55 protein-coding genes and 1 tRNA gene (2 of these 56 running past the window's edge) are annotated in these 56,751 nt (G+C 55.9%); 32 read left to right on the top strand and 24 right to left on the bottom strand.

The window, feature by feature from the left end:
- Window positions 1–861 carry the 5' portion of an NfeD family protein gene (locus QGM61_RS01530; protein ID WP_281131612.1) on the bottom strand. 507 nt of this gene lie to the left of the window's left edge, so the window shows 861 of its 1,368 coding nt (coding positions 1–861); it begins with the start codon at window positions 859–861; its stop codon lies off the left edge, out of view.
- A gap of 422 nt (window positions 862–1,283) precedes the next feature.
- On the opposite strand from QGM61_RS01530, the gene QGM61_RS01525 reads away from it, so the two are divergent.
- The 6 genes from QGM61_RS01525 to QGM61_RS01500 all read left to right on the top strand — a co-directional run bounded on the left by QGM61_RS01525 (window position 1,284) and on the right by QGM61_RS01500 (window position 8,523).
- The gene (locus QGM61_RS01525) at window positions 1,284–2,243 is read left to right on the top strand and encodes a hypothetical protein (protein ID WP_281131611.1); all 960 of its coding nucleotides are present in this window, start codon (window positions 1,284–1,286) and stop codon (window positions 2,241–2,243) included.
- A gap of 311 nt (window positions 2,244–2,554) precedes the next feature.
- A complete protein-coding gene (locus tag QGM61_RS01520; RefSeq protein ID WP_281131610.1) occupies window positions 2,555–3,418 on the top strand; it encodes a redoxin domain-containing protein in 864 nt (287 codons plus the stop codon).
- A 216-nt stretch (window positions 3,419–3,634) separates the two neighbouring features.
- Window positions 3,635–4,591, top strand: a complete 957-nt coding sequence (locus tag QGM61_RS01515) for a hypothetical protein (RefSeq protein ID WP_281131609.1) — start codon at window positions 3,635–3,637, stop codon at window positions 4,589–4,591.
- Between the two features lie 167 nt (window positions 4,592–4,758).
- The gene (locus QGM61_RS01510; RefSeq protein ID WP_281131608.1) at window positions 4,759–5,721 is read left to right on the top strand and encodes a hypothetical protein; all 963 of its coding nucleotides are present in this window, start codon (window positions 4,759–4,761) and stop codon (window positions 5,719–5,721) included.
- A gap of 123 nt (window positions 5,722–5,844) precedes the next feature.
- Window positions 5,845–6,954: an NADH:flavin oxidoreductase gene (locus tag QGM61_RS01505; RefSeq protein WP_281131607.1), complete on the top strand. Its 1,110-nt coding sequence runs from the start codon at window positions 5,845–5,847 to the stop codon at window positions 6,952–6,954.
- A 21-nt stretch (window positions 6,955–6,975) separates the two neighbouring features.
- Window positions 6,976–8,523 (top strand): BCCT family transporter, encoded by a 1,548-nt coding sequence (locus QGM61_RS01500; protein WP_281131606.1) that lies wholly within the window; start codon window positions 6,976–6,978, stop codon window positions 8,521–8,523.
- Here the strand turns inward: QGM61_RS01500 and rlmKL are convergent.
- A complete protein-coding gene (gene rlmKL / locus QGM61_RS01495) occupies window positions 8,509–10,698 on the bottom strand; it encodes a bifunctional 23S rRNA (guanine(2069)-N(7))-methyltransferase RlmK/23S rRNA (guanine(2445)-N(2))-methyltransferase RlmL (protein ID WP_281131605.1) in 2,190 nt (729 codons plus the stop codon). The two genes, QGM61_RS01500 and rlmKL, sit on opposite strands and share 15 nt — an antisense overlap.
- Before the next feature lie 39 nt (window positions 10,699–10,737).
- Here rlmKL and QGM61_RS01490 point away from each other — a divergent pair, with 39 nt between their 5' ends.
- Window positions 10,738–11,613 carry a 23S rRNA (adenine(2030)-N(6))-methyltransferase RlmJ gene (locus QGM61_RS01490; protein ID WP_281131604.1) on the top strand — a complete coding sequence of 292 codons (876 nt, stop codon included), beginning with the start codon at window positions 10,738–10,740 and terminating at the stop codon, window positions 11,611–11,613.
- Between the two features lie 22 nt (window positions 11,614–11,635).
- A complete protein-coding gene (locus tag QGM61_RS01485; protein ID WP_281131603.1) occupies window positions 11,636–12,148 on the top strand; it encodes a hypothetical protein in 513 nt (170 codons plus the stop codon).
- Between the two features lie 11 nt (window positions 12,149–12,159).
- Here QGM61_RS01485 and QGM61_RS01480 read toward each other — a convergent pair whose 3' ends face one another.
- Complete coding sequence (locus tag QGM61_RS01480; protein ID WP_281131602.1) at window positions 12,160–13,719, bottom strand: bifunctional GNAT family N-acetyltransferase/carbon-nitrogen hydrolase family protein; 1,560 nt, start codon at window positions 13,717–13,719, stop codon at window positions 12,160–12,162.
- Window positions 13,720–14,023: 304 nt separating this feature from the next.
- On the opposite strand from QGM61_RS01480, the gene QGM61_RS01475 reads away from it, so the two are divergent.
- The 5 genes from QGM61_RS01475 (at window position 14,024) to aroA (ending at window position 20,582) form a co-directional block, all read left to right on the top strand.
- Window positions 14,024–16,066 (top strand): PQQ-binding-like beta-propeller repeat protein, encoded by a 2,043-nt coding sequence (locus QGM61_RS01475; RefSeq protein WP_281132064.1) that lies wholly within the window; start codon window positions 14,024–14,026, stop codon window positions 16,064–16,066.
- Window positions 16,067–16,179: 113 nt separating this feature from the next.
- A complete protein-coding gene (locus tag QGM61_RS01470; protein ID WP_281131601.1) occupies window positions 16,180–17,646 on the top strand; it encodes an amidohydrolase family protein in 1,467 nt (488 codons plus the stop codon).
- Between the two features lie 119 nt (window positions 17,647–17,765).
- Entirely contained in the window at window positions 17,766–17,972 is a 207-nt protein-coding gene (locus tag QGM61_RS01465; protein ID WP_281131600.1) for a DUF2061 domain-containing protein, read from the top strand.
- Window positions 17,973–18,139: 167 nt separating this feature from the next.
- Complete coding sequence (locus tag QGM61_RS01460) at window positions 18,140–19,174, top strand: CNNM domain-containing protein (RefSeq protein WP_281131599.1); 1,035 nt, start codon at window positions 18,140–18,142, stop codon at window positions 19,172–19,174.
- 121 nt (window positions 19,175–19,295) lie between these two features.
- Complete coding sequence (aroA, locus tag QGM61_RS01455; protein WP_281131598.1) at window positions 19,296–20,582, top strand: 3-phosphoshikimate 1-carboxyvinyltransferase; 1,287 nt, start codon at window positions 19,296–19,298, stop codon at window positions 20,580–20,582.
- 92 nt (window positions 20,583–20,674) lie between these two features.
- Here aroA and QGM61_RS01450 read toward each other — a convergent pair whose 3' ends face one another.
- The 11 genes from QGM61_RS01450 to QGM61_RS01400 all read right to left on the bottom strand — a co-directional run bounded on the left by QGM61_RS01450 (window position 20,675) and on the right by QGM61_RS01400 (window position 32,320).
- Window positions 20,675–22,354 carry a CocE/NonD family hydrolase gene (locus tag QGM61_RS01450; RefSeq protein WP_281131597.1) on the bottom strand — a complete coding sequence of 560 codons (1,680 nt, stop codon included), beginning with the start codon at window positions 22,352–22,354 and terminating at the stop codon, window positions 20,675–20,677.
- 69 nt (window positions 22,355–22,423) lie between these two features.
- Window positions 22,424–23,728, bottom strand: a complete 1,305-nt coding sequence (locus QGM61_RS01445; protein ID WP_281131596.1) for an AMP-binding protein — start codon at window positions 23,726–23,728, stop codon at window positions 22,424–22,426.
- A gap of 2 nt (window positions 23,729–23,730) precedes the next feature.
- Window positions 23,731–24,111 carry a photoactive yellow protein gene (gene pyp, locus QGM61_RS01440; protein WP_281131595.1) on the bottom strand — a complete coding sequence of 127 codons (381 nt, stop codon included), beginning with the start codon at window positions 24,109–24,111 and terminating at the stop codon, window positions 23,731–23,733.
- Between the two features lie 167 nt (window positions 24,112–24,278).
- A complete protein-coding gene (locus QGM61_RS01435) occupies window positions 24,279–25,385 on the bottom strand; it encodes a tetratricopeptide repeat protein (protein ID WP_281131594.1) in 1,107 nt (368 codons plus the stop codon).
- A 63-nt stretch (window positions 25,386–25,448) separates the two neighbouring features.
- Window positions 25,449–26,783: a phenylacetate--CoA ligase family protein gene (locus QGM61_RS01430; RefSeq protein WP_281131593.1), complete on the bottom strand. Its 1,335-nt coding sequence runs from the start codon at window positions 26,781–26,783 to the stop codon at window positions 25,449–25,451.
- Window positions 26,784–26,823: 40 nt separating this feature from the next.
- Window positions 26,824–26,900, bottom strand: a tRNA-Pro gene (locus QGM61_RS01425).
- A 120-nt stretch (window positions 26,901–27,020) separates the two neighbouring features.
- On the bottom strand, window positions 27,021–27,449 hold the full coding sequence (locus QGM61_RS01420; protein ID WP_281131592.1) for a DoxX family protein: 429 nt from the start codon (window positions 27,447–27,449) through the stop codon (window positions 27,021–27,023).
- Window positions 27,450–27,528: 79 nt separating this feature from the next.
- Window positions 27,529–29,286 carry an alpha-amylase family glycosyl hydrolase gene (locus QGM61_RS01415; protein WP_281131591.1) on the bottom strand — a complete coding sequence of 586 codons (1,758 nt, stop codon included), beginning with the start codon at window positions 29,284–29,286 and terminating at the stop codon, window positions 27,529–27,531.
- A complete protein-coding gene (locus QGM61_RS01410; RefSeq protein WP_281131590.1) occupies window positions 29,283–30,509 on the bottom strand; it encodes a glycosyl transferase in 1,227 nt (408 codons plus the stop codon). The genes QGM61_RS01415 and QGM61_RS01410 overlap by 4 nt, the downstream gene beginning before the upstream one ends.
- A gap of 4 nt (window positions 30,510–30,513) precedes the next feature.
- Window positions 30,514–31,389 (bottom strand): HAD-IIB family hydrolase, encoded by an 876-nt coding sequence (locus QGM61_RS01405; RefSeq protein WP_281131589.1) that lies wholly within the window; start codon window positions 31,387–31,389, stop codon window positions 30,514–30,516.
- Window positions 31,379–32,320, bottom strand: a complete 942-nt coding sequence (locus QGM61_RS01400; protein WP_281131588.1) for a hypothetical protein — start codon at window positions 32,318–32,320, stop codon at window positions 31,379–31,381. The genes QGM61_RS01405 and QGM61_RS01400 overlap by 11 nt, the downstream gene beginning before the upstream one ends.
- A 308-nt stretch (window positions 32,321–32,628) precedes the next feature.
- On the opposite strand from QGM61_RS01400, the gene QGM61_RS01395 reads away from it, so the two are divergent.
- Complete coding sequence (locus tag QGM61_RS01395; RefSeq protein WP_281131587.1) at window positions 32,629–33,774, top strand: DnaT-like ssDNA-binding domain-containing protein; 1,146 nt, start codon at window positions 32,629–32,631, stop codon at window positions 33,772–33,774.
- Entirely contained in the window at window positions 33,686–34,363 is a 678-nt protein-coding gene (locus tag QGM61_RS01390; RefSeq protein ID WP_281131586.1) for a replication protein P, read from the top strand. Before QGM61_RS01395 ends, QGM61_RS01390 begins: the two co-directional genes overlap by 89 nt.
- Window positions 34,364–34,368: 5 nt before the next feature.
- On the opposite strand, the gene QGM61_RS01385 is transcribed toward QGM61_RS01390, so the two are convergent.
- On the bottom strand, window positions 34,369–34,725 hold the full coding sequence (locus tag QGM61_RS01385) for a PilZ domain-containing protein (protein ID WP_281131585.1): 357 nt from the start codon (window positions 34,723–34,725) through the stop codon (window positions 34,369–34,371).
- 218 nt (window positions 34,726–34,943) lie between these two features.
- Window positions 34,944–36,611, bottom strand: a complete 1,668-nt coding sequence (ettA, locus tag QGM61_RS01380; protein ID WP_281131584.1) for an energy-dependent translational throttle protein EttA — start codon at window positions 36,609–36,611, stop codon at window positions 34,944–34,946.
- Window positions 36,612–36,893: 282 nt separating this feature from the next.
- On the opposite strand from ettA, the gene glyA reads away from it, so the two are divergent.
- From glyA to ribA, 10 genes are all read left to right on the top strand, one after another.
- A complete protein-coding gene (glyA, locus tag QGM61_RS01375) occupies window positions 36,894–38,153 on the top strand; it encodes a serine hydroxymethyltransferase (RefSeq protein WP_281131583.1) in 1,260 nt (419 codons plus the stop codon).
- Window positions 38,154–38,176: 23 nt separating this feature from the next.
- A complete protein-coding gene (gene nrdR / locus QGM61_RS01370) occupies window positions 38,177–38,629 on the top strand; it encodes a transcriptional regulator NrdR (protein WP_237133184.1) in 453 nt (150 codons plus the stop codon).
- A gap of 72 nt (window positions 38,630–38,701) precedes the next feature.
- Window positions 38,702–39,817: a bifunctional diaminohydroxyphosphoribosylaminopyrimidine deaminase/5-amino-6-(5-phosphoribosylamino)uracil reductase RibD gene (gene ribD / locus QGM61_RS01365; protein ID WP_281132063.1), complete on the top strand. Its 1,116-nt coding sequence runs from the start codon at window positions 38,702–38,704 to the stop codon at window positions 39,815–39,817.
- A gap of 13 nt (window positions 39,818–39,830) precedes the next feature.
- Window positions 39,831–40,502 carry a riboflavin synthase gene (locus QGM61_RS01360; RefSeq protein WP_281131582.1) on the top strand — a complete coding sequence of 224 codons (672 nt, stop codon included), beginning with the start codon at window positions 39,831–39,833 and terminating at the stop codon, window positions 40,500–40,502.
- A 63-nt stretch (window positions 40,503–40,565) separates the two neighbouring features.
- The gene (gene ribBA / locus QGM61_RS01355) at window positions 40,566–41,687 is read left to right on the top strand and encodes a bifunctional 3,4-dihydroxy-2-butanone-4-phosphate synthase/GTP cyclohydrolase II (RefSeq protein WP_281131581.1); all 1,122 of its coding nucleotides are present in this window, start codon (window positions 40,566–40,568) and stop codon (window positions 41,685–41,687) included.
- 22 nt (window positions 41,688–41,709) lie between these two features.
- Window positions 41,710–42,186 (top strand): 6,7-dimethyl-8-ribityllumazine synthase, encoded by a 477-nt coding sequence (gene ribE / locus QGM61_RS01350; protein ID WP_237133187.1) that lies wholly within the window; start codon window positions 41,710–41,712, stop codon window positions 42,184–42,186.
- Between the two features lie 3 nt (window positions 42,187–42,189).
- On the top strand, window positions 42,190–42,705 hold the full coding sequence (nusB, locus tag QGM61_RS01345) for a transcription antitermination factor NusB (RefSeq protein WP_411268745.1): 516 nt from the start codon (window positions 42,190–42,192) through the stop codon (window positions 42,703–42,705).
- Window positions 42,692–43,696 (top strand): thiamine-phosphate kinase, encoded by a 1,005-nt coding sequence (thiL, locus tag QGM61_RS01340; protein ID WP_281131580.1) that lies wholly within the window; start codon window positions 42,692–42,694, stop codon window positions 43,694–43,696. Before nusB ends, thiL begins: the two co-directional genes overlap by 14 nt.
- A gap of 17 nt (window positions 43,697–43,713) precedes the next feature.
- Window positions 43,714–44,190, top strand: coding sequence for a phosphatidylglycerophosphatase A (locus tag QGM61_RS01335; protein WP_281131579.1), 477 nt, complete (start codon window positions 43,714–43,716; stop codon window positions 44,188–44,190).
- 11 nt (window positions 44,191–44,201) lie between these two features.
- Window positions 44,202–44,792 carry a GTP cyclohydrolase II gene (ribA, locus tag QGM61_RS01330; RefSeq protein WP_281131578.1) on the top strand — a complete coding sequence of 197 codons (591 nt, stop codon included), beginning with the start codon at window positions 44,202–44,204 and terminating at the stop codon, window positions 44,790–44,792.
- Window positions 44,793–44,816: 24 nt separating this feature from the next.
- Here the strand turns inward: ribA and QGM61_RS01325 are convergent, their stop codons facing one another.
- Genes QGM61_RS01325 through QGM61_RS01305 form a run of 5 tightly spaced genes read right to left on the bottom strand, consistent with a single transcriptional unit; the run spans window position 44,817 to window position 49,441 of the window.
- Window positions 44,817–45,686 (bottom strand): cobalamin-binding protein, encoded by an 870-nt coding sequence (locus QGM61_RS01325; protein WP_281131577.1) that lies wholly within the window; start codon window positions 45,684–45,686, stop codon window positions 44,817–44,819.
- 10 nt (window positions 45,687–45,696) lie between these two features.
- Window positions 45,697–46,305, bottom strand: a complete 609-nt coding sequence (gene cobO / locus QGM61_RS01320; protein WP_237133192.1) for a cob(I)yrinic acid a,c-diamide adenosyltransferase — start codon at window positions 46,303–46,305, stop codon at window positions 45,697–45,699.
- Between the two features lie 32 nt (window positions 46,306–46,337).
- The gene (dxs, locus tag QGM61_RS01315; RefSeq protein ID WP_281131576.1) at window positions 46,338–48,236 is read right to left on the bottom strand and encodes a 1-deoxy-D-xylulose-5-phosphate synthase; all 1,899 of its coding nucleotides are present in this window, start codon (window positions 48,234–48,236) and stop codon (window positions 46,338–46,340) included.
- 39 nt (window positions 48,237–48,275) lie between these two features.
- A complete protein-coding gene (locus QGM61_RS01310; RefSeq protein WP_281131575.1) occupies window positions 48,276–49,178 on the bottom strand; it encodes a farnesyl diphosphate synthase in 903 nt (300 codons plus the stop codon).
- A 2-nt stretch (window positions 49,179–49,180) separates the two neighbouring features.
- Window positions 49,181–49,441, bottom strand: coding sequence for an exodeoxyribonuclease VII small subunit (locus tag QGM61_RS01305; protein ID WP_281131574.1), 261 nt, complete (start codon window positions 49,439–49,441; stop codon window positions 49,181–49,183).
- Window positions 49,442–49,586: 145 nt separating this feature from the next.
- Here QGM61_RS01305 and QGM61_RS01300 point away from each other — a divergent pair, with 145 nt between their 5' ends.
- The 6 genes from QGM61_RS01300 (at window position 49,587) to QGM61_RS01275 (ending at window position 54,606) form a co-directional block, all read left to right on the top strand.
- Window positions 49,587–50,666, top strand: a complete 1,080-nt coding sequence (locus QGM61_RS01300) for an MJ1255/VC2487 family glycosyltransferase (RefSeq protein WP_281131573.1) — start codon at window positions 49,587–49,589, stop codon at window positions 50,664–50,666.
- 64 nt (window positions 50,667–50,730) lie between these two features.
- Window positions 50,731–51,534 (top strand): hypothetical protein, encoded by an 804-nt coding sequence (locus tag QGM61_RS01295; protein WP_237133196.1) that lies wholly within the window; start codon window positions 50,731–50,733, stop codon window positions 51,532–51,534.
- A complete protein-coding gene (locus QGM61_RS01290; protein WP_281131572.1) occupies window positions 51,535–52,224 on the top strand; it encodes a 2OG-Fe(II) oxygenase in 690 nt (229 codons plus the stop codon).
- Window positions 52,225–52,456: 232 nt separating this feature from the next.
- Complete coding sequence (locus QGM61_RS01285; RefSeq protein ID WP_281131571.1) at window positions 52,457–52,837, top strand: hypothetical protein; 381 nt, start codon at window positions 52,457–52,459, stop codon at window positions 52,835–52,837.
- A gap of 188 nt (window positions 52,838–53,025) precedes the next feature.
- Window positions 53,026–53,904 (top strand): hypothetical protein, encoded by an 879-nt coding sequence (locus QGM61_RS01280; protein WP_281131570.1) that lies wholly within the window; start codon window positions 53,026–53,028, stop codon window positions 53,902–53,904.
- Between the two features lie 252 nt (window positions 53,905–54,156).
- Window positions 54,157–54,606, top strand: a complete 450-nt coding sequence (locus QGM61_RS01275; RefSeq protein ID WP_237133200.1) for a DUF6152 family protein — start codon at window positions 54,157–54,159, stop codon at window positions 54,604–54,606.
- Window positions 54,607–54,802: 196 nt separating this feature from the next.
- Here QGM61_RS01275 and QGM61_RS01270 read toward each other — a convergent pair whose 3' ends face one another.
- The 3 genes from QGM61_RS01270 to QGM61_RS01260 are packed head-to-tail and all read right to left on the bottom strand — an operon-like array spanning window position 54,803 to window position 56,552.
- Window positions 54,803–55,345 (bottom strand): hypothetical protein, encoded by a 543-nt coding sequence (locus QGM61_RS01270; RefSeq protein ID WP_281131569.1) that lies wholly within the window; start codon window positions 55,343–55,345, stop codon window positions 54,803–54,805.
- A gap of 14 nt (window positions 55,346–55,359) precedes the next feature.
- Entirely contained in the window at window positions 55,360–56,037 is a 678-nt protein-coding gene (locus tag QGM61_RS01265; protein WP_281131568.1) for a HupE/UreJ family protein, read from the bottom strand.
- Window positions 56,037–56,552 (bottom strand): hypothetical protein, encoded by a 516-nt coding sequence (locus QGM61_RS01260; RefSeq protein WP_281131567.1) that lies wholly within the window; start codon window positions 56,550–56,552, stop codon window positions 56,037–56,039. Before QGM61_RS01260 ends, QGM61_RS01265 begins: the two co-directional genes overlap by 1 nt.
- A 189-nt stretch (window positions 56,553–56,741) precedes the next feature.
- On the opposite strand from QGM61_RS01260, the gene QGM61_RS01255 reads away from it, so the two are divergent.
- Window positions 56,742–56,751, top strand: the 5' end (the start) of a protein-coding gene (locus QGM61_RS01255; protein WP_237133205.1) for a hypothetical protein. Its footprint extends 1,034 nt past the window's final position; the window shows 10 of its 1,044 coding nt (coding positions 1–10); the start codon lies at window positions 56,742–56,744; its stop codon lies off the right edge, out of view.

Here is a 56,751-nt window from a genome sequence, read left to right as displayed (position 1 = left end):
GCTGATGATGCCAATGGTGCCAGCGATGCCGCCACCAGGGTTGTAGAACTCCAGTATCAGGCCGTAGACACCGACCATCAGCAGGATATAGGCAATGTTGGGATTGGTGATAATGCTGAGGAAGTCGTATCGCCAGTTTGTATGGATTGTCTCGACTGCTGCGTCCTGCGTGTTCAGAGTGATCTGGCCGGCTTCAGTTTCGATATTTCGACCGTCCAGTTGTGCGAGCAGTTGCTGCTGGTCATCGGCAACCAGGTTGATTACGCCCAGTTGCAGCGCTTCGGTGGCGCTGATGTTTGCTGCGTCGGTCACCGTCTGGCGAGCCCAGTCCACATTGCGGCCACGTAATTCGGCGAGACCTTCCAGGTAGGCAGCTGCATCGTTGATTATTTTATCGTCCAGGTCTTCTCCCGAGCCGCCGGCAGAGACTGGCGTGGAAGAACCGACATTGGTCGCATTACTCATTGCAGCGACGTGGCTGGCCATCAGAATATAGGTGCCCGCACTGGCAGCCCGCGCGCCGGATGGCGCCACCCAGGTGGCCACCGGGACCGGTGATGCGAGAATCGCGCTGACCATGTCGCGCATGGCCGCATCCAGTCCTCCGGGAGTGTTTAGCTGTATGATCAGCAGTTGCGAGTTGCTTTCTGCCGCCTGGTCGATGGCGCGGATAATATGGTCTGCGCTGGCTGGGCCGACGGGCCCGTCCAGAGCAACCTGAATGATGCTTGCCCGGACACTGGTATCCTGAGCGTTGACAGGTTCGACTTCAGCAAAAACGGCAACAAGGGCCAGAATTGCCACTGAAGTGGCCAGCCAGTGAAATATTCGGGCAGGATTGCGTGTCATGGTTCGCAGCATCAGCTCCTCCGCCGACCTTGCCTGAAAACACAGATTAATGATTGGCCTTCAGCGGCCGATATATATTGTGTAGAGCCATCATACGCGTGGCTGAAGGGCAAGTCGACACGGGGCTGGTGACATGTCTACCATACCCGGAAACGCTTGATTGACAAGGGATGTAGCAAAATTACAGAGCGTATACTCGACACACTTTGTTGCAAAAATGCAGTGGCAATCGTTGTACTACCGGAAAAAGTTGGTTTAGCATCATCGCCAATGCTTAACACTGTAACCGATGCAGTTTGCAGAATTAAGACAGTCGTGACGACTGATCACAAGAGCAAGAAAGAACGTATTGTGTAAGACAGTATGGCGGAAGATGTTGGCGGGAATGGTCCCGACAGACGTGCAACCGCTTAAACCTGCGGGAGGAATTCCTTATGAAAAAATTCACGATGACAGCATTGGCTGCGGCAGCAGCTGCAGTCAGCTTCCAGGCTTATGCCCAGGACGGCGTTGATCCGCTGACCCAGGTTGAGCCAGTAACTGCCGAGTGGTTCCACGACGGATCAGAGCCGGACTACGTTGTTGACGTACCTAGCTTCACCGTTCCTGCCACTGGCGTGATCGACTACATCGACTCTGTAATCCCGCTGGAATTCGGCGAAGACAAGTGGGTGAAAGCTGTTCAGTTCATCCCAGGTGACAAGCGCGTTCTTCACCACCTGCTGTCCTACGTTGTTGCTGATACGCCTGACGCTGGCGACGGCATGCTGGACGAGACTGTAAACGACCCACGTCGCGAATTCCTGGAAGGCTACGCGCCTGGTAAGGAATATGCCACCGAGTTCCCTGAGAACACTGGTATCTACGTGCCTGAAGGTTCAGCTCTGCGCATGAGCATTCACTACACTTCATTCGGCCAGGAAACTACTGACAGCACCCGTGTTGGTCTGTGGTTCGCTGACGAAAACAATGAGCCAGAGTATCAGTACCACACGTACTCAGTGGCCACTCCGATGAATCAGATCCAGATTCCTGCGGGTGCCATGGAGCACGAGTCTGCTGCGACTCACGTGTTCGAAGATGAGATCACTCTGTACGGTTTCCGTGCTCACATGCACTACCGTGGCAAGTCCATGGCAGCACGTGTGATCTATCCGGACAACTCTGAAGAAGAGATCATCAACATCCCTAACTACAACTTTGCGTGGCAGCCAACTTACCGCATGGATGAGCCAATGGTTCTGCCTGCTGGTTCTCGCGTAGTGGTTGAAGGCCTGTTCGACAACTCTCAGTACAACACTGGTGTACCGGATCCAACCGTGGATGCCATGGGTGGTCTGCAGAGCTGGGAAGAAATGTTCATTGGTTACTTCTCTTACACCACCAACGACTAAGTTGGCAGTAGCAAGTAACTGATAGAGCAGCACAACAACACCAGGGGCTGCTTCCCTGAGAAGCGGCCCCTTTTGTTTGTCAGTCTTATCTGGTTTTGCGCGGGCGACGTGAATCTGAATAGCGCCTCAAGTTTGCGCCAGATTAAGATTCGGACAGGCAAACTGTAGTATCCTTGCCTATCTGCAATCCTGTAGTATTGTGACCAATAAGTTATCAAAACAATAATATGTTGCAGGGCGTTTCGTTAGTGACGTATTTGACGCAAGTGTTCCGCAGAAATATCCAGAGAGAGAATGAGGGTTAGTTCACCATGAAAACATCAAAGTTGCTGGCGCTGTTCACAGTAGCGGCTGCCATCAGTTTCAACGCTCAAGCAGCGGATCGGGTTGGCGATTTCAACCTGATCGACAATACGGGCAAGGCCCACCAGCTGAGCAAGTATGCGTTCAATAAAGCAGTCGTGATCGTTTCCCAGCAGGCAGGTTGTACCGCCAACCAGGAAAACATCGCGCGCTACAAGCAGCTGCGTACCAATTTCGACCACCGTGGCGTGAGCTTCCTGATGATCAATTCATCAGTGGAAGACGAGCGTGATGACATCCGTGCCGAGGAAGCAGTCTGGAATTATGACTTCCCTATCATGGATGACGACGGCCAGCTCGTTGCTGATGCCCTGGGCATCGATAAAGCCGGTCAGGTGGTTGTAGTGGATCCGGTTCGTATGAATGTTCTGTACCGTGGCCCGATGCCCGCTCAGTGGGCGCGTCACGAGCTGGGCACTGTGCTGGAAGCCGTTCTGGCCGACGGCGCTGACAGCCGTCAGATGGAAACCGTAAATGTGGACTTTGAGGCAGCCGAAGGCTGTGCACTTGAATTCCCGATGCGTGATCGTTACCAGGCAGAAGCGCCTGATTACGAAACTGAAGTAGCGCCGATCCTGATCGAGCGTTGCGTTGGCTGTCACGTTGAAGGCGGTATCGGTCCATTTGCCATGAACAGCCACATGATGATTCAGGGCTGGAGCCCGATGATCAAAGAGGTTCTCATGACCAAGCGTATGCCTCCGATGCAGGTCGACCCCACGGTCCGTACCTGGATCAACGCAGGCAACATGCCGGTTGAAGAACGTCAGATCCTCGTACACTGGATCAATGCTGGCTCACCGCGTAACTGATAATGCGCTGACAAGCATCAAAAAAAGCCGCCTTAGGGCGGCTTTTTTTTGTGTTAAGGGACCCAAGAGGGCCTAAAGGGACGGAGGGATTTAGCTTGCTAAATCCCTCCGTCCCCTTTAACACTATTGCTTTACTGGAATCTGTGGTTTAGAGTCGGCCTTAATGCAAGGTAGTTTGTGTGCAGAACACAAAATTCCCGCACGAGGACAAGGAAAATGAGAATAAAAAGCCTGACCGCTGCATTTGCGCTGGCTGCCGCCTGGGGAGTTCAGGCGCACGCAGGTGTAGATCCCCTGACACAGATCCAGCCACCGTCAAACGAATGGACCTATGACGGTTCCAATCCTGACCAGATTATCGAAGTGCCCAGCTTTACTGTACCTGCCACCGGTGTAATCGACTACATCAACTCGGTGATTCCTCTCGAATTCGAAGAGGAAAAGTGGGTCAAGGCCGTGCAGTTCATTCCTGGCGACAAGCGCGTCCTGCACCATCTGCTGTCTTATGTTGTGGCCCATGATGGCAACAACGAAGGCATGATTGATGAAGCATCCAACGACCCGCGCCGCGAATTCCTGGAAGGCTATGCGCCTGGTAAGGAATATGCCACTGAATTTCCTGAAAATACTGGCATCAAAGTGCCTGTGGGCTCTGCGCTGCGTATGAGCATCCACTACACATCATTCGGCCAGGAAACTGTCGACAACACTCGTGTGGGTCTGTGGTTTGCTGATGAGAATGACCAGCCCGAGCTGGAATACCACACCTACTCAGTGTCCGCCAATGGTGCCGAGCGGCTGCACATTCCGCCGGGAGCCATGGAGCACGAAATGGCGGCCAGCCATGTGTTTGAGGACGCCATTGTCCTGCATGGTTTCCGTGCGCACATGCACTATCGCGGCAAATCCATGTCAGCCCGCGTGATCTATCCTGACAATACCCAGGAGCAGATCATCAACGTGGCCAACTATAACTTTGCCTGGCAGCCTACCTACCGCATGGACGAGCCAATGGTTCTGCCGGCAGGCTCCCGCGTGGTTGTGGAAGGTCTGTTTGACAACTCCGAGTACAACCCTGGCAACCCCGACCCGACCGTACCGGCCGTCGGTGGTCCCCAGAGCTGGGAAGAAATGTTTATTGGTTACTTCTCGTACACAGACGTGCCCAATTAAATCAATTGCTTAGCAAAGGAATGGGGCGTGCTGTCAATCAGCGCGCCCCATTTTTTTGTGGTAACACTTTGTTGCAAAGCATTGATTTCAAAGCTTGAGCCGCACTGTTTTGTGGCATACGATCAAGGTCGAGTGATATTCCATTTCCAACGACAGGAGCAGTGACAATGAAAAAAACGAGTTTGACTGCTGCAATGCTGCTGGCCTCGAGCTGGGCAGTCGTAGCTGATGCGGGAGTTGACCCATTAACCCAGATACAGCCGCCACAAAGTGAGTGGCAGTATAACGGGGCCGAGCCGGACGTTGTTATCGATGTCCCCAGCTTCACCGTGCCTGCCACAGGTGTTATCGACTATATCGACTCGGTAATTCCTCTGGAGTTTGGCGAGGAGAAGTGGGTAAAAGCGGTTCAGTTTATCCCGGGCGACAAACGAGTTCTGCACCACCTGTTGTCCTATGTCGTCGCTGATGAACCCCAGGAAGAAGGCATGATCGACGAGGCGGTCAATGATCCGCGTCGCGAGTTCCTGGAAGGTTATGCGCCTGGTAAGGAATACGCCACCGAGTTTCCGGCAGGTACTGGTATTCGGGTGCCTGAAGATTCCGCGCTGCGCATGAGCATCCACTACACCTCATTCGGCCAGGAGACTGTCGACAACACCCGTGTCGGTCTGTGGTTTTATGAGGATGACGAGGAGCCAAACCTGGAGTTCCACACTTACTCAGTGTCTCCCGGTAACCGTACTGAGAACATCGTGATTCCGCCGGGTGCCATGGAGCACGAAATGGCAGCAACTCACGTGTTTGAAGAGGACATCCTGCTGTACGGCTTCCGTGCGCACATGCACTACCGTGGCAAGTCCATGGCAGCCCGCGTGATCTATCCTGACAACACGCAGGAAGACATCATCAACGTTGCCAACTACAACTTTGCCTGGCAGCCCACTTACCGCATGGACGAGCCCATGGTCATTCCGGCTGGCTCGCGCGTAGTGGTAGAGGGTCTGTTTGACAACTCCGAGTACAACCCGGGTGTGCCTGATCCTACCGTAACGGCATACGGTGGCCTGCAGAGCTGGGAGGAGATGTTCATTGGTTACTTCTCCTACACGGATCTACCATCCGAGTAAATTGTTGAAATCAGCCTGACCAGCCGCTATGGTAGGCTGATTAAACAAGCAGTACGTATACAAAGGGGCTGCTTCCTGACAGGAGCGGCCCTTTTTGTTTTCAATTCACAGGAAAAAGAAAATATGTCGTCGAATGCTTCACTGGATGTTTTGCTGAAACCCTTCGAAAGCCCCAAGCTACAGTTGAAAAACCGCGTTGTTATGGCGCCCATGACACGTCAGTTTTCGCCAGACGGTGTGCCACATCAGCTGGTGGTTGACTATTATCGACGCCGCGCCGAAGGCGATGTGGGTCTGATTATCACTGAAGGTACTACGGTCGGACACAAGGCTGCTTCCTTCGACAGCAAAATCCCCAATTTCCACACCGATGAAGCGCTGGCCGGCTGGAAGCAGGTAGTGGATGCCGTCCACAAGGCTGGCGGCAAGATCGCTCCCCAGCTCTGGCATGTCGGTTGTGCGCGCAAGCCTGGCACAGGTCCGTATCCTGATTTCCCCAGCGCGACACCATCCGGTTATGCGCTGCCCGGCAAAAAAGTGGGTGAGCCACTGACAACAGCCGAAATTGACAATATCGTCAAAGCCTTTGGCGAAGCCGGTGGTAACGCCAAAAAGCTTGGTTTTGATGCGCTGGAAATTCACGGCGCGCACGGCTACATGATTGATGACTTTCTGTGGGAAGGGCTGAATCAGCGCAGTGACCAGTACGGCGGTTCGCGCGCCAAACGCAGTCAGTTTGCGGTTGAGATCGTCCAGGCGATCCGTGCGGAGGTGGGCGAGGATTTCCCCATCATCTTCCGTTTCTCGCAGTGGAAGCAGCAGGACTACAACGCGCGACTGGCCGAAACGCCGGAGCAGCTGGCAGAAGTGCTGCAACCAATCTCCGACGCAGGCGTGGATATCTTCCATTGCAGTCAGCGTCGTTTCTGGGAGCCGGAATTCGAAGGTTCCGGCATGAATCTGGCCGGCTGGACACGTCGCCTGCTCAACAAACCAACTATCACTGTCGGCAGTGTCAGCCTTAATGAAGAATTCATTACAACCTTCCAGGGCGGTCAGGCCGATGCGGCAGACATTCAGGAGCTGCTGCAGCGTCTGGATGCCGACGAGTTTGATCTGGTGGCTGTTGGCCGTGCCCTGATTGCCAACCCGAACTGGGTGCAACTGATCACTCAGGGGCAGGCAGGCAGCCTGAAAACCTACGAAAAATCCTTGCTGGCGGAGCTGGTATAACAATCTAAAGAGGAGGGCGGAATGTTTGAGCGTCTGGGCAACAGGCTGGGACTGAATGCGATACCGCAAATATTCGTCACGGCTGCCGCGATCGCGATTGTGTTTGTGGCGTTCGCCATTCCGTTCCACGAGCCGTTTGCATATGCCTTTGGCCTGGTGGGTAGTTTCACCTTCCAGTACTTCGGCTGGTTTTATGTAGCAAGTGTGTCCGGGCTGCTGATTTTTTTGATCTGGATTGCCTTCAGCAAATATGGCGGTATTCGCCTGGGTGCAGATGAAGAGACTCCGCAGTACAGCACCGAGACCTGGTTTGCGATGCTGTTTGCCGCAGGTATCGGCACCATCCTGATGTTCTGGGGGGTGGCGGAGCCACTATCACACTTCGCCAATCCGCCCATGGCAGGTATCGAGCCACAAACGGTGGACGCTGCCAAACATGCCATGAATGTGGCGCTCTACCATTTCGGCCTGCACACCTGGACAATCTTCACACTCCCAGCGTTGGCGATTGCTTACTTCAGTTATCGCAAGAATCTGCCAATGCGCATCAGCAGTGTGTTTTATCCGGTGCTGGGTGATCGTATTTTCGGGCCTATCGGCTGGACCATCGACATCATCGCGCTACTGGGCACGCTGTTTGGAGTGGCGGTTTCTGTCGGCCTGGGTACGCTGCAATTAAATAGCGGTCTCAATGTGGTGTTTGGCGTGCCAATAGGTGTAATGTCGCAAATCGTCATCGTGGCCGTTATCACCATCATAGCCACTGTCTCTGTTGCGCTGGGGCTGGATCGCGGCATAAAGCGGCTTTCTGAAATCAATATTGTACTGGCGCTGATCGTGATGCTGTTTGTCTGGCTGGCTGGGCCGACGCTGTTTATCACCTCTGGCATTGTGCAGAATTTTGGCAATTACATGCAGAACCTGCCGTGGATGGCCTTCTGGACGGAGGCGTACCAGGGCACCAGCTGGCAGCAAAGCTGGACGGTGTTCTACTGGGCATGGACGATTTCCTGGGCACCGTATGTAGGCATTTTTATTGCGCGTATTTCACGCGGGCGCACCATCAGGCAGTTTGTACTTGGCGCACTGCTGGCGCCCATGGCATTCACGCTGGTGTGGTTCTCTGTGTTTGGTCTGGCGGCTATCGATCAGGAACTGAATCAGGGAATCGATCTGGTAACCCAGGTGGAAAATAACGTTGCTATCGCGCTATTCGATTTCCTGGCAACTTTCCCGCTGCCGACGCTGATGTCGGGCATAAGCCTGATAGTGATCGTGGTTTTCCTGACAACCTCGGCCGATTCGGCCGCGCTGGTAGTGGATCAGCTTTCACGCAATGACATACAGCCCAGCCTGGTGCGTCAGCGCATTTTCTGGACATTCCTGCTGGGTGCAATTGCTGGCACACTGATGCTGGGTGGTGGTCTGGATGCGCTGCAGAACGTGATCACCACGCTGGGTTTCCCATTCTGCGTCCTGCTGGTGTTTATGGCTTACTCGCTGCGGCGATCGCTGCACCAGGATTTGACGGAGCGGTTGGAGCAAGCGCAGCGATCAGGCCCGCAATAGCCAGGTCTGGTGTATGCGCGCATTCCGGGCAAAGTCCTTGTCCAGGCTGCGCGCGGTGTAATCCTCGACCCTGTATTTTTCAGTGACCGAGGGATCCAGTTTGAAGCGGCGCATGTTGTTGGAAAATATCAGCACGCCGCCAGGCCGCAGCCGCTGCATGCATTGCTCGATCAAGGTGACATGGTCTCGCTGGATATCCAGCACATTGCTGGTGCTTTTCGAGTTTGAGAAGGTCGGCGGATCCAGAAAGATCATATCGAAACTTTGCCGGCACTTTTGCAGATAGACCATACAGTCCATCTCGACCAGTTCGTTCTGCCACAGATTCAATTCGTTCAGCGCCAGATTGCGACGCGCCCAGCTCAGATAGGTCCTGGACAGATCCACACTGACTGTTCGCTTGGCGCCGCCCAGCGCTGCCTGCACGCTTACCGAGCCGGTGTAGCAGAACAGGTTAAGCACCTCTTTGTCTTTGGCGTTTTCATGCACGTAGCGACGAATCGGGCGATGATCCAGGAACAGGCCGGTGTCCAGATAACGGTGCAGGTTGACCAGCAATCTGGCCTCGCCCTCTCTGACAACGATATCTTCCGCATCCTGCTGCAGTGGCTGATACTGCTGCTTGCCTTTCTGCCGTTCGCGTACTTTGATGCTGACACGTGATGCGGGCAGTGACAGCACATGCTGCACGGCCAGCAATGCCTGACGCCGCCTCAGTGCGGCATCGGCCTCATTGACGGTGGCAGGCGGTTTGTATTCCTGCACGTGCGCATGGACCTGTTGCTGCTCGTCCACGTAGATATCAATGGCGAATGCAAACTCAGGAATGTCAGCGTCGTACAGCCGGTAATTTTCTATCTGCTGCTGACGCGCCCATCGGCCCAGGTTTTTCAGATTCTTGCGCAGTCGATTGGCCAGCATCTGGCCGCCGTCATCCAGTGCTGCTTCGGTGACCTGATTGGCACTGTCGACGGCTGGCGCCGAGCGCTGATAGATGGCGTCATCATTGACGTTGAACAGCAGCAGTTTGGCAGGCAGCTGGCCGTTAAAAAATGCGTACTGGCGATGACTGTGCATGCCCAGCAGCTTGCCCCACTCGGGTCGCGCCGTGAAAACGGCTGCCTGAGCACCCATGGCGTTGCGCTTGATCAGGCCGCCCAGCTGCTGATAAAGCGTCATCACTTCAGCGTCTTCGCCCAGGCGTTCGGCATAGGGCGGATTGGTGATCAGCAGCGTAACAGGCATCTCTACCACGGCTTCACTTACCGTGTGTGAGCTGAATTCAATGTGGTCCCAGACTTCGGCTCGCTCCGCATTGCGGCGGGCCATACCCAGTGCCCGCAGATCCTGGTCGCTGCCCAGCGCCTGGCCTGCCCAGGTCTTGCCGGCATCACGGCGTTGCTCCGCCTCTTTGCGAACCGCATCAATGGCGCTCTGGTCATGGCGCAGCCAGCGAGAATAACCGTCGGCGCGCAGCAGGCCGGGCGCCACATCCATGGCCATCAGTACTGCCTCAATGATCAGGGTGCCAGCGCCGCACATGGGGTCGTAAATGACCGGCTGCGGCGCTTGCGAGAGCGCTGGCCAGCCGGCGCGGATCAGCAGCGCGGCGGCCAGAGTTTCTTTCATGGGCGCATCACCCTGTTCAACCCGGTAGCCGCGGCGGTGCAGGCTGCCGCTGGCCAGTTCGATGCCCAGCAGCACGCGGTCTTTTTTCAGAACGGCGTGAATACGGATGTCAGGAGACTGCTTGGCGACGTCGGGGCGTTGCTGGCCCGATGCGCGAAACTGGTCAACCACCGCGTCCTTGACGCGCTGCGCGATGAACTGGGTGTGGCGCAGCAGTCGATTGGTGCCAGAAGCGCTGATGGCAAAGCTGTGCGAGGCGCGCATGTGCTGCAGCCAGTCGATGCTGTCTGCTGCCTGATAAAGTTGCTCGGCGTCAGCCGCCGGCAGGTCGGCCAGGATCACGATCACCCGGTTGGCGATGCGTGAATACATGGTGGCGCGGTACGCGGTGCTCAGAGCACCGGAAAAGTACACGCCGGCCACCGTCTGGCGAATATCCTGTGCGCCCAGCGACTGCAGCTCATCCTGCAGTAGGGGTTCAAGGCTTTTGGCGCAGGTGGCAAACCAGGCGTAGGAGGCAGCGGAGGCGGTTTCGGGTGATCTCATAGCGGCGCATGATACTACGAATCCAGCGCCATTTACTCTATGATGCCGGTTTTTAACGCCAATCAATCCCGACTTGATGTTGAACCACTGATGCTCAGTTACCGTCACGCATTTCACGCTGGCAATCATGCCGATGTTCTCAAGCACCTGGTGCTGCTGGCGCTGCTGCAGCAAATGCACAAAAAGGACAAACCATTCTGCTGTATTGATACGCACAGCGGCGCCGGCTGGTATCGCCTTGACGGCGATCAGGCGCGCAAAACCGGCGAGGCAAGCACAGGCATTCTGCCCCTGTGGGAGGCGTGGCGGCAGCATGGCTGTGATAACCCATTGCTGCGTGATTATCTGGAGCTGGTGGCTGCCAGCAACCCTGTCGATACTGGCGACTCGCCAGTTTACTACCCGGGTTCGCCAGCGATTATCCAGTCTCAGCTGCGCGACAATGATCGTGCACAGTTGATGGAATTACACACCACCGAGATCGACATTCTGCGCGAGAACATGGGGCGTGATGCGCGAGTGAGTATTCACCACCGGGACGGGTTTGAAGGCGCGGTAGGGCTGGTGCCGCCAGAGCCGAAACGTGGTCTGCTGCTGATTGACCCGGCCTATGAAGACAAGCGGGATTATCAGCAGGCCGTCAAAAGCCTGCTGAGCGTCAACCGGCGCTGGCAAACGGGTGTGCTGGTACTGTGGTATCCGATGCTGGGCAAAACCCGCGACCGCAGCGAGTGGCTGAAGTCACAGCTTTGTCAGCAACTGGAAACGCAGGTTGTCGAGTGGGTGGTGGGTGAGCAGGCCGAGGAGTTCGGCATGCATGGATCCGGCATGCTGGTGGTGAATCCGCCGTGGCAATTCGACACAGTTATGGCCGATGCCCTGCAGGCGCTGCGTGATATGCTGAGTAAAGTTTGATCAGTTCAGGAGTAACTTATCCATGTTTGTAATCGCATCCAGGCGTCGTCTGGCACCTGTCTGTTTTGCCGCGGCATTGATGGCGGGCTACGCTTCAGCGCAGGAAACTGATGCCAGTGAGTCAGCAGCTGCTGAAGCTGATCCGATTGTTGCCGGTATCGACTATAGTGGCACCGGACTGTTGCTGGACGAAATACACAGCGGTGCGCTGAACAGCGATCACCCCATGATGAGTGATGGTACTCACGCTGACTGTTTTCAGTTCGAGGCTACTGAGGGAGAGTCGTACAGCTTCACACTGCGCTCAACTGACTTCGACAGCTATCTGCTGATTGGCGTGGGATACTGCCAGGACGTACTGCTTCAGCATGAGAATGACGACTTCGAGGACGACACCACAGACTCGCAGATCGTGCTGACCGCCACCTATCCGTTTTACTCGGTCTACGTTAACACCTTTGAGCCCGCAGCGACGGGCGACTACACACTGCATGTAGAGCAGGTGGATAGCACCGCCGCTGTGGCTGCTGAGTAAGGTAAGGCGCCTTACACTTTCTCGACGCCGGGGCCTTCACCCAGCCAGCGTATCTCGTAAAGATCGTTGCGCTGGTCTTTGGCGTTGGTCACTGAGCCCTCGTGGCGGACCTGTACCAGCTTGTCCAGATCCAGGTCGGCAACCAGTGCCATTTCGGTGTTTGGCGTACTTTCTGCCATCACGGCGTCATGCGGGAAAGCAAAATCCGACGGTGAGTAAACCGCCGACTCAGCGTACTGAATATCCACATTATGGACCTGAGGCAGGTTGCCGACACTGCCGCCAATAGCAACGTAACATTCGTTCTCGATGGCGCGTGCCTGGGCGCAGCGCTGAACGCGCAGAAAACCGTTTTTGGTATCTGTCCAGAACGGGACAAACAGAATGTCCATGCCCTGTTTGGCCAGCAGGCGCGACAGCTCCGGGAACTCCACGTCGTAGCAGATCAGGATACCAATACGGCCGGCATCGGTATCAAATACCTTCAGTTTGTCACCGCCGTCGATGACCCAGTCGCGACGTTCGTGTGGTGTGATATGCAGCTTGGCCTGCGCGTCTACGGTACCGTCGCGCCGACACAGGTAGGCCTTGTTCAACAGCTTTTCATCCTCCATCACCGGGATGCTGCCTGCGATGATGTTGATATTATAGGTGATGGCAAATTCCGACAGGGTCTCAATGGTTTTTTCTGCAAATGTAGACAGAAAGCGGATTGCCTCGAACTGATTGCTCTGGTCACCCAGGCCCATCAACGGCGCGTTGAAGAATTCCGGAAACAGCACAAAGTCTGCCTGGTAGTCGGCAAAGGTGTCGACGAAATACTCCACCTGCGATACCCAGTCATCAAACGACTTGGTCAGACGCATCTGCCACTGCAATATGCCGACACGCACCACCGATTTGCGGCGCTGGCTCAGATCGCGGTTTTCCGGTTCGTAGAGGATGTTGTTCCATTCCAGCAGCGTCGCGTAACCCTGTGATTTTTCATCCTGCGGGTTGTAGTCCTTGAGCAGGCGTTTGACCTCAAAATCATTGGCCAGCTGAAAGCTCAGGATAGGGTCATGGATGTCCTTGTGGTCAACCGCCTCGATATACTCCATCGGCGACATATCGTCGGCATATTTGTGATAGTTGGTGATGCGGCCGCCAGCCAGGATGGCGCGCAGGTTGAGGTCGCGGCAGATGTCCTTGCGGGCATCGTAGAGGCGCCGGCCCAGGCGCAGATCCCGGTATTCAGGGTCGACAAACAGGTCCATGCCATACATCGCATCGCCGTTCGGGTCGTGCTTCATGTGCTCGCGACGGCCGATCAGGTCCTCGTAGGTGTGCTGACGGCTGAAACGGTCATAGTTGCAGCAGATGGTCAGGGCGGCGGCGACCAGCTGGCCAGAGTCCTCAATGACAATCTGACCGGCGGGAAATTCATTGATCAGGCGTTTGATGGACGACTCCGGCCAGGCTCCGCCAATATCCGGGTAAACAGCCTCCATCAACTTGGCGAGCTGCGGGTAGTCCCCCAGTGTGAGGTTGCGCAGCTTGAGAAAAACATCTGAGGGAGTTTCGGGGGTCATATCGGATTCCTGCACCATTGAATGGGATTAGCAGATAAATTAGCAAATCGATCTGTCGAAATCCATGTAAGGCAGGCAGACTCTGCGTTTGTGGACTTGCGGCATACTCTGCGGTATTCTCTGAAGTCCTTTCCTGTCATTGAACACTGCAATGATCGGCCAGAGTCAGTAAGCCTTAAGAAGGGGGGCTTTACGGCTGGGTTTCTGGTCGGGCGCGGAAAGGCTCCGATGAACAACGGGGATAAAAGAAAACCACAAAAGCCAGAATCCTGTTTTCGGCTTGATGAGGAGAGTGCAAGTGAAGATGAAAAATAAGCAATTGGCAGGTGGGTTTGTTCGCAAGCCTGTGCTGTCCGGCCTGCTGTCCGCAGCCGTCTGTGCGGCCCTGGCGTCGCCTGCGCTGGTGTCGGCACAGGAATCGATTGAATGGTTGACTCTGGGTGGTGACTACGACCACACCCGTTATCTGCCAGCCAGCCAGATCAATGGCGACAACTTTGAATCCCTTCAGACAGCGTGGGTCTGGGATGGCGCAAGCTTCCAGGCCAGCAGCGGTCGTTCTACTCCCAGTTACATCGATGGTGTCCTTTACACCGTCGCCGGTGATCGTCGCCACGTTGTAGCGATCGATCCGGAAACCGGTGAGACCATCTGGTCCTACCGTGAGCCGCACACCTTCCGTCACGAATACTCCATGCGTAAAGACTACGGCAAGGGTGTTGGTTATGCAGAAGTGGATGGCCGTGGCGTCATCTACATCATCAGCCCGGCTTTCTTCCTGACAGCGCTGGACGCCAAGACTGGTGCTCCGCTGGAAGGTTTTGGTCACGAGATTGGCGTTGAAGGCTTCCCTGAGACAGGCGTTGTGGATCTGCAGAAGATCCTGGCCGAAGCCAATGGTTACGAGTTTGACCCATACTACGGTATTCCGCTGGAAGAAGGTTACATCACGGCCTCTTCTCCGCCCATCGTCGTCAATGGCACAGTGGTAGTGGGTAACTCTGCTGAGCAGGGTTACAACCAGACCCGTTACGAAAACATCCCAGGCGACATTCTGGGCTTTGATGCCAAGACTGGCGAGCACACCTGGACCTTCAACATCATTCCTGATCGCGGCGAATTCGGCTGGGATACCTGGAAGGATGGCGACGGCAACCAGATCGAAGATCCACGTGCCTACACCGGTGAGATTTCCTCCTGGGCACCGATTGCAGCCGACCCGGAACTGGACATGGTCTACATCCCGACCAATGGCCCGTCCATCGACTTCTATCGTGGTCACCTGCAGGGTGATGGCCTGTACGGCACCAGCCTGATCGCACTGAACGCATCAACTGGTGAGCGCGTATGGCACTACCAGCTGGTTAAAAAGGACGTCTGGAACTACGACACCCCGACGGCTCCGGTACTGCTGGATGTTCAGCAGAACGGTCGCACAGTTCCTGTTGTGGCTCAGGTCACCAAGCAGGCGTTCACTTACGTGTTCAACCGCGAAACCGGTGAGCCAATCTGGCCAATCGAAGATCGTCCGGTACCGCAGTCCAAGATGCCAGGTGAAGTCCTGTCGGCCACCCAGCCGTTCCCGACCAAACCAGCACCTTACGACATGCAGGGTCTGACTCACGACGACCTGATCGACTTCACACCGGAACTGCGTCAGCAGGCGATCGAAGCGATCTCCGAGTTTGAAATTGGTCCATTGTTCCAGCCGCCACTGCACCGTGACAACGACATGGGTCTGCAAGGCTCACTGTGGTGTCCAGGTGACATCGGTGGTGTGAACATCGACGGCCCGGCGGCCGGCGACCCAACCACTGGCACGCTGTTTGTAACTTCCCGTAAAGGTTGTACAAACCGCATCATGGCACCTGCGCAAGAGCGTGACGCCATGCTGGAACTGCCTACAGGTACAACCTTCGCTCAGTACGCTGCGCTGCGTCCGGCACTGGTGCGTGGACCACAGGGTCTGCCACTGTTCAAGCCGCCCTTCAGCCGCATCACTGCGATCGACCTGAACACTGGCGATCACAAGTGGTGGATCCCTGTGGGTGAAACGCCTGATCGCATCAAGAATCATCCAGCCCTGGAAGGCATCGACATTGGCAACACTGGCTCCGGCACAGTGGCTCCGATGACAGTGACCGACACCATGCTGATGTATTCAAGCACCATGAGCGACGGCACGCCTGCACTGTTCGCGGTTGATAAAGAAACTGGCGAGCAGCTGGGCAAGGTGGAAACACCGGATATCAGCCGCTACGGCATGATGAACTTCCAGCACGAAGGCAAACAGTACGTCGTACTGCAGACAGGCGGCACACTGACTGCCCTGGCTCTGCCGGAGTGACAGCCTGACCCGTGACTGAACAATAGTTCGGCCACACCACCAAAAAGCCCACTGCAGCGCGAGCTACAGTGGGCTTTTTGTTTATCTACAATAACAATTAGAGGTGAACGGCCATGAAACACGCGATCGATCGGGACGGAACACGTCTGCCCATCAAGGTGGACACAACCTCAAACGGCGAATATGCCCCCATGCCTCTGTCGCGTACCAACTGCCTGGGCAACGAGCTGGCGCTGAGTCAGGCGACCAGCCATGCCAAACGGCAAGGCGTGGACCGGCGAAGCTTTCTGATCTCTGGTTGCGGTGCGGCCAGTACGCTGCTGGCGTTTAATGTCGCCAATGCGGCTGCCGGCAAGACGGGCGGGTTCTATCAGATCAGTGACGATGCAGCCGTTGATCTGCAACTGGCTCAGGCCGAGGTCGGTGGCAATGAGTTCATCTTTGATGTCCAGGGCCATTACGTCAATCCCAAGGGTGCCTGGCTGCAGTTTGTGCCAGAAGGCGCGCGTCCCTATTCAGGTATGGAAAAAGCCAGCTGCGAGCTGAGTGAACAGCCTGGCGATCGCAGTTACCTGAACTGCCTGAGTTCGGATGAATTCATCAAGGACGTGTTTCTGGACAGTGACACCAGCATCATGGTGCTGAGTTTTGTGCCGTCAACGCATGAGACAGAACCGGTTACCATCGAGGATGCGCATGAAACCCGCAATATCGTGGATCAACTGGATGGCAGTAAGCGCCTGATGATTCATGGGCGGGTCAATCCGAATCAGGACGGTGATCTTGAGGCAATGGATGAACTCGCTGAGCGCTGGGACATCTGCGCCTTCAAAACCTATACACAATTCGGTCCTGACGGTATTGGCTTCTTCCTGAACGAAGACCCGGGACTGGCGATGATCGAGCGGGCCCGGGCTCTGGGTGTCCGCAATATCTGTATCCATAAAGGCCTGCCGTTCGGACCGCGCTCCATCGAGCACAGTCGCTGTGATGATGTGGGTATCGTGGCCAAAATGTATCCCGATATGAATTTTCTTATTTACCACTCCGGTTACGATAATTCTGTCACCGAGCAGGCTTTTGCCGATGGCGCTGGCCGTATGGGGATCGACAGTCTGATTCAATCGGTGTTGGATAACGAAGTGGCGCCCAACAGCAATGTCTATGCCGAGCTGGGCAGCACCTGGCGACTGCTGATGCGTGACCCGGACAACGCCGCGCACTCACTGGGCAAACTGTTTCGCTATATTGGTGAGGACAACGTGCTGTGGGGGACGGACTCCATCTGGTACGGATCACCGCAGGATCAGATCCAGGCGTTCCGTACCTTCCAGATTTCCGAGGAGTTTCAGGAGCGATTTGGTTATCCGGCTATCACACCGGAGCTGCGCCGCAAGGTGTTCGGCCTGAACGCAGCTCGCCCCTATCAGATTTCAGCGGAGGAGATCAGCCGCTTTGTGGCTGGCGATTCGCTGAGTCAGCGCAAGCTGGCTTACCAGGAAAACCCGGAACCACATTTTCGCACTTACGGGCCGCGAACACGGCGGGAATTTATGAACTTCCTTCGCCTCGGAGGGTAGTGGTCGGGGATGCTGGTGTTATTGATAATTATTATCAACTGAATAGAAATTAACAAATTTTGTTTATTGTTTGCTTTGCTTATTCTGCGCTTGTCGAAAATATCCTAGAGGGATAAGCAATGAAAGCATTTCAAAAAACCGCCAGCTTTGCTGTGCTGCATTTTTGTACGGCATTCAGCGTGGCCTGGGCCATGACCGGCAGCTGGATCATAGGCGGCGCGGTAGCTCTGGTTGAGCCTGCAATCAACACCGTTGTTTATTTCTTTCACGAGAAGGTCTGGCAGCGCAGGGAGACGCAGCTGCCAGGCGACACCCTGACAGTCTGATTGGTCGCTGCCCGGGTGTTTGTGGCTCATTCAAGGTGGGTTTCCTGAGTCAGGTGAGATGTTGCCGAAAACCGGATGATAAGACCTGCATTTGTTGATTGTCGCGCTTGGCATCGGTGTAGTAGCATGACAGCTCATCGTTTTCACAGGAGAACAACAGACCCTCGATGGGCCTACTTCTGCTTTTTGCATTACTGTCGATTTGTGTTTCATTCATATGTTCACTGCTGGAAGCTGCGCTACTGTCGCTGACGCCCAGCCATATCGTCCGCTACCGGGATACCAACCCGGCCCTCTACGAGAAGCTACGCAAGCTTAAAGACCGTATTGACCAGCCATTAGCTGCAATTCTGACGCTGAATACCGTAGCCCACACCTTTGGTGCGGCTGGCGTTGGCGCACAGGTTGGCGTTGTGTTTGGTGACGGTTATCTGGGTGCGGCTTCAGCCGTCATGACCTTTCTGGTGCTGGTTTTGTCCGAAATCATCCCCAAAACGCTGGGTGCCCGACACTGGCAGACACTGGTGCCGATTCTGCCAACCACGCTGGGCGTCATGATCATGTTGCTCAAACCATTCATCAAGATGTCTGACAAGATCACCGAGTGGATGGGGGAGGGCAATCCGGAAGTCGATCTGCGCTCGGAGATCAAGGCTCTAACCAGCCTGGGGCGCGATACGGATCAGCTGGATGAGGACGAACGTCGTGTCATCGGCAACATCCTGGACCTGCACGAAGTTCAGATAAAAGACATCATGACACCGCGCACGGTCTGCGAATACATGAGCCTGAACGCCACAGTAAGTGAAATCCTCGATGAGATGCGCAACACCGCTTTCTCTCGCTACCCGGTGCTGGATGATAACGATCACCCGCAGGGCATCGTGTTCCGTGCCGAGATCCTGGATGCCTCCCCGGAGACACCACTGAGTGAACTGATCAAGCCGGTCAAAGTGGTGACCGACGAAGTCAGCGCCGAGGCAGTGCTTGGCAACTTCCTGCATGAGCACCAGCATATGGGCCTGGTCTACGATCAGTACGGCACCTGGCTGGGTCTTGTCACCATGGAGGACCTGCTGGAGACCATTCTGGGTCAGTCCATCATGGACGAGACCGATGATATTCCCAATATGCGACGCTTTGCCCGCAAGCGCTGGGAAAACCGCCTTAAACATCACACCGTCAAAGAACGGCAGGCCTGATACCGAGCTGATATGAGAAAGGATCATGGATGATCCTTCTCGACCAACGCGCGGGTGTTGAGAGCCTGCGCGATCCGCTATAATTGCTGCCCTCTGAATTTTTCCCGACCGGACCCAAGGCATGCAATCTCTGACGCTCCAACCCGTAAGCGCATTCGAAGGCACGCTAACGCTGCCCGGCTCTAAGAGTCTCTCTAACCGCATTCTTCTGTTGTCGGCACTGGCCAGCGGCCGCACCCGCATCAGCAATCTGCTGGACAGTGATGATGTGCGTTATATGTTGCAGGCGCTGGCGCAACTGGGCGTGCGCCTGGAGCTGTCTGCTGATCGCAGCACCTGCGAAGTGGAGGGACTGGGTGATGCCTTCCATCGCGAGGGACATTTGCTGGCGCTGTACCTGGGCAACGCCGGTACCGCCATGCGACCGCTGTGCGCAGCGCTGTGCGCCGGCACAGGCGAATTTGAACTGACTGGCGATCCTCGCATGTATGAACGGCCGATCGGCGACCTGGTGGATGCCTTGCGCGGTTGCGGTGCGCAGATTGAATACCTGCAAGACGAGAATTTCCCACCGCTGCGCATCAAGGCCGGTGGCCTGCGTGGCGGGCAGATCAGTATCCGCGGCAACATCTCCAGCCAGTTCCTGACTGCCATGTTAATGGCAGCGCCATTGTGTCAGGACGACCTGACTATTGATGTGGATGGCGAACTGGTCTCCAAACCCTACATCCGCATCACACTTGATGTCATGCAGCGTTTCGGGGTTGAAGTTGAAAACCACGATTACCGACGCTTTGTGGTGCGTGCCGGACAGCGCTATCAGTCACCAGGTGAGATCATGGTGGAAGGTGATGCCTCATCAGCTTCCTATTTTCTGGCCGCGGCCGCTATTGCCGGCGGGCCAGTACGTGTGATTGGCAGCGGTCGCAACAGCGTACAGGGTGATGTCCGCTTCGCCGAGGTGCTCGAGCAAATGGGGGCAACTGTCACCTGGGGAGACGACTGGATAGAGGTGGCGCGTGGTGAGCTGAAGGGTGTGGATGTCGATCTGAATCATATTCCTGACGCAGCAATGACCATTGCAACGACAGCGCTGTTTGCGAAGGGGCCAACTGTCATTCGTAATATCTACAACTGGCGGGTAAAGGAAACCGACAGACTCGCCGCCATGGCGACCGAGCTGCGCAAGGTGGGAGCTGTTGTAGAAGAGGGTAATGACTTTATTGCCATCGAACCGCCGGCACATATTCAAGCTGCCAGCATCGACACCTATGATGACCACCGCATGGCCATGTGTTTCTCGCTGGCCGCGTTTGGTGAAAGTCCGATCACCATCAATGACCCGGGCTGCACCGCAAAAACCTTCCCGACGTATTTTGAGTTGTTCGAAAAGCTGGCAGTACGCTGATATTATACTTTGATTTGTGTGCTGCTACGGAAAATGCTGATTGCCGCCCGCCCTGCCTGTTCATGAGGCAGGACGGGTGCAGTATCTCGATATCAATCCAGTGACTCACTGACCACCGGCAGCACAATTGCCGAGGGTCGCTGGCTGTCGAAATAGATTGTGTTCTCGGCCGTTTTGGCTGGCGCCGCCATGTCGTCCAGCGCTGCACCATTATTGGGGTTTACCGCAAAGCGTGGGTAGTTGCTTGAGGTGACGTGCACGCCAATGCGATGGCCCTTCTCGAAGGTCTGTGCCGTACTCCACATATTAATGGTCAGTTTCTCAACTTCGCCGGGCGTCATCATCTTCACGTCTTCGGCATTCTGGCCGTCGCGAAAGCGGGTACGCAGCGGATAGTCAAGAATCAGTGCTTCGTAGCCGTCCGGGTAGATATCCACCAGCTTGACGACGAAGTCGGTATCCAGCGCATCAGTGGCTACATACAGCTCCATGTCGATATGGCCGGCGACTACTACGTCCTCTTCCAGCACCTCGGTTTCGAAACGCAGGTAGTCCTGGCGCTCACCAATTTCGCGCTGGTCGCGGGGGCCTACATCCTGGCCCAGATTCTGGCCGCCGACAGTGGGTACGGGGTTAGCAGGATCAAATTGATAGGTCTTCGATGCGTTGCTGGCATCCGGCATCTCTGTGCTCAGGCTCATGTCCGGCTGCAGATAGAAACGGGTAAGCTCGTGCTGGGGCGGCCAGCTGTCGGCGTGTACCACCCGGTTTTTGTCGGAAACAGCACCTTTACGAGCAGAGGCCATCATGTAGTAGCTGACCGGCGGTTCGTCCATGATGCCGTTGTCGATGTCCTTCAGCCAGTAATCCCACCAGCGAAGTTGCTGCTCCATGTCACCATTGATCAGACCGCCGCCGGGATACTCCAGGTCTCCCTGCAGCACGCCATGGCCAAAGGCACCCATAAACAGTTTCTGTTTGCCACGCGCCTCAGGGTGGCCCTCGTTCTGCAGATAGACGAAGTTGTGCAGTGAACCCTCGGCGTAAATGTCGTGCCAGCCACCGACGTTATAGACAGGAATTTGCACATTCTCGCGATGGAACAGGAAGTCCGTGGCGCGCCACTGTTCGTCCAGCACCGCGCGGGCGCGGTAGGCATTGATGACGTCCTCGCTGACGCCCTGACCGCGCAGCCAGCCACCGGAATGACTTTCTTTAAACACACCGCCTACAAAGCGGGATCGATAGAAAAGGCTGTCCGGTGCAACGGTGACATAGGCTGCCGTCAGGCTGGGTGGCGCTGACGCAGCGGCCAGGTTGGAGGTGATGCCGGGCGCAGAAGTACCAAAGATGCCAATCTTGCCGTCGCTGAATGACTGGTCGGCTATCCATTCCACCGTGTCGTAGCCATCTTCTATGTCTGTTTCGAAAGGACGGTTTTCACCTTCCGAGTCATAGCGACCACGGACGTCCTGAGATACCAGCGCGTAACCGCGCTCGTTATAGGTCGCTGCGCTGCGGTCGGCGCCATCCTTGTCATAGGGAGTCCGTGTCAGCACCACCGGCCAGGGGCCATCGCCTTCCGGCAGGTAGATGTTGGTTGCCAGATTCACGCCATCGCGCATCGGGACCATAACGATATCTTTGGTCTGAGCGAGGGCTGTCGTAGCAAATAAACCAATGGTATTGGCGATCAGAAGCAGTACTAGAGTAAGTGCATGATTTTTAATGGCCTGCACATGTCTCTGGGCGTGGTGCTTATTCTCAGGCATGGGTGAGTCCTCAGTTATTTTTTCACCCATATTCCACTATTTTCATGGCAAAAAAAAGCCTGAGTGCGATCAGGTCACAGTGAAAGCGGAGCGGAAAAGTCGAGTGCCTTCTATGCGTGGGAAGCTTTCTGGCTGCCAACTGATGACCTTGCCCAGAGATGAGCGCGGGAGACTGGCCCCAACAACTACCGATGCCGGTGGTGGCACATTGCCAAGTCGTGTATCCATCCAGTCGTTAAACTGTTGGCACCACGGAGCGGATGGCTGGGATTCATGATTGAGCGCCAGAAAAATATGCAGTTGACGTTGAGTGTCGGTGCCGCTCGTATTGACCACTGCGGCGGCAACATCTGAATGTTGCTCTATGATCTCAGCAAGTGCTGACAGCTGTACATTATGGCCGTTGATCTTGATGGTGGCATCCCGTCTTCCGAGCAGCTGGATTGTCTCGGGTCCGGTTTTGAGCAGATTGTCTTGCAGTTCGACCTCAAGATCTGTCTTACAATGGTGTAGTTTCCACCTTTCCTGGTTCTGCTCCAATTGCCAATACGGCAGCAGTCGGTAGTCGCTTCCATCCTGCACGCGGTAAGCGACGCCAGCTGATTCGGTGCTGCCATAAATTTCAAGCAGACTGGACTGTGGATATCTCTGACGAATCGCGCGGGCGATATCTGCCGGTAAGGCCCCGGCTGAGCTGATACCGATAAAGCGGTCGGGGAGTTTCATGTCCAACTGCAGCAACAACTGCCAAAGGTCGGGTGTGCAAATCAATACATCACCATCTTTGAGTGTTTTTACCCATGTGGTCGGCAGGGAAGTCGCAGGATGTACCCTATAAACAGGTAGCGACATGACGCCGGGCAGCAGCTGGCTCCAGATAAAGCCGTAGATATGATGAGAGGGTACCGTCGAGATCAATCGTCTAGGTGCCACATCTAATCCATTCAGAACCTGCTCAAATGCCTGGCACTCTGTCAGAAGGTGATCGACAGTGTGCAGAGTCATTACCGGCGATCCGGTTGAACCAGATGAGTAGAAGCCAATCTGCGAGTCATCGGCCTGCAGGCTGCGTCGCATCACTTCCAGCCAGCCCTGAAAGGATCGCCGGGCCAGCAGCAGGTCGGACAGGCCGGTGCGGTCCAGTCCGAGGCTGCCAGCGGCACGGCTCGCCATGCTGATCATATCCAGTGAGTTCATGGCGAACGAGCGCGGATCGTCCAGCAGGCTGGCGGGATCAAACTCTGGATCTGCCAGCAACTCAGACAGCCCGCGGCGCTGCAACACATCGCGCAGGAAATCCCGCAGCCAGCGTTGCAGCCCATCGCTGTCAGCGTTGGCGCCGCAGCCCGGGGAAGTGCGCCACCATGCTGTCACGGTCAGAGACGTTTAACGAAGATCCAGAAGCTGCCACCAACCAGAGCGGGTTTCATATGAACTTTTACTTTGGTGGGTGTCATCTGATAGTCAAAGGTGTATTCCAGCATCACGCTGTTGTGGTCTTTGACGACCTTGTCGAATGCACCTTTGAATTTTGGCGTGTTGGTACAGGGCGCAACGTCGGTAAAGAAATTTTTACCGATTACCTGAGCTGGCGTGCGTCCAGTGATAGCGCCTTCGGTCTGATTGTACTGAATGATTTTACCTGTACTGTCCAGCTGGATGGCACCAAAAGCCAGGCCATCAATTTCGCTGCTGCTCATTTTGGCGAGTTTGTTTTCCAGGTCATTGGCGCCAAAATCGATTATTTCCAGAGACATACTACTTACCTTCTGTGTGTTGTTGATGGGCCTTGTACGCACTGGAGCGGATGGGCAGATCACCGGTGTACATTGTTTTTCATTGGAGAGCGGGTTTTCACAGTCGAGTGCACCAGTGGTGCGATGCCTGTACAGGCTGGTTGTTAGATTAGGGAGACCAGGAACCTTCAGGGTGAAGGTTCGGCTGTTGGCTGCTCAGCAGACCCGATAGGCTCTTCGCGCCTTAGTCGTACCGAACCAGGGTTGCGGCGTGCGTAGGCAATCATCCAGCGCAGGGCCATCAGTTCAGCCTGCTCAATAGACTCCGGGTCCATTTGCTCGCGCAGCTGTGTCAGGTAGCGGGGGGCCTGCTCATTGCCAAACCGGTAGGAGATTTCATACCACATGTGGCCGATTGTCAGATTTTGTTCCAATCCCAGGCCATCGGCATAAATGCGCCCCAGGAAAAGTTGTGCCAGCGAGTCGCCACGGTGGGCGGCTTCATTGAACCAGGTGTGTGCCTGTTCATAGTCGCGCGGCAATTGCTCATTATTGCCGGAGGAGTACAGCATGCCCAGTTGTGTCTGCGCATCGCGCATGCCCTGTTCGGCGGCCATGGCAAACAGGTCACGGGCTTTGAGAACGTCGCGCTCCACCCCCTGACCTGCGGAATACATCATGGCGGCATTGTACTGCGCATCGGCACTGCCGTTTTCTGCTGCCATTTCAAACCAGGTCAATGCCACGATCGGGCTTGCCTCGGTTCCCATACCAGACAGGTGCATGACACCCAGATTGTATTGTGCGTCGCGATGGCCCTGACGGGCTGCTTCCTGGTACCAGCGGATGGCTGCCTCGTAGTCGCGCGGTCTGCCCTGGCCGTAGAAGTTCATGGTGCCGACAGCGTACTGGCCGTCCGCGCTACCCTGTTCCGCAGCCTGGCGGTACCAGTAGTAGGCTTCGCGATAGTCCTGGGGTATGCCTTCGCCGCGATCGTACATCAGCCCGAGGTTAAACTGCGCCTGCACAATGCCCTGCTGAGCGGCCAGTGCGTATAACTGCATGGCGCGTTCGTGATCAACCTGGGTGCCGATTCCCTGGTGATACATCAGGCCCAGATTGAACTGCGCCAGAGCATGCCCAATCATCGCGCCTTCTGTGAAGTTCTCAATGGCTGTGTCGTAGTCTTCATCCTGAAAGGCCTGAAGTCCGACATTAACATCGTAGGATTGAGCGTGAGCGCCGAGGCTGGCGCTGGCAAGTAGTATTGATATGACTAGAAGGATGATTCGCATATCTGCGATTGTAGCTTGAAGCCCCTCCCAGTGAAACAACTGTCCGATAAAGCGGGGCCAAAATCAGCCGGCCTGCCAGCCCTGGTCGATTCTTATGAATTCCTGACGTTTGCGCCCCTTGCCCCAGTCGATCTGTTGTTGGTCACGGATGTGCAGGGAAATGTCCGCCAGGCCATTACGTGTAAAAATCTGCTGCAGTCTATGAAGCTCTTCCTGCGTCAACGCCCGGTCGGAGCTTACCAGTAGTTCCAGGTCGAGTCCCTGATATTGCCGGATCTGGAACTGGCGGACGGCCTCGATGCGTCCAATCTCGTCACCCAGGAACGGCATGGGGATGCGCGTGCCGTTACTCAGCTCAATCATGTGTCGCTCGCGTCCCCACAGCTTGTCGATAACCGGCCATGCCAGCCCGCATCCGCAGGGTTCTCCCCATTGCGCGAGATCTCCCAGATCGTATCGAATCAGCGGCATGACGGCACTTTGCAAAGAGGTGGCCAGCACGCGACCAGGCACACCCGGTGGGCAGGGCTTAAGCTCGTCGTCGACAATTTCCAGCAGCACCGTCGGGCTGACCGCATGGAGTTTGCCGTGAGTTGGACATTCCAGGGCCAGCCAGCCAAGCTCCTCGCAGGAATAGCGGTCGATTATCGGGGCGGCAAAGGCCTGCTGACAAAGCGCACGATCACGTGGGCTGATGCGCTCCCAGTGGGATAAAACCTGTTTAAGCGGGAGTGTGATGCCGCGTTGCAGCGCTCTGTCGGCAAGCTCTCCGGCCAGATTGGGGCTGCATTTCAGGTAGTCGGGCTGAAAAGACTGCAGCCAGTCCAGATGACCGTCAAGGGAATCCTGCTCTGCGGCGCGTACTTCGCTTTCTCCGTGATATCCCAGTGCTGCGTGCATGTTGCCCCAGGACTTTTGTCTGGCCGGTTTCATGCCTGTGCCGAGAACTGCAAAACGACGATTAGGGTCGCGTTGATGCCACTGAGTCTCAAGCCAGGAGATGGCTGAGTAAAGTGGCTGATATCGGCTGATATCTTTTTCCACGCGCACAGGCGTTCCCGTTGAGCCGGAGCTCTGCGCAATTTTCATCTGCCGGGCCGGCATGTCTGGCCAGTGCGCGCGAAACTGCGCCGCGTCTACCTGCAGGTCATCCCGGCTTAGCGCCGGTAGCCGAGTGAGGATATCCATCGCGTTTCCTGCGGGGCTGAATGCCGCCTGCTCCAGACGCTGGCGCCAGGCTGGTGAATAGCGATGCGCATGCGCAAATACGGCCATCAGCTGTTGCTGCTGTGCCGTGCTGATGGCTGAGATACTGTCTGACTGCCAGTGTTGCAGTTGCTCAACCAGATTCAGGATCTGGGTGACCGAGGGATGATAAAAGCGAATGGGCTGCAGCATGACAGGTGATTAAATCATTCTCCCTGTAGCTGAAGAAATTTGGTCGGAGTGAGAGGATTTGAACCTCCGACCCCCGCCTCCCGAAGACGGTGCTCTACCAGGCTGAGCTACACTCCGATGGGTCACGCAATCAGGTACAGGCTTTTGCACCTGACCGGGGCGCATAATATGTCAGAATCGTTGTCGTTTTCCAAGAGGGTTAATGGAAAATCCCGCCGTCTGACGGCTTGTTCCCGGTCAGCGGGCTGCCGATCTATTATCAATACTGTAGGCGCCCGCACCGGCGTTGATAAGCACCAGCAGCCCGGCGGTTATGCCCATGTTTTTAAAAAAGTTCTGCGTTTCGTGACTGCGCTGCAGACCTTCTTCCATGGTCCAGAAATCATGCATGACCAGGCTGATGATCACCGTCATGCCGGCCAGCAGGAAGGCATAGAGTCTGACCTGGTAACCCACAAAGAAAGCAAGGGCGCCGCTGACCTGAATGATGCCCGACAGGATCAGGAAAAACGGAATGAACACCATGCCGTGAGAGGCCATGTACTCGACGTGCGTATCGTACTGGGTGAACTTCATCAGACCAGGGAGCAGAAAGTACACACCCAGTATGATGCGTCCGGCTGGTGTAGCCAGCTTCTGAATGGTTTGTTGCGCGACATCCAGCATGGGCTGGCTCCTGTGCTCAATTAATATTAAGCACATCATACGCGAATAAGCTGACGTCCGATCACTGCAATACGTAATTTTATCGATTACTGAGCCAGACGCTTTGATAGGGCGCCAGAGTAAGCTGCGACTGATTGAGGGTGATGGGTGTGTCGCTGATCAGATCCCGCCAGTCATCGGTGTCAATCAGGTTAATGTCTGACAAAGAAATGGTCTGCTCAGTGTCTGACACATTGTTGAGTGCAAAAATACTCTGCTCGCGCTGCAGGCTTTGACGCCAGAACGCAAACACCGCATCACCCAGGTGCAGCGTGAACTGTGTGGCGTTCGGGTGGAAAGCCGGCTGTTGCTGGCGGATCTGTAACAGGTGTTTGAGCTGCTGGAGCACCTGGCTATGGTGGCTGTCCGGGTCGGCAAGGGCCGTATTCAGGGCATGCTGGGGCCAGCGGCGGCGATTGATATGGCGGTTGTGCTGTGTTCTCGCCACCCGCTCCAGATCATTGCCACTGCCTATCAGACTGTGAAAGTACAGGGCAGGAATACCTTCCAGAGCCAGCAGAATGGCATGTGCACAGATAAAACGCTGCAGGTGCCATTGATCGGGCCCCAGGTGACTGTTCGCAATGGTGAAGGAGAGAGCATCCCACAGGCTGACATTCAGTTCATAGGGGCGGCGCGTCAGACTGGACGTGGCACGCCAGGACACCAGTCCGCCAGCTCTCTCGGTGGCTGTAATAAGATCGTGTATTTCCTCATCACTCAGCAGGCCTTCTGCCGGACGCAACCCGATACCGTCATGCGAGGCAATGAAGTTAAAGTAAAAGGTTCCCATCTGTGCCGGCGGCATGCTCATCAGCCAGTTTTTAAGGTGGCGGCAGTTGCCGTTCAGCAAGGTGAACAGCAGCAGGGGTGGCAGGGAAAAATTGTAAATGCTGTGCGCTTCGTTGGCATTGCCGAAGTAGCTCAGATTCTCCCGTTTTGGAATATTGGTTTCGGTAATGATGATGGCGTCGGGGTTGGCGTTTTCGATAAGCGCACGTAGCAGGCGGACAATCTCATGTGTCTGTTCCAGGTTCAGACAGACGGTGCCAATTTCCTTCCAGATAAATGCAACGGCATCTAGCCTGAAAACACTGACCTTGCGATCCAGATACAGTCGAACAATGCGGACAAACTCCACAAGGACTTTAGGGTTGCTGAAATCAAAATCGACCTGGTCATGACCGAAGGTGCACCAGACATGTTTCAGGCCGTCTTTAGTTTCGGTCGGACGTAACAGGTCGCTGGTGCGCGGGCGAATGACCTCGCTCAGATCCAGCTCCGGGCTGGCGCAGAAAAAGTAGTCTGCACCAGGATCAGTACCAGCAATAAAATTCCTGAACCAGGGGTGTTCGGAAGAACAATGATTGATGACCAGGTCGGCCATCAATCGGAAATGCGCAGCGATATCTTCTATGTCCTGCCAGGAGCCTACTGCAGCATCTACCTCTGTGTATTCCTTGACAGCGAATCCGTCATCGGAGCTCCATGGAAAAAACGGCAGAATGTGTACGCCGGTAATCGCTCCGCGCAGGTGCGTATCCAGGAAGCTGCGCAGTGCCTGCAATGGCGTATGGGGTGCCGGCGTATCCGCGTCCGGCAGCACATTGTCGGCGTAACAGATCAAATACGAGTCACGCTCGCTCCAGTGACCTGGTCGCCGTGCAGACTGGCTGGCCTTGGGTGGCAGCCGCATCTCTTCCAGCAGCTGGCGTGCCAAAGTCTCGATCGCCGCTGGCGGCAGTTCGGCGTAAATATGCGTCAGGTGATTGACGACACGCTGAAACAGATCTGTCATTTATTGAGGAACTCCTCTGTATCTGCATCCACTGCTGCCCGGATCTGTTCAAGGATGTCGGGAACGGCGCTGCATACCCGATTCCAGCTGGGGATGAAGGGGGTCTCCATGGGGTTGTCGAGAAAGTAGTCACCAGCCTGTTTGATATTCTGGGCAAACAGTTCCACTGCCTGTTCCTCCTTGTGAATGTCGAGTGTCAGACCATTGATCAGGGCGTCGTTGCGGTAGGTCTCAACAAAATCCAGTGCGATGCGGAAGTAGGTTGCCTTCAAAGTGCGAAAGGTCTCGCTGGACAGCACCACACCATTGGTCGCCAGTTTTCTGAAGATCGCTTTGGCAATATCAACAGACATTTTTGACAGACCCGCGGCCGCATTATCGGCGGAAAGATCCTGGTGCTTGTGATCGTAGATATCGGCGATATCGACCTGGCAGATGCGGTTGGTGGAATAGTTGCGATACATCTCGGACAGTATGCCGATCTCCAGTCCCCAGTCGCTGGGGATGCGCAGATCATGCACCACATCCGTCCGGAATGAGAACTCACCCGCGAGTGGATAGCGGAAGCTGTCGAGGTAGTCCAGATAGTCCAGGGAGCCAAATACCTTTTTTAGGGCGCGTAGCAGTGGGGTCACCATCAGGCGGCATACCCGGCCATTGATTTTGCCGTCGGCGACACGGGCGTAGTAGCCTTTGCAGAACTGATAATTGAAACCCGGATTGGCAACCGGATAGATCAGTCGGGCGAGTAATTCTCTGGAGTAGGTCAGGATGTCACAGTCATGCAGGGCGATGGCCTGGCTCTTGCGTGACGCCAGTGTGTAACCCAGGCAGTACCAGACATTGCGGCCTTTGCCCGCTTCTGTTGGCGCCAGGCCCATCTCCTGCAAACGCGCATCAATGGCGCGCAGCCTTGGGCCGTCATTCCAGAGTATGCGGTGATGCTGGGGCAGTCGGCCAAAGAATTCACCGGCATGCAGGTACTGCTCTTTGTTGGCGCGGTCGAGGCCTATCACAATCTGGCTGAGGTAAGGCACTTTCTGCAGCTCGTCGATGATATTGGGCAGTGCTGGTCCCTCCAGTTCGGAGAACAGCGATGGCAGAATCAGCGTCATCGGACGCATTTTTGAAAATACCTGCAGCTCGTATTCCAGCTCTGGCAACGGCCGGCGACTGAGATTGTGGAGCGTGGTCACAACGCCGTTTTGATGAAAATCTCCCATGCTTTTATCCTCGCTGTTTGTTACCTGGCTGAATCAGTTCGCTGATGCACTCCGCCCATCCGGCGGGTCCGGTCGACTGACTGATGCGTAAGTTTTTGATGTTGTTATGAGTTGGCAGTGCGTGTGCTGGAGAGCGAATCAGCACGGGGTGATCGGCGGCCTGCAGCATGGCCAGATCATTGCCGCTATCGCCCAGCGCCACGGTTTCGAATGGCTTCTGGTAGATATCCCGGTAGCAGGCCGAAAGCGCCTGCAGTGCGCGCCCCTTGTCGCTGGGTCCCAGCACATGGATAAAGCGTCCGCCCTGAAGCAGCGTCAGGCCCAGCGCGGCTACCTGCTTTTTGAACCCGGCAAGTGACGGTTCACTGTCGCGCCAGATTAGCGGTTCGCTGTAGCGTCTTTGCTGTGCCTTTCGCGCCTGCTCTTTATTCAGTCCGGTCAGCTCGCAGACGGTGTCCACATCCGTCATGCTCAGTACCAGAAAGTCGAATGAGGATTGCAGCGGCATCAGTTGCTCGTGGATCGAGGCCAGCTCGGCGCCCAACACACAAACAGACAGTGGCTGGTCGTCGTCCAGCGCTTCAATGCTTTGCCAGGTGGCGGAGCCCATTACCTGTCTGGCCTGTTCCGCAAAGGCCTGGTCAGGGAAGCAGATGGCGGAGCCGTTCTCGACAATGAAGGGGCAGTCCAGATTCAGCTCGCTGGCCAGTGACTGGCACTCATCGATGGTTTTGCTGGTGTTGAAAATCACCGGAACCTTTAGCGCCTGCAGCTCTGCCAGCGTGCCAAGCGCGGCGTCCGCGCTATAACTGTAATGGTCGATCAGTGTGCCATCCAGGTCGGTGAATATCAGTAGCCCGGGGCGCTGTTCAGTGTTCACGATACAACCCCGCTGTGATGCGATGATTGGTGTCCAGAGTAAACACAACATCCGCTTTTGAAGGTAATGTAGACAGCGAGTGAGCCGTCAGGCGCTGATAGTGCGCGATAAAGCGGCTGATCTGTTCGGCGTTCATCAGTCGCAGCTTCGGCGCCTCGTTTGCCGATGTTGAATCAGCCAGGCGTCTGGCCAGCTGTTGTTCCTGATGCAGGCGCCAGGCAAACACACAGTCGAAGTCAGGGGCTTTCACCATCACCAGCATGTCGAGCTGCCGAAACAGGGTCTGGTAGTCAGCTGCCAGTGCCGTATTGACGTAATGGCGCCACAGGCCGCCCGGGTCCTCTGTGGACTCCAGTGTATTGACCGGTTCGGCAAGCTGCTCATCTGACTGCGGGCCCAGGCCAATGCACCAGCCCTCAAAGAGCACCACGGCGACTGGTTCTGTCAGGCGCTGCCAGTTCTCAGCAGCCACCACGTCGTCGACTGCTTTATCGAATGCCGGCAACTGGACAGGCTGCCCGTGCTTGAGTCGGGTAATAGTATCCATTGCGAGCTGTGTGTCATGAGTGCCGGGGACGCCCCGTGTTACCAGCAGGGGATGTGCAGACATGGCCAGGTCCTGCCGTGCGCGTCGTGACAGATAGAAATCATCCAGCGACAGTGCAGCAGTGAGTAAGCCATGACATTGTTCCAGTAGCATTTTTAGTGTCCGTGCCAGCGTGGTCTTACCTGTGCCTTGTGCACCATTTATGCCAATGCAGACTGGAGTTGCTGTTTTATGGTGCAGATTGGCGATGTGCTGAGCCAGCGGTACGAACCACCTCACGGCATCCTGGAGCCAGGTGTCGGGAAGATTTTCCTCAACCATTATCAGCGTCAGCAGATCTTCGACCGATTGCTGGCGGCTGGTCTTTTCCGGTTCTGTGGCCATGATTGTCTCCCTGACGCCCTTGCGTGGATCGCCTGAAGGTGGGTTGCACCATATTGGTGCGCCAAATCAGGTGCCTTCCTGTGATGCGCTGCGAGCCGCCCCCGCTGCTGGCAGGCCCAGTTTACGATGCGGTGCAATGAAGCCGTCAGCTTTATGTCTTAGCCAGCCAGCGCTGTGTTAAGCTTGCCGTTCTCTCAGGCGGTCAGCCTGCCGGTCTGCTATCGAGGTCCCGGGAGCTGATAAAAACGTCACTTGATCATTTAAGCATTCAATAACATTAAATAGATAAAGCAAACTCCGGTCCAGTTATGCAGTCTTCGCTGATTCCCGAACGTCCACTGATCGTGTCACCGACACTGGCCGCCACCATTGGTCTGGAAGAGGCCGTGCTGCTGCACGTGCTGAGCGAACAGCTGAGTTTTCGTGGTGCGCAGCGGCGCGATGGCTTGAGCTGGGTGGAGCTTGGGCAACAGGACCTGCTCGACCTGATGCCGTTCTGGGCCTGGATCGATATCAAGCGTATACAGCAAAGCCTGCAGGAACTGGGCCTGCTGTTGGTAGATGCCGGCACTTCGCGCGGGGACAGCTGGTTTTTCGCGATCAACCAGAAAGAGTCTGTCGGCCAGACTGCGCAAGCCAGTTCAGCGCCTGCACCCGTGACTGCTCCGGTGCCCCGGTCGACGCCTGATCAGCCCGGCAGGGCCAGCTATATTGCTGCAGACTGGCAGCCGGATCACGAATGGCTGGTGCTGTGTGGTCAACATGGCGTTCCTGAGGATTTCGCTCGATCGCTGGTGCCCGGGTTTGTGATGTACTGGCGAGACCGGGGTCAATCGCGCTTTTCCTGGGGTAATGTGTTCTACAAGCATGTGCTGCAAAAGTGGCGCGAAGATCAGAGTCGACGCAGCGCGGGTTCTCTGGAAACACCGATGTCCTCTCGCTGGCGCCCGGGTGAAGAAGCAATAGCCATACTGGTCAATGCCGGCATCAGTGAGGCCTTCATTGAGGACGCCATTCCCGAATTTGTTCTATACTGGCGTGAACGCGGCGAGCAGGACGGTGCCTGGAATACGCGCTTTGTTGGCCATATACGCCGGCAATGGGCGCGCTATCAGGCCTCGGTGGAGCACGATGGTGTGCCGCGGCCGATTCCGGAAGGCTGGCAGCCCAGCGAGGAAGTATTTGATGTGCTGCGCCTGGCCGAGATTGATGAGCAGTTTGCGCGCGACAAGATACCCGAGTTTGTTCTCTATTGGCGTGATGCAGGCCAGGTCCAGGCTTCCTGGAACACCAAATTCCTGCAATTCATCAAATTCGCCTGGGCGCGGCGACCTGAAGCGATCGGGACAGGAGTGATTCAATCCCATGCAAGAGATCAACAAACTGTTGAGCGAGATCGACACGGACTCGAAGCCGCATTCCGGCGCTTCACAGACCGAAGCTGGGCAGAGTGAGCGGCGTCAGCAGCGCGAGCCCAATTCCCCTGATCTGATTGATGCGATCAACCAGATATTTGCCGAATTTGAACTGGCCTATCACAACCAGTATCACAAGGCTTACGGTGATTCCGATCGCCTGGTACTGACTAAAAAATACTGGCTGGAGTGTCTGGCAGATCTGCATCCCAGGCAACTGGTCGCGGCCGCCCGGCAACTGGTCAAAACACAGGATTTTCTACCAACGATTTCCGCTGTCCGTCGTGCCTGCGAGCGTGGTTATGAGCTGTTTGGTCTGCCATCAACACGTGATGCCTATATCGAAGCATGTCGCGCGCCAGCGCCCAAGTCAGCCTACCAATGGAGTCACCCGGCCGTGTATCGCGCTGGCAAAGCTACTGACTGGTTTTTACTGGCTTCTGAGCCAGAAGAGAAGGTTTTCCCGGTTTTCTCCCGCTATTACCAACAGCTGTGTGATCGAGTGCTACGGGGCGAAAAACTGGATGATCCCATCCCGCCGGCACTGGGCAGCAGTCCGGACAAGCCTTTGAGTTTTGCAGAGAGGGAGCGTCGACTGGCAGCGCTGCGCGACAAACTGGACGTGTAAACGTTTCAGCTCAGCAGGTGCAGTTCGCGTTCCAGCAGGCTGGTATCACCGGTGTTCAGCTCCACCAGGCGGCGCAGGTGGGTCATGCTGTCGACATCGATGTAATCGCAGGCCAGCCCCACGTGGTCACCCCGGTGATTGGCGACATGAGTGACCATGCAGATCTGCACGTCACCACCCAGATGGATCACTACATCAACAGGCTCTTCGTCATTCAGGGTTTGATCGGGTAGCAGTTGCACAAGCGCGCCGCGCAGTGACAGATCCACCAGCTGAACGATAAAGTCCCGCCCCGGCTGGCTCACAATGGTTTCAGCGTCAAAAAAGACGCGGGTAAACGCGCGTTGCTGCTCTTCTGTCATTTTGCTGGGCTGTCCTGTCAACTGCTGTCAGGCCCTGACCCTGCACCGTTGGCGATGCATTGTCAGGGAGGTGTTGACGTAATATCGGCATCCCTGCCAGAAAGTTGAGCTGAGATTATGCCCCCAGGGTATTTATGCCCCCCCCGGGTATTTATGCCCCCCGGGTATTTATGCCCTCTGGGTATTTATGCCCTCTGGGTATTTATGCCCCGGGGTAGTTATGCCAGTTTACGGTACTTGATACGGGTTGGTTGCGCTTCCGTACCCAGTCGCTTCTTGCGGTCGGCTTCGTAGTCGGTGTAGTTACCGTCGTGGAAGACCACCTGACTGTCACCCTCGAACGCCAGGATGTGGGTGCAGATACGGTCCAGGAACCAGCGGTCGTGCGACACGACGATCACGGTGCCCGGGAAGTTCAGCAGGCCTTCCTCCAGTGCACGCAGTGTTTCCACATCCAGGTCGTTGGTCGGTTCGTCGAGCAGCAGCACGTTGGCGCCGCGCTTGAGCAGTTTGGCCAGGTGAACACGGTTGCGCTCACCGCCAGACAGTTCCTTGATGTATTTCTGCTGGTCACTGCCCTTGAAGTTGAAGCGTCCCACATAGGCGCGTGACGGTACCTCGTAGCGGCCGATCTGCAGAATGTCCTGGCCCTCTGACAACTCTTCCCAGACAGTTTTGCTGTCGTCCAGCGAGTCACGGCTCTGATCAACATAAGCCATGTCCACGGTGTCGCCCAGCTCAATGCTGCCGCTGTCTGGCTGCTCGACGCCGGTCAGCATGCGCAGGAAGGTGGTTTTACCAGCACCGTTGCCGCCGATAATGCCAACGATGCCGCCCTTGGGCACTGCAAATGACAGATTGTCGATCAGCAGCCGATCACCAAAGCCCTTGGTCAGATTGTTGACCTCGATGACCTTGTCGCCCAGGCGCGGGCCTGGTGGAATGTAGAGTTCGGTAGTTTCATTGCGCTTCTGGAACTCCTGCGAGTTCAGCTCTTCAAAGCGTGCCAGGCGGGCCTTGCTCTTGGCCTGACGTCCTTTCGGGTTGTTGCGCACCCATTCCAGTTCTGAGCGAATGGTTTTCTCGCGGGCGGCTTCCTGCTTGGCCTCGATTTCCAGGCGTTTTTCCTTGGCCTCCAGCCAGTTGGTGTAATTGCCCTCGTAGGGGATGCCGTGACCGCGGTCCAGTTCCAGAATCCAGCCGGCCGCATTATCCAGGAAGTAGCGGTCGTGCGTGATGGCAACCACGGTACCGGGGAATTCGACCAGGAAGCGTTCCAGCCAGGCCACACTCTCGGCGTCCAGGTGGTTGGTCGGTTCGTCCAGCAGCAACATGTCCGGGTTGGAGAGCAACAGACGGCAGAGCGCGACACGGCGTTTCTCACCACCAGACAGTTTGGTGACATCGGCATCCCAGGGTGGCAGGCGCAATGCGTCGGCGGCGCGATCCAGCGTGCGCTCGATGTCCCAGCCATTCGAGGCATCAATGGCATTCTGCAGCTCGCCCTGGCGCTCGAGCAGCTCATTCATCTCATCATCGCTCATCGGCTCGGCAAAACGGTCGCTGATGGCGTTGAATTCTTCCAGCAGCTTGATGACCTCGCCCATGCCTTCCTCGACATTGCCGCGCACATCTTTTTCAGGATTCAGTTGGGGCTCCTGAGGCAGGTAACCGACATTAATGCCCGATTGCGCTCGCGCCTCGCCGTTATACTCCTTGTCTACGCCCGCCATGATGCGCAGCAGCGTGGATTTGCCGGAGCCGTTAAGGCCCAGGACGCCAATTTTTGCGCCTGGAAAAAACGACAGGGAAATGTCTTTGAGAATCTCTTTTTTGGGCGGTACAACCTTGCCTACGCGGTGCATGGTGTAAACGAACTGTGCCATAACGGGGTTTATCTCCGGGGCTTTAACAAGTTGAAGGATTTTACGGAGCGCGCCTGAGTTGAGGGCGCCTGATCAATGCGCGAATTCTAGCACGGAGCGGCGCGGTATTGGGGATAAGGCGCAGATGCAGTATCGACTCAGGGATGGCAATATCCCGTTGTGCTGTGATTTTAAGCCTTCTGATCGCTGGAGACTTGGCTTTTGAAGGGAATTTCCGGATGCTGATACGCTCCAGATCATGTAAAATGCGCCTCCAGTCATATTCCAGTCACGGGGAAACGCATGTTTGATACCAGCATGACCATCAAGAATTTTGATCCGGAGCTGTATGCTGCCATAGAAGGTGAGCGTCAGCGCCAGGAAGAGCACATCGAGCTGATTGCCTCAGAAAACTACACCAGCCCACGTGTGATGGAAGCGCAGGGCAGTGTTCTGACCAACAAATATGCGGAAGGGTATCCGGGCAAGCGCTACTACGGTGGCTGTGAATTCGTTGATGATGTGGAAACGCTGGCCATTGAACGCGCCAAAGAGCTGTTCGGTGCCGATTACGCCAACGTCCAGCCGCACTCCGGTTCGCAGGCCAATGCCGCTGTATACATGGCGCTGCTGAAGCCGGGTGATACCGTTCTGGGCATGAGCCTGGCGCATGGTGGTCACCTGACTCACGGTGCCAGCGTCAGCTTCTCCGGTCGCATCTACAATGCCGTGCAGTACGGTATCAACGAAGAAACCGGCGAAATCGACTACGAACAGGTAGAAGCGCTGGCCGTTGAACACCGCCCCAAAATGATCGTAGCCGGTTTTTCTGCCTACTCCCGCGTCATTGACTGGCTCAAATTCCGCGAAATCGCCGACAAGGTGGGCGCATACCTGCTGGTAGACATGGCTCATATCGCCGGTCTGGTCGCTGCAGGCGTTTACCCAAGTCCGGTCAAGATTGCTGACGTGACCACCACCACTACCCACAAAACACTGGGTGGACCGCGCGGTGGCATCATTCTCGCCAAGGCCAACCCGGAGCTGGAAAAGAAGCTGAATTTTGCCGTTTTCCCGGAAAGCCAGGGCGGCCCTTTGATGCATGTGATCGCCGGCAAGGCGGTGTGCTTCAAAGAAGCGATGAGCAAGGAATTCAAGGAGTACCAGAAGCAGGTGGTCGCCAATGCGCAGACCATGGCTGAAGGATTCATCAAGCGTGGCTTCGAGGTGGTTTCTGGTGGTACGGATGATCACCTGTTCCTGCTCAGCCTGGTCAAACAGGATATCACTGGTAAAGACGCGGATGCCGCTCTCGGTCGCGCTTACATTACCGTCAACAAGAATGCGGTTCCCAACGATCCACGTCCGCCATTCGTGACCAGTGGTCTGCGCATAGGTTCGCCGGCAGTCACTCGTCGTGGCATGAAAGAAAAAGAAGTCGCAGAACTGACTGAATGGATGTGCGACATTCTGGACGACATCGAGAACGAGTCGGTGATAGACACGGTACGCGAGAAGGTCAAGGCGCTGTGTGCGCGCTTCCCGGTGTACAAAAGCGCTTAAGCGCACACTAGAGACTGACAAGCATGCACTGTCCATTTTGTGGTGCGCTGGATACCAAGGTAATCGACTCACGCCTGGTCGCCGAGGGCGATCAGGTGCGGCGTCGTCGCGAATGCATCACCTGTGCCGAGCGTTTCACAACCTATGAGACAGCCGAGCTGGTCATGCCTCGCATCATCAAACAGAATGGCAATCGTGAGCCTTTTGATGAAGCGAAACTGTATTCCGGCCTGATGCGGGCGCTGGAAAAAAGACCGGTCAGTATAGAAAGTGTTGAGTCGGCCGTGAATCGCATCAAGCATCACATCCGCGCTACCGGCGAACGGGAAGTTCCCTCGCGTATGGTAGGCGAAGAAGTCATGAAAGAGCTGCGACAGCTGGATGAAGTTGCCTTCGTGCGATTTGCATCGGTGTATCGCAGCTTCAAGGATCTCAACGAATTCCGTGCCGAAATTGACCGGCTGTCCAACGAATAATACCAACCAGTTTTATAAGCCCTGCGGCCCGGACGAATAGGTGGAGCTAACACTGTGACGCCCGAATATTACATGCAGCGCGCCATTGAACTGGCGCAGTCCGTTCTGACGGCGACTCCCAACCCGCGGGTTGGCTGCGTGATTGTGCGCGACGGAAAAATAGTGGGTGAGGGCTGTCACGAACGTGTGGGGACGCCGCATGCTGAAGCCCATGCACTGAATGCAGCCGGCGAGCTGGCGCACGGCGCCACCGTGTACGTGACGCTGGAACCCTGTGCTCATATGGGCCGTACACCGCCGTGTTCTGATGCGCTGATAGACGCCGGCGTCAGTGAGGTCTACTACGGTGTTCAGGATCCCAATCCGCAGGTGTCGGGTCTGGGTCTGCAGAAGCTGCGCGATGCCGGTGTCACGGTCCACGGGCCGCTACTGGAAGAGGCATGCAGTGCACTCAACCTGGGATTCATGAAACGCATGCGCAGCGGCTTGCCTTGGGTACGCTGTAAAATGGCCATGAGCCTGGATGGACGCACCGCCATGGCTTCGGGCGAGAGCAAATGGATCACCGGTGCCGGCGCCCGCGCCGATGTGCAACTGATGCGGGCGGCCAGCTGCGCCATTGTGACGGGCGTCAACACTGTGCTCAGTGACGACCCCAGCCTTAACCTGCGGCTTGAGCAGATCCCGGAAGGGGAAGCGGGCGAGGTGCAGGCAGACAGGCAGCCACTGCGTGTGGTGATCGATTCGTCGTTACGGACCCCACCGGATTCGCGCATCATTTCGCTGCCGGGTAATATGCTGTTTCTGACGGGTAAACCGCATGCCCAGCAGCTGGCGCGCTTCAACAACAGCAGCGCGCAGATACGCCAGCTGTCGCAGTTGCCAGGCGGTCGTGTCAATCTGCTGGATGCCATGCAGACGCTGGCGCAGGAATACGCCTGCAACGAGGTCATGCTGGAGGCCGGTCCCACTCTGAGTGGCGCCATGGTGCAGGCAGGGCTGGTCGACGAAGTTGTCATCTATGTGGGTGCGCGATTCCTGGGCAGTGATGCCCTGCCGCTTTTCCACTTGCCAGGCATCAGCCGCATGCAGGATCACATTGCTCTGAAAATTACCGATGTTAAACAGATTGCCGATGACTGTCGTATAACCGCACGCCTGACCACTGGCAGTGACGCTCAGCGCTGATACAGGAAAAACCATGTTTACCGGAATCATAGAAGCAGTCGGCCACATTGCAGAACTGAAATTGCGCGGCAAGGAGTGGCGCCTGAAGGTGAGCTGTTCTTCGCTTGATATGTCGGATGTGCAACTGGGTGACAGTATTGCTGTCAATGGCTGCTGCCTGACCGTGACGGAGTTTGATGGCAGCAGTTTTTGCGCTGACGTGTCTAATGAAACACTCAGCCTGACCAGCTTTCAGAATTTGAAAGTGGGTTCCAAAGTGAACCTGGAAAAGGCCCTGATGCCGAAGAGCCGCCTCGGTGGCCACCTGGTCAGCGGTCACGTTGACGGCCTGGGTGAACTACTGGAACAACATGAGGATGGGGGTAGCTGGCGCCTGGTGTTCCGGGTGCCGGACGAGCTGGCAAAATACATCGCCCAGAAGGGATCAATCTGCATCGACGGGGCCAGTTTGACCGTCAATACTGTGGATGGGGCCTGCTTCGGTGTTAATATCATCCCCCACACGCAGCAGGCCACGATCATTCATACATATCGGCCGGGCCAGCGCGTCAACATAGAGGTCGACCAGATCGCCCGTTACCTGGAGCGATTGATGCTGGGCGAGCGGGCAGCTCAGGGACGGGACCACAAGCAGGCCGGCGGCATCACGGCAGAGTTTCTGAGCAGTCACGGTTTTGACCGCTGACAGAAACTGCAGAAAATTGAATTGAATCGACTGTAAATCCAGCGAGTGTAAGCAGCGGAGATTATGAAACTCAATACTGTTCAAGAACTGATCGACGATATCCGACAGGGCAAAATGGTCATTCTGATGGATGACGAGGATCGCGAGAACGAAGGCGATCTGATTATTGCAGCCGAAAGAGTGCGGGCTGAAGATATCAACTTCATGGCCAAAAATGCACGTGGACTGGTGTGTCTGACTCTGACGCGTGAGCGCTGTGAGCAGTTGGATCTCTCTCTGATGGTGTCGAAGAACAACACGCCATACAACACCAATTTTACAGCGTCGATTGAGGCAGCCACCGGGGTCACCACGGGTATTTCCGCGGCGGATCGAGCGCGTACCATTCAGGTTGCAGTGGCGCGCGACGCCAAGCCTGAGGATATCGTTCAGCCTGGCCACGTATTCCCCATCATGGCGCAGCCTGGTGGTGTCCTGCGTCGCGCCGGCCATACCGAGGCGGGTTGTGATCTGGCACGTCTGGCCGGTTTTACCCCGGCTGCTGCCATTGTGGAGATAATGAACGAAGACGGCACGATGGCCCGGCGTCCGGATCTTGAGATATTTGCAGAACAGCATGGACTCAAGATCGGCACCATCGTTGATCTGATTCACTATCGTATCGCCAACGAGCATACTGTCAGCCGCCGACAGAGTCACCAGGTTGTGACAGAGCACGGTGAGTTCACGCTGCATACCTTTGATGACACCATTTCCGGCGGCACGCACCTGGCTTTCACCATGGGTGATATAGTCAAGGATGACCCGACACTGGTACGAGTGCACATTGCCAGCACGCTGCGTGATGTATGTGACGTCATCGTGCCGGGTGCCACCAGTTGGTCATTCAGCCGTGCGCTGGCAAGAATCGCTGAAGAAGGCAAGGGCGTCGCAGTACTGCTGTCCGGTGACGACTACGATGAAGATATCAATGAAAGTATTGCCGGTGTGCTGGGCGAAAAGAAAGTGATACCCCGTCGCCATCGCCACGGTGGCAGTGATGTGACGATTGGTACTGGTTCACAGATTCTTCGTGAACTGGGAGTGGGCAAGATGCGCCTGCTGAGTTACCCGGCGAAGTTTAATGCCGTCACCGGATTCGATTTGGAAGTGGTTGAGTTTGTCCAGTTTGATGAGCCAGCCTGACTGACTTTACAGAGGAAAAAACATGAGTGAGATTCGTCGTATTGAGGGTGACTTTGTAAGCGGTTCTGGCCGTTACATCATTATTGCATCGCGATTTAACAGCTTTATCGTTGAGAAGCTGATCGATGGCGCAGTCGACACACTGGTGCGTCACGGTGTTGATAAGGAAAACATCAGTATCGTCATGGCGCCAGGTGCCTATGAGCTGCCAGTCCTGGCCAAGCACGTAGTTGCCAACCGTCCCTGCGATGCAGTGATTGCGCTGGGTGCAGTCATCCGCGGCGGCACGCCGCATTTTGACTATGTGGCAGGTGAGTGCGTCAAGGGCCTCAGCCAGGTCAGTCTGGACTCTGGTGTCCCTGTGGCATTTGGTGTTCTGACTGTCGATACAATCGAGCAGGCTATTGAACGTGCTGGTACCAAGGCTGGAAACAAAGGCGCCGAGGCTGCCATGGGTGCCATCGAAATGGTCAGCGTGCTCGGCAAGTTGGGAGCCTGATACGTGATCGATATTCCGGGAACCAGTGGCTCTTTGCCAGATGATGCCGTACCGGCCGAAAACGGTGGCGCTGGCAAAAAGGCGAAAGAGAAAAAATTGACCGACCGCCAGAAGGCGCGCCGCATGTTGCTGCAGGCGCTGTATCAATGGCAGATAGCTCGTGCGCCGGTCAATGAGATCGTTGCAGAGTTCCTGGTGTACTATCAGGGCAAGATTGATCGCGAGTTCTTCAAGGAAGTGTTCCCCGCTGTCATCGCACATGTCGACGAGCTTGATGCCATGATGCAGCCGCTGCTGGACCGTGAGTTAAAGTCACTGGACCCGGTGGAGATTTCATTGTTGCGTCTGGGGCTGTACGAACTGGCGCACCGCATAGATGTGCCCTACAAGGTGGTGATCAACGAGTCGGTGGAGCTAGCCAAGGTATTCGGCGCGACCGACGGCCACAAGTACATCAATGGGGTTCTCGACCGCGCATCAAAAGAACTGAGAGCATTGGAGCGCCGTGGCGCTGACTGAATTCGACATTATCCGGCAGTTTTTCATGTCGGAGTCCTTTGCGGCGGATCATCCGCATCTGGTCAAGGGGCCAGGCGATGATGCCGCCATCCTGTCATTGCCTGACGATCATGATCTGCTTGTGTCGGTTGATACACTGAACGAGTCTGTTCATTTTCTGCCAGACGCCGAACCCTCACTTCTGGCAGCGCGTTGCCTGGCCGTCAATGTGAGTGACCTGGCAGCCATGGGGGCCTCGCCACTTGGTTTCACGCTCGCGCTGAGCCTGCCGCAGGTCAGCCTCAGTTGGCTGCAGGCGTTCAGCGAAGGCCTGGCGAAGGCGGCGCTGGACGCAGACTGTCCGTTGATAGGAGGTGATACCACGCGCGGGCCTCTGTCGATCACGATTCAGGTGCACGGTATGGTGCCCAGAGGGCAGGCTCTGTTACGCTCCGGGGCGAGCGCTGGCGATGCTGTCTATGTTACCGGAACTCTTGGTGATGCGGCGGCTGCACTCTGGTGGATGCAGGGTGATTCGCGATTTGCGGCACAGGGAATGAGCAATGCAGAGGAACAGTACCTGCTGGACGCGTTCTATCAGCCAGCCAGTCGTATTGCTGTAGGTAAAGCGCTGCGCGGTATTGCCTCAGCCGCTCTGGATCTTTCAGACGGTCTGGCTTCGGATCTGCGTCACATTCTGAAAGCCAGCAGTGTATCTGGCGCTCGAATAGATTCCGGGCAGCTGCCAGTTTCCGAGTTATTGAAGCAGCGCGTCAGCCGGTCGGATCAAATCGAGCTGGCCATGGGTGGTGGTGATGATTACGAACTGTGTGTCTGCATCCCGCCCGCCCGAATCAGGGAGGCAGAGGCGACTTTAGCTGCTCTGCAGGTACCGTTTACCCGAATCGGTCAGCTTAGTAATGACCCGGAGATGATGGTGATTGCCAGCGATGGCAGTACCATGAATCTGAAGGCGACCGGGTATCATCATTTTCAGTCACATTCGAGCTGAGGCACAGGAAGTCTCTCATGGCAGCAACACCTGCATCCGTCTGGCGCAACCCCGTACACTTTCTGGCCTTTGGGCTGGGCAGCGGTGCCGCGCCAGTGGCGCCCGGAACGTTTGGCACCCTTGCCGCGGTCCTTATCTATCTGACGCTGCCGTCGATGGGCTGGATGTGGTATTTGTTGATGTTGCTGCTGACCTTTGTGGCAGGCATCTGGATATGTGGTAAAACAGCGGATGACATTGGCGTCCATGACCATGGCGGTATCGTCTGGGATGAGTTTGTCGGCCTGTGGCTGACGATGTTTCTGGCGCCACCTGGCTGGGTCTGGCTGCTGCTGGGATTTGTGCTGTTCAGGATTTTTGATGTGCTGAAGCCCTGGCCGATTCGCTGGTTGGACAGACGCGTGGCAGGCGGCTTTGGCATAATGATTGACGATATACTGGCAGGCATTTTTGCACTGCTGTGTCTGCAGATTGCCGCTGCATTTTTTGCGTAAGGGGAATACGAGTGAGAGTCAAGTTTGTTGCTTCTGCCAGGTTGCCGACTGAACACGGGGAGTTCAGTATCCATGGTTTTCAGGATATGGTGACAAGCAAAGAGCACGTGGTCCTGACGATGGGTGATCTGAGCACCGATGAACCGGTGGTCAGCCGGGTGCACTCAGAGTGCCTGACCGGTGATGCCCTGTTCAGCATGCGTTGCGACTGTGGGCCGCAGCTTGAGTTTGCAATGAAAAAAATTGCCGAGCATGGGCGCGGCATGATTCTGTACCTGCGTCAGGAGGGCCGTGGCATCGGTCTGCTGAACAAGCTGAAGGCCTACTCACTGCAGGACAAGGGCGCGGACACCGTTGAAGCCAATGTGCAGCTCGGTTTCGAACCTGATGCGCGCGAGTATGATGTCTGCAAACCGATGCTGGACCATTTCGGCGTCTCACAGGTCAGACTTTTGACCAATAATCCGCGCAAAGTCGACGCTTTGACCGAGCAGGGTATAGTAGTGGTTGACCGCATACCGATAGAGACAGGACTTAATCGCCACAACGAAAGCTATCTGGCAGTCAAGGTCAATAAGCTGGGACACCTGATACGTAAGTAGCGCGATGCGTCAGCGTGGCAGCTGTCATCTGGCCTTGTCGATGTGCTGACACATCAGGTCAAGCCCCTGCAGTGCTCTGAGACTGTGCCGTTGCACCAGATCCGGGGGGATGGTATACAGGTGGTTATTTGCTACTGCCGGCAACTGTGACCAGCGTCGCCAGTCCTCAAGCCAGGTGGGTGAGTTTTCATCCGAGCCACTGGCGATGATCACTTCCGGTTCTTTTAACAGCACGTCTTCCAGATTGACCTTTGGGCCCGTGCCCAGCTCGCGGAATACGTTCCGACCGCCGCAGACTTCGATCATGTCGTTGATCAGTTCGCTGCCGCCGACAGTCACCAGCGGCCGATCCCAGACCTGATAAAACACATCAATAAGCCTGTCATCGGCATAACGCCGGCTAGTGGCATCCAGCTGCTCGATAAAGTCCTCGGCCAGCGCATTGGCTCTTGTCTCGGTACCAGTGAGAACTCCCAGACGTTGCAGATGTGAGGCAATACTGCGAAGTGATTCAGGTTCTGCCGTGTAAACGGTAAACCCGAGCTCCTGCAGTCTTTGCAGAGAGCTGCGTGGATTGCCGGAGCGCCACGCGACGATCAGGTCCGGCTGCAGTGCAACGATCTGTTCCATGTCCAGCATGTCAAAGCGACCCACGACAGGCAGATCATTGGCAGCTGGCGGGTAATTGCTGAAATCCATGACGCCTACGATGCGGTCTCCCGCGCCCAGGCTGAACACCAGCTCGGTCATTGAAGGTGCCAGGGTAATAATACGCTGTGCAGGAGCCTGCAGCGTCACTGACTGATTGTTGTCGTCGGTAACGACCAGCGTCTGGGCGGACGCCGACATGCTCAACAGAAGCAACAGCAGCGCGCTCTGTAGTCTGACCCACATAAGCGGCAACTTAATAATCGATACCTTTCTGGACTTTGACACCGGCGTTAAAGGCATGTTTTACATCCGTGACTTCGCTGACAGTATCAGCCATGTCGATCAGCGCTTTGCTGGCATTGCGACCAGTGATGATAACGTGCTGGTCGGCCGGGCGGTCACGCAAGGCCTGGATAACCTCGTCGGCCGGCAGGTAGCCATAAGTAAGCATGTAGGTCAGTTCATCCAGCACAACGACCTGAACCTCAGGGTCGCGCAACAGACGTGCTGCGTGCTCCCAGGTCGCGGTCGCTGCTGCGATATCTGACTCGCGATCCTGGGTTTCCCAGGTAAATCCGGTATTCATTACATGAAATTCAACCAGCGGATGATCAGCAAACAGGCGGTGCTCGCCGCAATCCCACTGACCCTTGATAAACTGCACCACGCCACAGCGCAGGCCATGCCCGACACTGCGAGCCAGCATGCCAAACGCCGAAGAGCTTTTCCCTTTACCATTGCCAGTCAGGACCAGTAGCAGTCCCTTGTCGACTGTCGCAGCAGCAATGCGTTGATCAACATGCTCTTTTTTGCGCTGCATGGCTTTTTTGTGTCGGGCATTGCGATCGTCAGTGGCAGTCATGGTCAGATTGATTCCAGTAGGTTGCGGACAGATCAGACTGCCTGAGAGTGAATTTTGCAGCGGGTCAGCTTGTCTCTGACTGCGGCGACAATACCGTCACGATCAAGGCCCACTGATGCCAGCATGTCGGGTACGCGGCCGTGTGGCAGGAATGTGTCGGGCAGACCCATGTTCAGAATCGGCGTTGTGAAATTCTGGTTCAGCAGGTGCTCATTGACCGCGGAGCCGGCGCCGCCGGCCACAGCATTCTCTTCGATAGTCACCAGCAATGAATGTTGCTGTGCTATTCGATCGATCAGTTCTGTGTCCAGGGGTTTAATGAAACGCATATCAACCACAGTGGCATCCAGTGCCTCGGCTGCATCCAGAGCCGGCTTCAGCATGGTGCCAAAGGCGAGCAAGGCTACGGTGCTGCCTTTGCGTCGCACCACGGCCTTGCCGATAGGCAACTCACTCATGTCCGATGCGATGTTTGCGCCGGGACCTTTGCCGCGCGCGTAGCGGACTGCGGCAGGACCCTTGTGTTGATGGCCGGTGTACAGCATCTGGCGGCACTCGTTCTCATCACTGGGCGCCATGATAACCATGTTGGGTACACATCGCAGATAGGACAGGTCAAAGCTTCCAGCATGCGTCGGGCCGTCTTCGCCAACCAGACCAGCACGGTCGATTGCAAAAAGCACGTCCAGGTTCTGGATGGCCACATCGTGAATTAACTGGTCGTAGGCACGTTGCAGGAAAGTGGAGTAGATGGCCACAACCGGCTTGAGGCCGTCGCAGGCCATGCCGGCGGCAAACGTGACTGCATGCTGTTCGGCAATGGCAACATCAAAAAAGCGGTCAGGGTACTGGTCAGCAAACTCGTCCATGCCCGAGCCGGCGCTCATGGCCGGTGTAATCGCGATCAGTTTTTCATCCTGCTGTGCCATGTCGCACAACCACTGACCAAATACCTGTGAGTATGTCGGCGTTTTGGGCTCGCTTGTCGGGCGCTTGGGCTTGGCTTCAATTTTGCTCAGGGCGTGCATGCCAAACGGATCGTTTTCAGATGCGGTGTAACCCTTGCCTTTCTGGGTGACTATGTGCAGCAGCTGCGGTCCGCGCAGCTGTTTGATGTTGCCCAGCACTTCGATGAGGCGTTCTGTATCGTGTCCGTCCACAAGCCCGATGTAGTTGAACCCGATTTCTTCAAAAAGTGTGCCTGGTGACACCATTCCTTTCATGTATTCCTCGGCACGATGCGCTGCCTTGAGTGCCGGAGGAATCTTCGACAGCATTTTTTTGCTGCCGGTACGAATAAAGTTGTATGGCTTGCTGGCCCACATGCGCGCGAAGTAGCTGGACAGGCCGCCGACATTACGTGAGATGGACATGTTGTTGTCGTTAAGAATGACAAGCACATTGTCGTCCAGCTCGCCGGCATGGTTCAGCGCTTCAAATGCCATACCTGCGGTCATTGCGCCATCACCAATGACCGCGATTACGTGCCGCTCGGCTTCCTGGCGCCGGGCGGCAATCATCATGCCCAGTGCGGCGCTGATGGATGTGCTTGAATGTCCCACTCCAAAGCAGTCATAGTCACTTTCGGTGCGGCAGGGGAAGGCTGCCAGGCCACCAGGCTGGCGCATGGTCAGCATCCGTTCGCGGCGCCCGGTGAGTATCTTGTGCGGGTAGGACTGATGACCCACATCCCAGATCAGCCGGTCCTCCGGGGTGTCAAACACGTAGTGCAGGGCGATGGTCAGTTCGACCACACCCAGCCCTGCGCCGAAATGCCCACCAGTCTGTCCTACCGAATACAGCAGGAAGTTGCGTAGTTCGCGTGCCAGATCCGGAAAATCGGCGGGATCCATGGTCTTGAGGTCAGCGGGTGAGCTGATCTGGTCCAGCAGTGGCGTGTCCGGACGGCTGAGAGGGATTTCGGTTAACATTTGGTCATGAGCCTGCATTTAATTGGATCAGATGTCAATTCAGTACGCTCGCTGAGTGACATAGTCAGCAATCGAGCTGAGCATGGTGGTGTCGCCCGGAATCGGGCTCAAGGCGTCCTTGGCCGCCTGAATCAGGGCAGTTGCCTTTTCCCTGGCACCATCCAGCCCCAGCAGGCTGACATAAGTGGGTTTGTTCAGAGCGATATCAGCACCCTGTTTCTTGCCCAGTGTGCCGGTTTCGGCGACGACATCAAGCACGTCATCGTGCACCTGAAACGCAAGTCCGATGTTGCGGGCATAGACCTGCAGAGCTTCCATTATCTGAGGTGCCCGGCAGCCAGCGCTAAGCGCGCCAAGCTCTACGCTGGCGCAGATCAGTGCTCCGGTTTTCAATCGATGCATGGTCTCCAGTTCGCTCTGGGTCAGCTGCCGTCCCACCGCGCCCATATCCAGCGCCTGGCCTGCAATCATTCCATAGCAGCCACTGCTTGCTGAGAGAATATTGATCATGCTCACCACAGTGACCGGATCATTGCCTTTATGTTCACTGAGAATCTGTATGGCCAGGCTTTGCAGGGCATCGCCCGCCAGGATGGCTGTAGCCTCGTCATAAGCCTTGTGCAGTGTGGGTTTGCCCCGGCGCAGGTCATCGTTGTCCATGGCGGGCAGGTCGTCGTGGATCAGCGAGTAGCAATGCATCATCTCTACGGCGCAGGCTGCGTCGTCAGCGGCTGACATGGGTGCGCCTAGTGCGTTGGCAGCGGCATAGGCAAGGCAGGGCCGTATGCGCTTGCCGCCCAGCAATGTGCTGTAGCGCATTGCTTCCACCAGGCGTGGCGGCATCGCGGTCAGTGCGGCCAGGCGGTTTTCCATCTGCTGGTCGCAGCGTTCACGGCACTGCTTCAGGAAGGTATTCAGTTGATTGGGTGCTGGTGTGCTCATTCTCAGTCCCGGGTCTCCACTGCATCGTTGTTGGCAGTGGCCAGCGGCTCCAGCGTGACCGGATCGGCATCGGGGTTGGTTAACACCTGCACTCGCAGCTCGGCCTGCTGCAAAGCCTGCTGGCACTCGCGTGTCAGTCGGATGCCTTTTTCGAAAGCGGCCAGTGAGTCTTCGAGCCCCATGTTCCCTTCTTCCATCTGGTTTACCAGTGTTTCCAGTTCGGCCAGGGTCTGCTCAAAAGCCAGGGGTTTTTGGTCCGACATCACGGGCTCCTTTGCGCTTAAAACTGCCAATTATCGGCGCTACGCAAGGCGAAGGCAATCGCCAGCCGCTGCGCCAATCATACGCCTGTCACAAACTCTCCATACACTTGTCACATCTCGGGACAGATGAATTGGAATTTTGACTATGAGCCGCATATTGTACGGTGTTTCGGGTGAAGGATCAGGACATTCGTCGCGGGCCATGGAAATCGGCCGTCACCTGCTCGCCGAAGGACATCAACTCAAGATGGTGACCTATGATCGGGGGCTGAAAGCGCTCGCCGGTGAATTTGACTGTTTTGCTATCGAAGGGCTGCACATTGTCAGTGATGATAATCGTGTGCGCCCATTAAAGACAGTCTGGAACAACCTGCGCCGCGCACCGCGTGCAGTACGCCGACTGATAGCATTGCGCCGTATGATCCGCGAGTTTCAGCCGGATGTAGTGCTGACTGATTTTGAACCGACCAGCGCCTGGCTGGCATGGTTTTTCGACCTGCCTCTGATCAGTCTGGATAATCAGCACCGTATGCGGTACATGAGCTATGAGTCTCCGCCGGGTCTGTCCTGGTCACGCCGCATTACGGAAACCATCATCAAGCTGATGATTCCTGCGCCCGATGCCGCGCTGGCCACCACCTATTTCTTCGGCGAGCCGCGCAATGACCGGACCTTTCTGTTTCCGCCAATACTGCGCCGTGAAGTCCTCGAATGTCGGCCCTACCAGGGTGGTCACCATCTGGTATACGTAACCAGTGAGTTCGCTTCTCTGCTGGGACTGCTGCGCCAGTTCCCGGAACATCAGTTTATTGTCTACGGCAGCAGTCAGCAGGGCGAGGATGCCAACCTGACATTCAGGCCGTTCAGTGTTGATGGTTTTCTGCGCGACCTGGAGTCGTGCCAGTCAGTGATTGCGACAGCCGGCTTCACGCTGATCAGTGAGGCGCTTTATCTCGGCAAGCCTTATCTCGCGCTACCAATGCAGGGGCAGTTTGAACAACAACTGAATGCCTTCTGCCTTGAGCAGCTCGGTTATGGCATGAGTGCTGCGCCGGTTGGCGTGCGGCAGCTGGCACGCTTTTTTGACAATCTGCCGGCGCTGAGCGAGTCCGCGCAGCGGTATGCGGACAGCCAAAAGATAAGCGATGTGACACAGGCCAATCTGGGTATTCGTACAAAACTGGACGAACTGCTCGGTCAGAAGCTTCAACAGCTCCATCGTTGACCACTCCGGCAGTGCGCAGTATGCTGGCGCTCCTGTCAATCGGGGTCAATTTGCCGGCATATTTATGGACAATAAAAACGATAATCGTCTTAAAGACAGTCTGCGTGGTTTTGATCGTCAGGACTGGCGGATTCAGTTCGGACTGGTCGTCACACTCATCTGGTTGTTGCTTGGCACCCTGTACATGACCGTCAATGTTGGCTGGTCACGTTTTGCCACGCTACCGATCGAAGATATGGGCAGTTTTCTGGAAGGGGCGTTCGCGCCGCTGGCCTTCCTCTGGCTGGTCATTGGTCTGTTTATTCAACAATCCATTCAGGCGCAGAACAACCGCGAGCTTTATCACAGCAATATCGTTTCTGCCCGGCAGGCGGAAGCTCTGGCAGCCAATGAGAAAAATGCCCGCCAGGAAACTTTTTTCAAGATCGCCGATAATACCCGGAGACAATTGGGCGGCATCTCCGGTCTCTTGCTCCAGTCCTGCAAGGGCCCGGCGGGTGACGGCTCGTTAAGCGAAGCGGAAATGATGGAAATGTGGCATCATTTCGCGACAGGCGACTTCGAGGTGTTCTCGCGCCGATTCCTGATCCTTGCCGGACGTGGCGAAAACATGGGGCCACTGTTTTATGGCACCCAGATTCGCACCACCCATACCGAGAATTTCATCGTGAACTTTGACCGACTGCTGAAGCTGGCGCGTGATTGTGATGTCAACAATATCATCACCGATGCCCAGCTGCATTCTGCCCACGGCCTGCTAAGCTCGCGAATGAGAGAGTTGCACCCCCGCATCAAGTTCCGTCGCTATGAATTGACGCGAACCAGCGACTACCTCGGCCAGATCATGAAGAACAGCCAGGAAGCGTAAATGTCCGCATTGATTAACGAAGTGGTCGGCAACGAAGCGTTGCTGGCCGAACAGCTCGTGTTTGAACAGATTGCTGCTGACCTGGTCAGTCAATCCTGGTCCGTGGTGCTGGATGGCTTGCCTGCGGCGGTTGCACAGCCGCTGTTTCAGCAGGTGCGCGATCTGAATGACAGCGACTTTGACCCGGCAGGTATTGGTCGCAGCCAGGACCATGTGCACAACAGCTTTGTGCGGCGTGACCAGGTGCGCTGGATTGATGGCGCTACCATGGCGGAGCAGGTCTGGCTGGATTGGGCGCAACGCCTTCAGACCTATCTGAATCGACGACTGTTTCTGGGCCTGTTTTCTTTCGAATCGCATTTTGCCCATTATGGCCCCGGAGACTTTTACAAGAAGCATCTGGACGCATTCCGTCCGAATGGCCTGGAGCGTGGTGCGCGCAGAGAATTGTCTCTGGTCACTTATCTTAACCCGGGCTGGGAGTCCAGCGATGGCGGGGAGCTGGCCATTTACGATGCGGCAGGTGAGCAGGTTGTACGACGCGTGTCTCCGGTTTACGGCACGGTTGTTGTCTTCCTGAGCACTGAGGTGCCGCACGAGGTATTGCCCGCGATGCGCGACCGTTACAGCCTGGCTGGATGGTTCCGCGTTAACGGCAGCGTTGCCGACCGTCCTGATCCGCCGCAGTAATCAATTTCCCTGACCCCATTCAGGGCGCTTGTGTCGGTCATGTCGTCGCGAGCTGCGAGATGCCAGGACTCTTGCGACCAGTGGTGGTATTGCTGCGATCAGTCCTCACCATAACCCACTCATTCCTGCAGGGCTCCATGTTAGCTTATGGATGGTCATTTCTGAGCGCAAAGTTCGGCGATGGTACCAATCCACAGTGCGTGAAAAATCTCACCGATTTAAGGAGTTGTATATGTTACGGATGAAGCGTCGCGCTATCGTCACGTCAGTCAGTGCTATTGCTTTGCTCGCCAGCTTTCTGGTCCCTGTTGCCTACGCAGATGTGAGTGGCGACTGGAATTTTGCAGTTGAAATTGCCGGTGTGGGCAGCGGCAATGCCAGCGTCACCATGCAGGAGGCTGCTGATGGGTCCATTACTGGCACCTACTCAGGGCAGCTTGGAAACACCGATTTTACCGGCAACTCAGAGGGCGACAACTTTGAGTTTGTGTTGACCAGCCAGATGGGCTCAGTCACTTACTCAGGGGAACAATTGCCCGACGGCACGCTGGCCGGCAAATTGAATCTCGGCGGCATGGGTGAGGGAACATTTACGGCGACCCGCAAAGAGTAGCACCCGACGGGATTGACCGGGTCCCTGACTGAGCTTTACTACCCATTCCCCTGCGGTAAGCTGCCGACATGCTTGACAGCAAAAAATCGAAGTGTTTATATCGGCTGATTACACGGGGGAGGTGAAAAACCATGCTTAACGGGTTCAAAAAATTACAATTATTATCCGCAGCAGTGGCCGTCAGCGTTATGGCTTGTGCTCCACAGGAGTCGCAATCGCCTGGCGCGACACAGACAGGGACCAATACCGCAGCCGCACAGGGCAGCGCTGCCGAGAGCGGCATCCCGCGCACGCCGGATGGCAAGCCGGATCTCAACGGCATCTGGCAGGTGCTTTCCAATGCCAACGTCAACCTGGAGCCAGCACCGCCACAATCCGCTTTTGCGATGGTGCCAGGTGATTTTGTGCCGGTTCCAGCACCTGAAGTAGTGGCAATGGGCGCAGTTGGCGCGGTTCCGGCAAGTCAGGGCGTCATTACCACTAATGATGGTTACATTCCCTACAAGCCGGAAGCACTGGCGCAACGTGATGAAAACCGCGAGAACTGGCTGCAGCGCGATCCCGAGATCAAATGCTTTATGCCAGGTGTGCCGCGGGCTACTTACCTGCCTCACCCATTCCAGATTTTCCAGAGTGACAGTGCGTTCTTCATCGCTTATTCGTTTGCGGGCGCCGTTCGAAATGTATACCTGGAAGATCCCGGTGAGCCGCCGATTGACTCCTGGATGGGGCAGTCCTATGGCTATTGGGAAGGTGATACCTTTGTCGTGGAAGTCTCCGGACTGATCGATCAGACCTGGTACGACCGCGCCGGCAACTATCGCTCCTGGGAGTCCAAGGTAACAGAGCGTTACACGATGGTTGACGAAAATGTGATTCAATACGAAGCAACCATCGAAGATCCGCAACTGTACACAGAGCCATGGACCATCGCCATGCCGCTGTACCGTCGACTTGAACAGGACTTTGAGCTGCCGCAATTCAAGTGTGTGGAGTTCGTGGAAGAATTGATGTTTGGGCGCTTCCGTAAGGGCCGTCCAATTGAAGAAATGGTGATGCCGTTCTGATTATTGGGCCCGCGGGTTCTGAATGAATCGGAAGCTGTGGGCACAGTCGTTAAGCAAAGGTTCAGTCATCGTAGGACATACTGACGGCAAGCTGATGGGTCGGAAGCCTGCATGGAAGAGGCAAGTGGCCATTAAAGGCAAATGAGACGGACAGCCATCAATAATCGTCAGGCAGATCAGATTAAACTGGAACTGGTCTGTTATAAACGTTAATATTTTAGCCATGAAGCTAAATAAATAGGGGTGATTATCATGAAAATGAAACTGCTTGTAGCTGCTGTGGCAGTCGTCGGTGGCGTTGCTGCTATGAGTGTGAAGACACCAGCAACTGCTCACCACGCGTTCTCAGCTGAATTTGACGCCAACCTTCCTGTTGCGTTGCGTGGTCCGATCACACGTGTTGAGTGGATCAACCCTCACTCCTGGATTCACCTGCGCCACACCAACGATGATGGATCTGAGCAGGCATGGATGGCAGAAGGCGGCACGCCGAACACCCTGCTGCGTCGCGGTATTACCCGTAACTCCCTGGAAATCGGCACAGAGATTGTTGTGACTGGCTACCAGAGTAAGGACCAGCTGTGTACACCTGCATGCCGCGCCAATGGCCGCGACATCACTTTCCCTGACGGCCGCAAGCTGTTCATGGGCTCTTCAGGTATTGGTGCACCAGACGACGGGTCTGACCCGACTGAACAGTAACACCGACCTTATGGCCAGCCAGGTTCTTTGATCCTGGCTGAGTTGTTTGAGGGCAGTTTCTGGCTGCCAAAAGAAGCGTCTGACATTCCGGTTGATCCGGATCAATCAGGCGCTTTTTTTTGTCTGTTAATCTGGCATTGAGATGAGACAGGGAGTTTAGCTGCGAAAACTGCCATATGGCGACGCGCTAGCGCCCTTACAGCACCGGTTGCAGTTCGCGATCCATGCTGCTGCCACCACGATACTCGGTGGCATGAATGTAAAAGCCTGAGGTTTTGAGAGTCAGCGTGACAGTCTCGAAACCCCGGTTTTCCCAGAACCAGCCATGCATGCCGTTAAAAGCGGCTTCGTACATGCCCTGGTCAGAGCTGGCATTGCCCTGCAGATAACTCTCATCATAGTTTTCCACGGTGATGTTGTCGGCATGCATGTCAAAGTACAGCTCGCCCTCCGCTTCCCAGCTGAATACCAGGGCCTGACCTAGATCCATCAGGTACTTGTATTCCAGAGACTGAAATGGCTCCAGAATAAATTCCACTTCGTCACTCTTGTGAATTTCTAGCTGACTGTGAAGAGCGTCGGCTGTGGTGTTGGACATGGTGTCCAGCCCCAGCAGCGCCCCTGTGCGCAGTGGGTCGCGGCCAAACTCGGCCGGCAGTATGACGGCCAGGAACAGCAACAGAGCGCCAAAAAAAGCGCTGCTGATTGCCACGGCCAGTCGTTTGCGGTCATCGGTCATGGAATGTACTCCTGTCAGGCGGCGAGCTGCCAGGCTGCCAATTGATAAAACATCAAAAGGAAGCCTGCAGTCATCAATAAGGTGTTGCTCAGGAAGGCCTGGCGCTGGAAAGACGGGTGCTGGCGCCACAACATGAACACGATGAAAATCATGAACAGCGCGATCATCTGGCCAATTTCCACGCCAAGGTTAAAACTTATCAGGTTGATTAGCAGACCCTCGGGCGCCAGTTGCAGTTCCTGCAGACTGGATGCCAGCCCAAAGCCGTGAAAGAGGCCGAAAACAAACACGGCTGCACGTGTGTCTGGCTTCCAGCGACCCAGGGTCTGAAACGCACCCATATTCTCCAGCGCCTTGTAAACCACAGACAACGCAATAATGGCATCTATGAAATAGGCATTGATGGCGATGTCACCGAGTACGCCTATTATCAATGTGATGCTGTGGCCCGCAGCAAAAAGCGTTACATACTTAATGACATCAAGTGCGCGACTGAGGAAAAAGATGACACCTGCCAGAAACAGCAAATGGTCGTAACCGGTAACCATGTGCTTGGCGCCAAGGTAGATGAATGGCCCTGGCGCGGCCCCGGCATTACTGGCAACAAAGCTGGCGTCGCCGCCGGCAATATTATGGGCGATAGCCAGGGCCGGAAGCAGACAGATTATGAACAGTACAGTTCGTGTCAGCATTACTGCGAAAGACTGGACGGTGCGAATCGGCCTGCGATATCCGGACTGTAGGACTGGTGGCAGGCGGTACAGACGCTGTACAGCTGTGCACCGGTCTGAAAAAACTCTTCTTCATTTTGCTGTTCGGCTGCCTGCATCATGTTCAGGCCCACAGTGCTCATCGCTTTGGAATAAGTCGCCCAACTGTCATTGTCAACGGCGCGACCCGGTAACATCAGGGTATTGCCGATCTCTACAATCAAGGCGGCTCGCTCTTCAGCCTGATGCCAGCCCTCGTCAGTGGTCGGGTAGAGTTCGTAATAACCTTCAATTTCGTCATCAATCCAGCCTGCCGAGCGCCACAGGGAGTCTGCGACCGGTTCCAGGACGTGCGCCATCAGCTCCGCCATGCTCAGGGTCAGTGTGTATTCCGGGCCTGCTGCTGATTCGCTTGCGGAATCGCTGTCGCTGCCACAGGCAGCCAGTCCGGCGGCAAATATCATCACCGCAAAAAATCTCAGGATTCCTGTCATCATTCACTCCCCGGTTGGTCGGAAAAGCTGGTAAAACTCAGCTATGCTTGGATGTCCCGATTATGACACATCCCGCCAGTCACGTTACACAGTTTGTCCTGGCAAGCCGTGACTATGACTTGATTCAAATCAACGGCTGGTCTACCTTCACTCCCATAATAACGAAAACAGTACGCCACAGGACGCATGCCCATGACTCGTT

This window comes from Pseudohongiella sp. SYSU M77423 (assembly GCF_029911965.1).
GTDB lineage: Bacteria > Pseudomonadota > Gammaproteobacteria > Pseudomonadales > Pseudohongiellaceae > Pseudohongiella.
The sequence above is the reverse complement of the archived record's forward strand: the minus strand, read 5'-3'. Positions and strand labels throughout refer to the sequence as shown.

What these genes read in the sequence shown, in the direction of transcription:
- QGM61_RS01525 (WP_281131611.1), top strand. Translation starts at nt 1,284, where the DNA reads ATGAAAAAATTCACGATGACAGCATTGGCTGCGGCAGCAGCTGCAGTC.
- QGM61_RS01520 (WP_281131610.1), top strand. Translation starts at nt 2,555, where the DNA reads ATGAAAACATCAAAGTTGCTGGCGCTGTTCACAGTAGCGGCTGCCATC.
- QGM61_RS01515 (WP_281131609.1), top strand. Translation starts at nt 3,635, where the DNA reads ATGAGAATAAAAAGCCTGACCGCTGCATTTGCGCTGGCTGCCGCCTGG.
- QGM61_RS01510 (WP_281131608.1), top strand. Translation starts at nt 4,759, where the DNA reads ATGAAAAAAACGAGTTTGACTGCTGCAATGCTGCTGGCCTCGAGCTGG.
- QGM61_RS01505 (WP_281131607.1), top strand. Translation starts at nt 5,845, where the DNA reads ATGTCGTCGAATGCTTCACTGGATGTTTTGCTGAAACCCTTCGAAAGC.
- QGM61_RS01500 (WP_281131606.1), top strand. Translation starts at nt 6,976, where the DNA reads ATGTTTGAGCGTCTGGGCAACAGGCTGGGACTGAATGCGATACCGCAA.
- rlmKL (WP_281131605.1), bottom strand. Translation starts at nt 10,698, where the DNA reads ATGAGATCACCCGAAACCGCCTCCGCTGCCTCCTACGCCTGGTTTGCC.
- QGM61_RS01490 (WP_281131604.1), top strand. Translation starts at nt 10,738, where the DNA reads ATGATGCCGGTTTTTAACGCCAATCAATCCCGACTTGATGTTGAACCA.
- QGM61_RS01485 (WP_281131603.1), top strand. Translation starts at nt 11,636, where the DNA reads ATGTTTGTAATCGCATCCAGGCGTCGTCTGGCACCTGTCTGTTTTGCC.
- QGM61_RS01480 (WP_281131602.1), bottom strand. Translation starts at nt 13,719, where the DNA reads ATGACCCCCGAAACTCCCTCAGATGTTTTTCTCAAGCTGCGCAACCTC.
- QGM61_RS01475 (WP_281132064.1), top strand. Translation starts at nt 14,024, where the DNA reads ATGAAAAATAAGCAATTGGCAGGTGGGTTTGTTCGCAAGCCTGTGCTG.
- QGM61_RS01470 (WP_281131601.1), top strand. Translation starts at nt 16,180, where the DNA reads ATGAAACACGCGATCGATCGGGACGGAACACGTCTGCCCATCAAGGTG.
- QGM61_RS01465 (WP_281131600.1), top strand. Translation starts at nt 17,766, where the DNA reads ATGAAAGCATTTCAAAAAACCGCCAGCTTTGCTGTGCTGCATTTTTGT.
- QGM61_RS01460 (WP_281131599.1), top strand. Translation starts at nt 18,140, where the DNA reads ATGGGCCTACTTCTGCTTTTTGCATTACTGTCGATTTGTGTTTCATTC.
- aroA (WP_281131598.1), top strand. Translation starts at nt 19,296, where the DNA reads ATGCAATCTCTGACGCTCCAACCCGTAAGCGCATTCGAAGGCACGCTA.
- QGM61_RS01450 (WP_281131597.1), bottom strand. Translation starts at nt 22,354, where the DNA reads ATGCCTGAGAATAAGCACCACGCCCAGAGACATGTGCAGGCCATTAAA.
- pyp (WP_281131595.1), bottom strand. Translation starts at nt 24,111, where the DNA reads ATGTCTCTGGAAATAATCGATTTTGGCGCCAATGACCTGGAAAACAAA.
- QGM61_RS01435 (WP_281131594.1), bottom strand. Translation starts at nt 25,385, where the DNA reads ATGCGAATCATCCTTCTAGTCATATCAATACTACTTGCCAGCGCCAGC.
- QGM61_RS01430 (WP_281131593.1), bottom strand. Translation starts at nt 26,783, where the DNA reads ATGCTGCAGCCCATTCGCTTTTATCATCCCTCGGTCACCCAGATCCTG.
- QGM61_RS01420 (WP_281131592.1), bottom strand. Translation starts at nt 27,449, where the DNA reads ATGCTGGATGTCGCGCAACAAACCATTCAGAAGCTGGCTACACCAGCC.
- QGM61_RS01415 (WP_281131591.1), bottom strand. Translation starts at nt 29,286, where the DNA reads ATGACAGATCTGTTTCAGCGTGTCGTCAATCACCTGACGCATATTTAC.
- QGM61_RS01410 (WP_281131590.1), bottom strand. Translation starts at nt 30,509, where the DNA reads ATGGGAGATTTTCATCAAAACGGCGTTGTGACCACGCTCCACAATCTC.
- QGM61_RS01400 (WP_281131588.1), bottom strand. Translation starts at nt 32,320, where the DNA reads ATGGCCACAGAACCGGAAAAGACCAGCCGCCAGCAATCGGTCGAAGAT.
- QGM61_RS01395 (WP_281131587.1), top strand. Translation starts at nt 32,629, where the DNA reads ATGCAGTCTTCGCTGATTCCCGAACGTCCACTGATCGTGTCACCGACA.
- QGM61_RS01390 (WP_281131586.1), top strand. Translation starts at nt 33,686, where the DNA reads ATGCAAGAGATCAACAAACTGTTGAGCGAGATCGACACGGACTCGAAG.
- QGM61_RS01385 (WP_281131585.1), bottom strand. Translation starts at nt 34,725, where the DNA reads ATGACAGAAGAGCAGCAACGCGCGTTTACCCGCGTCTTTTTTGACGCT.
- ettA (WP_281131584.1), bottom strand. Translation starts at nt 36,611, where the DNA reads ATGGCACAGTTCGTTTACACCATGCACCGCGTAGGCAAGGTTGTACCG.
- glyA (WP_281131583.1), top strand. Translation starts at nt 36,894, where the DNA reads ATGTTTGATACCAGCATGACCATCAAGAATTTTGATCCGGAGCTGTAT.
- nrdR (WP_237133184.1), top strand. Translation starts at nt 38,177, where the DNA reads ATGCACTGTCCATTTTGTGGTGCGCTGGATACCAAGGTAATCGACTCA.
- ribD (WP_281132063.1), top strand. Translation starts at nt 38,702, where the DNA reads ATGCAGCGCGCCATTGAACTGGCGCAGTCCGTTCTGACGGCGACTCCC.
- QGM61_RS01360 (WP_281131582.1), top strand. Translation starts at nt 39,831, where the DNA reads ATGTTTACCGGAATCATAGAAGCAGTCGGCCACATTGCAGAACTGAAA.
- ribBA (WP_281131581.1), top strand. Translation starts at nt 40,566, where the DNA reads ATGAAACTCAATACTGTTCAAGAACTGATCGACGATATCCGACAGGGC.
- ribE (WP_237133187.1), top strand. Translation starts at nt 41,710, where the DNA reads ATGAGTGAGATTCGTCGTATTGAGGGTGACTTTGTAAGCGGTTCTGGC.
- QGM61_RS01335 (WP_281131579.1), top strand. Translation starts at nt 43,714, where the DNA reads ATGGCAGCAACACCTGCATCCGTCTGGCGCAACCCCGTACACTTTCTG.
- QGM61_RS01325 (WP_281131577.1), bottom strand. Translation starts at nt 45,686, where the DNA reads ATGTGGGTCAGACTACAGAGCGCGCTGCTGTTGCTTCTGTTGAGCATG.
- cobO (WP_237133192.1), bottom strand. Translation starts at nt 46,305, where the DNA reads ATGACTGCCACTGACGATCGCAATGCCCGACACAAAAAAGCCATGCAG.
- dxs (WP_281131576.1), bottom strand. Translation starts at nt 48,236, where the DNA reads ATGTTAACCGAAATCCCTCTCAGCCGTCCGGACACGCCACTGCTGGAC.
- QGM61_RS01310 (WP_281131575.1), bottom strand. Translation starts at nt 49,178, where the DNA reads ATGAGCACACCAGCACCCAATCAACTGAATACCTTCCTGAAGCAGTGC.
- QGM61_RS01305 (WP_281131574.1), bottom strand. Translation starts at nt 49,441, where the DNA reads ATGTCGGACCAAAAACCCCTGGCTTTTGAGCAGACCCTGGCCGAACTG.
- QGM61_RS01300 (WP_281131573.1), top strand. Translation starts at nt 49,587, where the DNA reads ATGAGCCGCATATTGTACGGTGTTTCGGGTGAAGGATCAGGACATTCG.
- QGM61_RS01295 (WP_237133196.1), top strand. Translation starts at nt 50,731, where the DNA reads ATGGACAATAAAAACGATAATCGTCTTAAAGACAGTCTGCGTGGTTTT.
- QGM61_RS01290 (WP_281131572.1), top strand. Translation starts at nt 51,535, where the DNA reads ATGTCCGCATTGATTAACGAAGTGGTCGGCAACGAAGCGTTGCTGGCC.
- QGM61_RS01285 (WP_281131571.1), top strand. Translation starts at nt 52,457, where the DNA reads ATGTTACGGATGAAGCGTCGCGCTATCGTCACGTCAGTCAGTGCTATT.
- QGM61_RS01280 (WP_281131570.1), top strand. Translation starts at nt 53,026, where the DNA reads ATGGCTTGTGCTCCACAGGAGTCGCAATCGCCTGGCGCGACACAGACA.
- QGM61_RS01275 (WP_237133200.1), top strand. Translation starts at nt 54,157, where the DNA reads ATGAAAATGAAACTGCTTGTAGCTGCTGTGGCAGTCGTCGGTGGCGTT.
- QGM61_RS01270 (WP_281131569.1), bottom strand. Translation starts at nt 55,345, where the DNA reads ATGACCGATGACCGCAAACGACTGGCCGTGGCAATCAGCAGCGCTTTT.
- QGM61_RS01265 (WP_281131568.1), bottom strand. Translation starts at nt 56,037, where the DNA reads ATGCTGACACGAACTGTACTGTTCATAATCTGTCTGCTTCCGGCCCTG.
- QGM61_RS01260 (WP_281131567.1), bottom strand. Translation starts at nt 56,552, where the DNA reads ATGATGACAGGAATCCTGAGATTTTTTGCGGTGATGATATTTGCCGCC.